The organism is Azonexus sp. R2A61, assembly GCF_021401135.1.
Classification (GTDB): domain Bacteria; phylum Pseudomonadota; class Gammaproteobacteria; order Burkholderiales; family Rhodocyclaceae; genus Azonexus.
The window spans coordinates 1-55,035 of the sequence record NZ_JACBFO010000007.1; the positions used below are offsets into that span (position 1 = coordinate 1).

General features: G+C 64.5%; 56 protein-coding genes and 1 tRNA gene (1 of these 57 only partly in view). 28 read left to right on the plus strand and 29 right to left on the minus strand.

Translation table 11 applies throughout. The annotated features are described in order from the left end of the window. Window positions 1-246 precede the first annotated feature (246 nt). From L0962_RS17305 to mltG, 6 genes are read right to left on the minus strand one after another with little or no spacing between them, the layout of a single operon-like run. Complete coding sequence (locus tag L0962_RS17305) at window positions 247-915, minus strand: ankyrin repeat domain-containing protein (protein ID WP_234087779.1); 669 nt, start codon at window positions 913-915, stop codon at window positions 247-249. After that, window positions 912-1,688 (minus strand): TatD family hydrolase, encoded by a 777-nt coding sequence (locus tag L0962_RS17310; protein WP_234087781.1) that lies wholly within the window; start codon window positions 1,686-1,688, stop codon window positions 912-914. Before L0962_RS17310 ends, L0962_RS17305 begins: the two co-directional genes overlap by 4 nt. A gap of 3 nt (window positions 1,689-1,691) precedes the next feature. Beyond that, complete coding sequence (locus tag L0962_RS17315) at window positions 1,692-2,054, minus strand: PilZ domain-containing protein (RefSeq protein WP_234087785.1); 363 nt, start codon at window positions 2,052-2,054, stop codon at window positions 1,692-1,694. A 6-nt stretch (window positions 2,055-2,060) separates the two neighbouring features. Further along, window positions 2,061-3,080 (minus strand): DNA polymerase III subunit delta', encoded by a 1,020-nt coding sequence (holB, locus tag L0962_RS17320; RefSeq protein ID WP_234087786.1) that lies wholly within the window; start codon window positions 3,078-3,080, stop codon window positions 2,061-2,063. Beyond that, window positions 3,080-3,691 carry a dTMP kinase gene (tmk, locus tag L0962_RS17325; RefSeq protein WP_234087788.1) on the minus strand — a complete coding sequence of 204 codons (612 nt, stop codon included), beginning with the start codon at window positions 3,689-3,691 and terminating at the stop codon, window positions 3,080-3,082. The genes holB and tmk overlap by 1 nt, the downstream gene beginning before the upstream one ends. Beyond that, window positions 3,688-4,683: an endolytic transglycosylase MltG gene (mltG, locus tag L0962_RS17330; RefSeq protein ID WP_234087790.1), complete on the minus strand. Its 996-nt coding sequence runs from the start codon at window positions 4,681-4,683 to the stop codon at window positions 3,688-3,690. The genes tmk and mltG overlap by 4 nt, the downstream gene beginning before the upstream one ends. Window positions 4,684-4,787: 104 nt before the next feature. Between mltG and L0962_RS17335 the strand changes: the two genes are divergently transcribed. Beyond that, window positions 4,788-5,804 carry a folate-binding protein YgfZ gene (locus tag L0962_RS17335; protein WP_234087792.1) on the plus strand — a complete coding sequence of 339 codons (1,017 nt, stop codon included), beginning with the start codon at window positions 4,788-4,790 and terminating at the stop codon, window positions 5,802-5,804. Between the two features lie 13 nt (window positions 5,805-5,817). Further along, a complete protein-coding gene (locus tag L0962_RS17340) occupies window positions 5,818-6,570 on the plus strand; it encodes an NRDE family protein (protein ID WP_234087794.1) in 753 nt (250 codons plus the stop codon). On the opposite strand, the gene L0962_RS17345 is transcribed toward L0962_RS17340, so the two are convergent. The 6 genes from L0962_RS17345 to guaB all read right to left on the minus strand — a co-directional run bounded on the left by L0962_RS17345 (window position 6,567) and on the right by guaB (window position 14,955). After that, on the minus strand, window positions 6,567-7,049 hold the full coding sequence (locus tag L0962_RS17345) for a L,D-transpeptidase (protein ID WP_234087796.1): 483 nt from the start codon (window positions 7,047-7,049) through the stop codon (window positions 6,567-6,569). The genes L0962_RS17340 and L0962_RS17345 overlap by 4 nt on opposite strands. Beyond that, complete coding sequence (gene tadA / locus L0962_RS17350; RefSeq protein ID WP_255680921.1) at window positions 7,046-7,507, minus strand: tRNA adenosine(34) deaminase TadA; 462 nt, start codon at window positions 7,505-7,507, stop codon at window positions 7,046-7,048. Before tadA ends, L0962_RS17345 begins: the two co-directional genes overlap by 4 nt. Window positions 7,508-7,566: 59 nt before the next feature. Further along, entirely contained in the window at window positions 7,567-7,995 is a 429-nt protein-coding gene (locus L0962_RS17355) for a molybdopterin-binding protein (RefSeq protein ID WP_234087797.1), read from the minus strand. Window positions 7,996-8,099: 104 nt separating this feature from the next. Continuing rightward, window positions 8,100-11,606: an EAL domain-containing protein gene (locus L0962_RS17360; RefSeq protein WP_234087799.1), complete on the minus strand. Its 3,507-nt coding sequence runs from the start codon at window positions 11,604-11,606 to the stop codon at window positions 8,100-8,102. A 189-nt stretch (window positions 11,607-11,795) separates the two neighbouring features. After that, window positions 11,796-13,430 (minus strand): glutamine-hydrolyzing GMP synthase, encoded by a 1,635-nt coding sequence (gene guaA, locus L0962_RS17365; protein WP_234087801.1) that lies wholly within the window; start codon window positions 13,428-13,430, stop codon window positions 11,796-11,798. Between the two features lie 61 nt (window positions 13,431-13,491). Continuing rightward, window positions 13,492-14,955: an IMP dehydrogenase gene (gene guaB, locus L0962_RS17370; protein ID WP_234087802.1), complete on the minus strand. Its 1,464-nt coding sequence runs from the start codon at window positions 14,953-14,955 to the stop codon at window positions 13,492-13,494. A 56-nt stretch (window positions 14,956-15,011) separates the two neighbouring features. On the opposite strand from guaB, the gene L0962_RS17375 reads away from it, so the two are divergent. Beyond that, window positions 15,012-15,509, plus strand: a complete 498-nt coding sequence (locus tag L0962_RS17375) for a DUF4124 domain-containing protein (RefSeq protein WP_234087803.1) — start codon at window positions 15,012-15,014, stop codon at window positions 15,507-15,509. Window positions 15,510-15,539: 30 nt separating this feature from the next. Here the strand turns inward: L0962_RS17375 and L0962_RS17380 are convergent, their stop codons facing one another. Together L0962_RS17380 and L0962_RS17385 are read right to left on the minus strand one after the other, a co-directional pair. Continuing rightward, the gene (locus tag L0962_RS17380; RefSeq protein ID WP_234087804.1) at window positions 15,540-15,869 is read right to left on the minus strand and encodes an RnfH family protein; all 330 of its coding nucleotides are present in this window, start codon (window positions 15,867-15,869) and stop codon (window positions 15,540-15,542) included. Further along, complete coding sequence (locus L0962_RS17385) at window positions 15,862-16,305, minus strand: type II toxin-antitoxin system RatA family toxin (RefSeq protein WP_234087805.1); 444 nt, start codon at window positions 16,303-16,305, stop codon at window positions 15,862-15,864. Before L0962_RS17385 ends, L0962_RS17380 begins: the two co-directional genes overlap by 8 nt. A gap of 64 nt (window positions 16,306-16,369) precedes the next feature. Between L0962_RS17385 and smpB the strand changes: the two genes are divergently transcribed. From smpB to L0962_RS17400, 3 genes are all read left to right on the plus strand, one after another. Continuing rightward, complete coding sequence (gene smpB / locus L0962_RS17390) at window positions 16,370-16,819, plus strand: SsrA-binding protein SmpB (RefSeq protein ID WP_234087806.1); 450 nt, start codon at window positions 16,370-16,372, stop codon at window positions 16,817-16,819. Window positions 16,820-16,841: 22 nt separating this feature from the next. Next, window positions 16,842-17,462: a trimeric intracellular cation channel family protein gene (locus L0962_RS17395; protein ID WP_234087808.1), complete on the plus strand. Its 621-nt coding sequence runs from the start codon at window positions 16,842-16,844 to the stop codon at window positions 17,460-17,462. 73 nt (window positions 17,463-17,535) lie between these two features. Next, window positions 17,536-18,156 carry a response regulator transcription factor gene (locus L0962_RS17400; RefSeq protein WP_234087810.1) on the plus strand — a complete coding sequence of 207 codons (621 nt, stop codon included), beginning with the start codon at window positions 17,536-17,538 and terminating at the stop codon, window positions 18,154-18,156. Here the strand turns inward: L0962_RS17400 and L0962_RS17405 are convergent, their stop codons facing one another. Then, window positions 18,157-18,537, minus strand: coding sequence for an Hpt domain-containing protein (locus tag L0962_RS17405; protein WP_234087812.1), 381 nt, complete (start codon window positions 18,535-18,537; stop codon window positions 18,157-18,159). It lies immediately after the preceding gene. Between the two features lie 132 nt (window positions 18,538-18,669). Continuing rightward, window positions 18,670-18,746, minus strand: a tRNA-Asp gene (locus tag L0962_RS17410). A gap of 164 nt (window positions 18,747-18,910) precedes the next feature. On the opposite strand from L0962_RS17410, the gene L0962_RS17415 reads away from it, so the two are divergent. Continuing rightward, complete coding sequence (locus L0962_RS17415) at window positions 18,911-19,306, plus strand: hypothetical protein (RefSeq protein ID WP_234087814.1); 396 nt, start codon at window positions 18,911-18,913, stop codon at window positions 19,304-19,306. Window positions 19,307-19,324: 18 nt separating this feature from the next. Here L0962_RS17415 and cadR read toward each other — a convergent pair whose 3' ends face one another. Further along, the gene (gene cadR / locus L0962_RS17420) at window positions 19,325-19,765 is read right to left on the minus strand and encodes a Cd(II)/Pb(II)-responsive transcriptional regulator (RefSeq protein ID WP_008063281.1); all 441 of its coding nucleotides are present in this window, start codon (window positions 19,763-19,765) and stop codon (window positions 19,325-19,327) included. Between the two features lie 83 nt (window positions 19,766-19,848). Between cadR and L0962_RS17425 the strand changes: the two genes are divergently transcribed. The 7 genes from L0962_RS17425 to L0962_RS17455 all read left to right on the plus strand — a co-directional run bounded on the left by L0962_RS17425 (window position 19,849) and on the right by L0962_RS17455 (window position 31,125). Beyond that, a complete protein-coding gene (locus tag L0962_RS17425) occupies window positions 19,849-22,254 on the plus strand; it encodes a heavy metal translocating P-type ATPase (RefSeq protein ID WP_008063280.1) in 2,406 nt (801 codons plus the stop codon). Continuing rightward, a complete protein-coding gene (gene lspA / locus L0962_RS17430) occupies window positions 22,251-23,330 on the plus strand; it encodes a signal peptidase II (RefSeq protein WP_008063278.1) in 1,080 nt (359 codons plus the stop codon). The genes L0962_RS17425 and lspA overlap by 4 nt, the downstream gene beginning before the upstream one ends. Before the next feature lie 129 nt (window positions 23,331-23,459). Further along, the gene (locus tag L0962_RS17435; protein WP_012806060.1) at window positions 23,460-24,020 is read left to right on the plus strand and encodes a recombinase family protein; all 561 of its coding nucleotides are present in this window, start codon (window positions 23,460-23,462) and stop codon (window positions 24,018-24,020) included. 2 nt (window positions 24,021-24,022) lie between these two features. Further along, a complete protein-coding gene (locus L0962_RS17440) occupies window positions 24,023-26,989 on the plus strand; it encodes a Tn3 family transposase (protein ID WP_234087816.1) in 2,967 nt (988 codons plus the stop codon). A gap of 50 nt (window positions 26,990-27,039) precedes the next feature. Next, window positions 27,040-27,489, plus strand: a complete 450-nt coding sequence (locus L0962_RS17445; RefSeq protein ID WP_234087818.1) for a DUF3883 domain-containing protein — start codon at window positions 27,040-27,042, stop codon at window positions 27,487-27,489. Between the two features lie 85 nt (window positions 27,490-27,574). Continuing rightward, a complete protein-coding gene (mutS, locus tag L0962_RS17450) occupies window positions 27,575-30,163 on the plus strand; it encodes a DNA mismatch repair protein MutS (RefSeq protein ID WP_234087820.1) in 2,589 nt (862 codons plus the stop codon). Next, the gene (locus L0962_RS17455; RefSeq protein ID WP_234087822.1) at window positions 30,160-31,125 is read left to right on the plus strand and encodes a metallophosphoesterase; all 966 of its coding nucleotides are present in this window, start codon (window positions 30,160-30,162) and stop codon (window positions 31,123-31,125) included. Before mutS ends, L0962_RS17455 begins: the two co-directional genes overlap by 4 nt. A gap of 74 nt (window positions 31,126-31,199) precedes the next feature. Here the strand turns inward: L0962_RS17455 and L0962_RS17460 are convergent, their stop codons facing one another. The 6 genes from L0962_RS17460 to L0962_RS17485 all read right to left on the minus strand — a co-directional run bounded on the left by L0962_RS17460 (window position 31,200) and on the right by L0962_RS17485 (window position 36,375). Continuing rightward, window positions 31,200-31,700 (minus strand): peptidylprolyl isomerase, encoded by a 501-nt coding sequence (locus L0962_RS17460; protein ID WP_234087824.1) that lies wholly within the window; start codon window positions 31,698-31,700, stop codon window positions 31,200-31,202. Continuing rightward, a complete protein-coding gene (locus tag L0962_RS17465; RefSeq protein ID WP_234087943.1) occupies window positions 31,697-32,167 on the minus strand; it encodes a peroxiredoxin in 471 nt (156 codons plus the stop codon). The genes L0962_RS17460 and L0962_RS17465 overlap by 4 nt, the downstream gene beginning before the upstream one ends. 101 nt (window positions 32,168-32,268) lie before the next feature. Next, a complete protein-coding gene (ftsB, locus tag L0962_RS17470) occupies window positions 32,269-32,559 on the minus strand; it encodes a cell division protein FtsB (protein ID WP_234087826.1) in 291 nt (96 codons plus the stop codon). A gap of 6 nt (window positions 32,560-32,565) precedes the next feature. Continuing rightward, a complete protein-coding gene (gene eno / locus L0962_RS17475) occupies window positions 32,566-33,849 on the minus strand; it encodes a phosphopyruvate hydratase (protein ID WP_234087828.1) in 1,284 nt (427 codons plus the stop codon). Between the two features lie 49 nt (window positions 33,850-33,898). After that, complete coding sequence (kdsA, locus tag L0962_RS17480) at window positions 33,899-34,738, minus strand: 3-deoxy-8-phosphooctulonate synthase (RefSeq protein ID WP_234087830.1); 840 nt, start codon at window positions 34,736-34,738, stop codon at window positions 33,899-33,901. Then, the gene (locus L0962_RS17485; protein WP_234087832.1) at window positions 34,735-36,375 is read right to left on the minus strand and encodes a CTP synthase; all 1,641 of its coding nucleotides are present in this window, start codon (window positions 36,373-36,375) and stop codon (window positions 34,735-34,737) included. The genes kdsA and L0962_RS17485 overlap by 4 nt, the downstream gene beginning before the upstream one ends. 161 nt (window positions 36,376-36,536) lie before the next feature. Between L0962_RS17485 and L0962_RS17490 the strand changes: the two genes are divergently transcribed. Genes L0962_RS17490 through L0962_RS17545 form a run of 12 tightly spaced genes read left to right on the plus strand, consistent with a single transcriptional unit; the run spans window position 36,537 to window position 47,507 of the window. Next, a complete protein-coding gene (locus L0962_RS17490; RefSeq protein WP_234087835.1) occupies window positions 36,537-37,481 on the plus strand; it encodes a dialkylrecorsinol condensing enzyme in 945 nt (314 codons plus the stop codon). After that, on the plus strand, window positions 37,471-38,634 hold the full coding sequence (locus tag L0962_RS17495) for a beta-ketoacyl-ACP synthase III (RefSeq protein ID WP_234087836.1): 1,164 nt from the start codon (window positions 37,471-37,473) through the stop codon (window positions 38,632-38,634). The genes L0962_RS17490 and L0962_RS17495 overlap by 11 nt, the downstream gene beginning before the upstream one ends. After that, window positions 38,627-39,025 carry a hypothetical protein gene (locus tag L0962_RS17500; RefSeq protein WP_234087837.1) on the plus strand — a complete coding sequence of 133 codons (399 nt, stop codon included), beginning with the start codon at window positions 38,627-38,629 and terminating at the stop codon, window positions 39,023-39,025. Before L0962_RS17495 ends, L0962_RS17500 begins: the two co-directional genes overlap by 8 nt. Beyond that, window positions 39,022-40,011 carry a BtrH N-terminal domain-containing protein gene (locus L0962_RS17505; protein ID WP_234087838.1) on the plus strand — a complete coding sequence of 330 codons (990 nt, stop codon included), beginning with the start codon at window positions 39,022-39,024 and terminating at the stop codon, window positions 40,009-40,011. Before L0962_RS17500 ends, L0962_RS17505 begins: the two co-directional genes overlap by 4 nt. Next, window positions 40,008-40,937 (plus strand): ABC transporter ATP-binding protein, encoded by a 930-nt coding sequence (locus tag L0962_RS17510; protein WP_234087839.1) that lies wholly within the window; start codon window positions 40,008-40,010, stop codon window positions 40,935-40,937. Before L0962_RS17505 ends, L0962_RS17510 begins: the two co-directional genes overlap by 4 nt. Window positions 40,938-40,944: 7 nt before the next feature. Then, window positions 40,945-42,171: an ABC transporter permease gene (locus L0962_RS17515; RefSeq protein WP_234087840.1), complete on the plus strand. Its 1,227-nt coding sequence runs from the start codon at window positions 40,945-40,947 to the stop codon at window positions 42,169-42,171. Then, window positions 42,168-42,440: an acyl carrier protein gene (locus L0962_RS17520; RefSeq protein ID WP_234087841.1), complete on the plus strand. Its 273-nt coding sequence runs from the start codon at window positions 42,168-42,170 to the stop codon at window positions 42,438-42,440. Before L0962_RS17515 ends, L0962_RS17520 begins: the two co-directional genes overlap by 4 nt. Next, a complete protein-coding gene (locus L0962_RS17525) occupies window positions 42,437-43,537 on the plus strand; it encodes a beta-ketoacyl synthase N-terminal-like domain-containing protein (protein ID WP_234087842.1) in 1,101 nt (366 codons plus the stop codon). The genes L0962_RS17520 and L0962_RS17525 overlap by 4 nt, the downstream gene beginning before the upstream one ends. After that, on the plus strand, window positions 43,534-44,214 hold the full coding sequence (locus tag L0962_RS17530; protein WP_234087843.1) for a hypothetical protein: 681 nt from the start codon (window positions 43,534-43,536) through the stop codon (window positions 44,212-44,214). Before L0962_RS17525 ends, L0962_RS17530 begins: the two co-directional genes overlap by 4 nt. Window position 44,215: 1 nt before the next feature. Beyond that, window positions 44,216-45,073, plus strand: coding sequence for a tetratricopeptide repeat protein (locus tag L0962_RS17535; RefSeq protein WP_234087844.1), 858 nt, complete (start codon window positions 44,216-44,218; stop codon window positions 45,071-45,073). A gap of 19 nt (window positions 45,074-45,092) precedes the next feature. Further along, window positions 45,093-46,001, plus strand: coding sequence for a histone deacetylase (locus tag L0962_RS17540; protein ID WP_234087845.1), 909 nt, complete (start codon window positions 45,093-45,095; stop codon window positions 45,999-46,001). A 9-nt stretch (window positions 46,002-46,010) separates the two neighbouring features. Then, window positions 46,011-47,507 (plus strand): NAD(P)H-hydrate dehydratase, encoded by a 1,497-nt coding sequence (locus L0962_RS17545; RefSeq protein WP_234087846.1) that lies wholly within the window; start codon window positions 46,011-46,013, stop codon window positions 47,505-47,507. 15 nt (window positions 47,508-47,522) lie between these two features. On the opposite strand, the gene L0962_RS17550 is transcribed toward L0962_RS17545, so the two are convergent. Together L0962_RS17550 and L0962_RS17555 are read right to left on the minus strand one after the other, a co-directional pair. Further along, window positions 47,523-47,753: a DUF2789 domain-containing protein gene (locus L0962_RS17550; RefSeq protein WP_234087847.1), complete on the minus strand. Its 231-nt coding sequence runs from the start codon at window positions 47,751-47,753 to the stop codon at window positions 47,523-47,525. Between the two features lie 72 nt (window positions 47,754-47,825). Further along, window positions 47,826-49,331 (minus strand): FMN-binding glutamate synthase family protein, encoded by a 1,506-nt coding sequence (locus L0962_RS17555; RefSeq protein WP_234087848.1) that lies wholly within the window; start codon window positions 49,329-49,331, stop codon window positions 47,826-47,828. 53 nt (window positions 49,332-49,384) lie between these two features. Here L0962_RS17555 and nadC point away from each other — a divergent pair, with 53 nt between their 5' ends. Further along, window positions 49,385-50,248 (plus strand): carboxylating nicotinate-nucleotide diphosphorylase, encoded by an 864-nt coding sequence (nadC, locus tag L0962_RS17560; RefSeq protein ID WP_234087849.1) that lies wholly within the window; start codon window positions 49,385-49,387, stop codon window positions 50,246-50,248. 109 nt (window positions 50,249-50,357) lie between these two features. Next, on the plus strand, window positions 50,358-51,701 hold the full coding sequence (locus L0962_RS17565) for a sensor domain-containing diguanylate cyclase (RefSeq protein ID WP_234087850.1): 1,344 nt from the start codon (window positions 50,358-50,360) through the stop codon (window positions 51,699-51,701). 4 nt (window positions 51,702-51,705) lie between these two features. On the opposite strand, the gene L0962_RS17570 is transcribed toward L0962_RS17565, so the two are convergent. The 4 genes from L0962_RS17570 to L0962_RS17585 form a co-directional block, all read right to left on the minus strand. Then, complete coding sequence (locus tag L0962_RS17570; protein WP_234087851.1) at window positions 51,706-52,332, minus strand: cyclopropane-fatty-acyl-phospholipid synthase family protein; 627 nt, start codon at window positions 52,330-52,332, stop codon at window positions 51,706-51,708. A 63-nt stretch (window positions 52,333-52,395) separates the two neighbouring features. Then, window positions 52,396-53,823, minus strand: coding sequence for a threonine synthase (thrC, locus tag L0962_RS17575; RefSeq protein WP_234087852.1), 1,428 nt, complete (start codon window positions 53,821-53,823; stop codon window positions 52,396-52,398). Window positions 53,824-53,855: 32 nt separating this feature from the next. Beyond that, the gene (locus L0962_RS17580; RefSeq protein WP_234087853.1) at window positions 53,856-54,974 is read right to left on the minus strand and encodes a hypothetical protein; all 1,119 of its coding nucleotides are present in this window, start codon (window positions 54,972-54,974) and stop codon (window positions 53,856-53,858) included. A 21-nt stretch (window positions 54,975-54,995) separates the two neighbouring features. After that, on the minus strand, window positions 54,996-55,035 hold the 3' end of the coding sequence (locus L0962_RS17585) for a DUF2249 domain-containing protein (RefSeq protein ID WP_234087854.1). 218 nt of this gene lie beyond the right edge of the window; only the last 40 of its 258 coding nucleotides appear in the window; the start codon falls outside the window, past its right edge — the gene reads right to left on this strand; the stop codon is at window positions 54,996-54,998.

The window sequence follows — 55,035 nt, forward strand, 5'->3', positions numbered from 1 at the left end:
GAATGGGGAGCTAGTTTGCGAACCTGCCATACATCTGTCGGGGGGCTAGTTTGGGGTAGAAGGGGCTAGTTTGTGGCCTGAAAATATCCCAATCCAGGGGGCTTATTTGTGTCACCTGACTATTATTCCTATTTTCCATTGCTGGCTGGCTTTGGTCAATATTGTTTATTTAACATAATACGAATTATGCGAAATTTTGAATCGACAAAAACCGGTCATCAGACCGGTCCTTTCAACCCTGAACATTCAGCGTAATTCGATGCTGATGCTCTTGCCGGAAACCCCGCCGTATTTGCGCAGCAGATCGACGATATCGGTGTTCTGGGTTTTGTATGCGACATCCAGCGCGGTTTCGCCGGATTCGAGCTTTTTGTTCGGGTCGGCCTTGCGTGCGATCAGCAAGCGGACAATTTCGATGGCGCCCGAGCGCGATGCCGCGATCAGTGCCGTCATCCCGTTATCGCTGGCGCTATCCACGTCCGCGCCGGCATCGAGCAGCATGCTAGCGATTTCCGGATGGTTGGCGAAGGCGGCATACACGATCGGCGGCCAGCCCGGGATGGATTGCTGGGCCCCGGCCTTGAGCAAGGCGGCAACCACCGTCGGGTAACCGCGGAAGACGGCCAGCCCAAGCGCGGTGTCGCCGGCGCTGTTGCGGGCATTGAGTTTGGCTTTCTGGCCGATCAGGTAATTGACCAGATCGATATGTCCGTCGCGGGCGGCGAGCATCAGCAAGGTATTGCCGTCGATGTCGGTGGTGTCGACCGAAGCCCCGCGGCCGACCAGGCTGCGAACGCCCGAGGTATCGCCCAGTTTGGCGTCGCCGATCAAATCGTCGTAGGTGGCTGCGGCGCCGATGGTCGGGGCGATGGCGAGAAAACTTGCGGTCAACCAGATGCGGAGGCGATTTTTCATGCGTGGTCAGCGATTCGGAACAGGCGGTGGAAATTCTCGGTGGTGGCGTCGGCGATTTCCGCCAGCGGACAGTCGCGCAGACGGGCGATCTCTTCTGCGACATGCCGGACGTAGGAAGGTTCGTTCTGCTTTCCCCGGTAAGGCGTGGGCGCCAGATAGGGCGAATCGGTCTCGATCAGCATACGGTCGAGCGGACAACGCTGGGCAACGTCCTTGACGACGGCGGCGTTCTTGAAGGTGACGATGCCCGAAAACGACAGGTGAAACCCCAGATCAAGCGCCTGCCTGGCGATTTCCCAGTTTTCGGTGAAGCAGTGCATGACGCCACCGACTTCCCCTGCGCCCTCCTCGGCCAGCAGCCGGATCGTGTCGGCCGCCGATTCCCGGGTATGTACGACCAGTGGCTTGCCGCAGCGGCGGGCGGCGCGGATGTGGGTACGAAAACGCTCACGCTGCCATTCCGGCTTTTCCTTGTGCCAGTAATAGTCCAGACCGGTTTCGCCGATCGCAACGACCTTGGGATGTGCGGCCAGCGAAAGCAGTCGCGCCTCGTCCGGCTCTTCGACATCGGTGTATTCGGGGTGTACGCCGACCGTCGCATGGAATTGCGGCCCCTGTTCGGCGATCGCCAGGACTTTCGGGAAATCCTCGAGGTTGACCGCAATGCACAGGGCTTCGCCGACATCGGCGGCCTGCATCTTTTCGAGCAGTTCGGGCAATCGATCAGCCAGCCCCGGAAAATCCAGGTGGCAATGGGAGTCGACCAGCCGCATCGATCAGATCGTGTGCGTCGGTCGTGCCGATTGCAGCACGCCGCCCAGCAAGCCTTCGATCTTGCGTTTGGCTTCCTGGCCGCTCTCGTCATTCTTGAAATGCACGCCGATCCCCTGTGCCCGACCATTCTGGGCGCCTGGCGGCGTGATCCAGACGACGCTGCCGGCGATCGGCAGTTTGGTCGGATCATCCATCAACGACAGCAGCATGAAGACTTCGTCGCCCAGGTTGTAGCCGCGGGTGGTCGGAATGAAAATGCCGCCATTGCGCAGATGCGGCATGAAAGCCGCATACAGGGCGGATTTCGAGTTGATGTTCAGCGACAGGACGCTGGGGCGCTGAGGAACGGATTTGCTTTCGCTCATGCTGGATCAACGACGAAACAGGGTTCGATAGTCCAAAAACAGGCCTTCCAGAAACAATCTCGCGTTCAAGGGTTGTTCTGCCTCAAGGCGGTGGCGATTCATGTCCCGATACAGTTGCATCAGGCAATTCGGCGGAATGATAGCAGTCAAGGCCTGCATTTTGGGCTGCATGGCGACAAAATACCTGGCAGAAAGCCCTTGCGCCAGGAGGTTCAGGTCGACCAGCCATTTCTGTATGGCTTCGACGATCTGTCGCAACTGCAAGCTTCCTTTGCTGTCCTTGAGCAGTTTGTCGAGTTCGCCGGCTGCTGCCAGCGGGTCGTTGCGTTCGCCGGCAAGCAGACGGCCGGTCAGGGTTTCCAGCCACGCCCCCTGACCGCTGCCGGCAATTTCCAGCGCCAGGCGTGGCGCGCCACCGGCCAGCGCCAGCCAGCGGGCTGGCTCGGCAACGCCCTGCGCCGCCAGCCACGCTTCCGCCGGTGCCGCGGCCGGTGTCGCCACCGGAATCACCTGGCAACGACTGCGGATTGTCGGCAACAGTCTGGTTGGTTCGCCAGAAACCAATATAAACAATGTATTTGGCGGTGGTTCTTCAAGTGTTTTGAGAATTGAGTTGGCGGCATTGCGATTCATCGTTTCGGCCGGGTTGACCAGAACGATACTGAGCCCGCCGCGGTGGCTGCCCACCCCGAGAAAATCGTCCAGTTGGCGGATCTGGTCGATGGTGATCTGCTGACTCGGCTTCTTCTTGCCCTCTTCCGTCTCGATATTCCCGGCCAGCGCTTCCGGTTGCAGCAGGCGGAAATCCGGATGGTTGCCCTGGCTGTACCAATGGCAGGCCAGGCAGGCGCCACAGGCTTCACCTTGGGCTGTCGGCGATTCGCAGAGAAGCGCGCCGGCGAATTGCTGGGCAAGCGCCTGTTTTCCGATGCCGCGTTGACCGATCAGCAACAAGGCGTGCGGCAGTCGCTCGCGGCGGGCGCTCAGCGCTTTCCAGCTAGGTTCATGGAGTTGACAAATGTTCATCAACAAATGCTTACAATGATTTTTTCAAGTTTTACTCGAATGTTTTCCAGGCTGTCGTTGGCATCGATGATACGCACCCTGGCCGGGTTCGCGTGCGCCCGTTCCAGATAAGCCTGACGAACGCGTTCGTGGAAGTCCGCACGCTCCTGCTCGAACTTGTCGAGGACGCGGTTGGCCAGCACGATGCGTTCGCGGGCGACCTCCAGCGGCAGGTCGAACAGCAGGGTGAGGTCCGGTTGCAGATGGTCGTGTACCCAGTGTTCCATTTGCTGGAACTTGTTCCGGTCCAGACCGCGTCCACCGCCCTGGTAGGCCCAGGTGGCATCGGTGAAACGGTCGCAGACCACCCAGTCGCCGTTGGCCAGTGCGGGTTCGATGCGCTGGGCCAGATGTTCGCGGCGAGCCGCGAACATCAGCAGCGTCTCGGTTTCCAGATGCATTTTTTCATTCAGCAGCAGATCGCGCAGTTTCTCGCCGAGGGCGGTGCCTCCCGGTTCGCGCGTGACCAGCACCTGCTTGCCCCGCTCGCGCAGTTGCTCGGCCAGCCAGTTGACGTGGCTGCTCTTGCCGGCACCGTCGATGCCTTCGAACGTGATGAACCGCCCTCTCATGGTTTTCCTCTCTGAAACTTGTCGACCGCACGATTGTGCTCGTCCAGCGTACGCGAAAAATGGCTGCTGCCGTCGCCACGGGCGACGAAATACAGCGCATCGCTGGCGGCCGGCGCGGCGGCGGCCTGCAACGAGGCCAGTCCGGGCATGGCGATCGGGGTCGGCGGCAGGCCGGCCCGGGTGTAGGTATTGAACTCGTGATCGGTCTGCAGGTGGCTGCGCCGCAGGTTGCCGTCGAAGTTTTCGCCTAGACCGTAGATGACGGTCGGATCGGTCTGCAGGCGCATGCCGATACGCAACCGGTTGACGAAGACCGCGGCGACCAGCGGCCGATCCGCCGCCTGGCCGGTTTCCTTTTCGACGATCGACGCCATGATCAGCAGTTCGTCGGGCGTGCGATAAGGCAAACCGGGCTGGCGCTGCTGCCAGACGGCATCGACCTGACGGCGCATCGCGTCGACGGCGCGTCCGATCAGTTCGAGGTCGCTGGACTGCTTGTCGACCCGGTAGGTGTCCGGCATCAGGCGCCCTTCCAGTCGCTGCCACGGCAGTCCCAGACGCCGGGCGATCTCGCCTTCGCTCAGGCCGCGAGTGTCATGCAGCAGTGCCGGCTGGGCATCGAGCTGGGCGCGGAACTGCCGGAAGGTCCGTCCTTCGACCAGGGTCACGGCGATTTGCGCCACCCTGCCCTGCACCAGCTTGTCGAGCAAGGAGCTTGGTGTTTCGCCGGGCTCGGTCTGGTAGCTGCCGGCGCGTATCGTGCCGACGGCGCCATTGATCCGGGCCAGCAGCACGAACAGTTGCGGATGCACGGGCACACCGGCCTCGCCGATCCGGCGGACGGTGGCGTTCAGTCCGCTACCGGGCGGGATGCGGAATTCGAAGCCCTCGTCGGGCTGTGCGAAAGGTTGCGTCGACCACCACCAGATCCCGCCGGCAGCCGCCAGGAGCAAGAGAAGGCCGAGCAGGAACAGGCGGATCAGGAAGCGCATGCGTCTCGAAGCGGTTCTGACCGTGCGGCAACGCACGGTGTCGAACGGATAGGCCGGGAAAAATGGGCGATATAATAGCCCAAACCCATAAAGGAGCCGCCGCCATGACCCCCAACTGGCACAGTTTTCTCGAGTCCGCCGACGCCCGTTTCGTCGGTGCTTCCAGCGAACCTTCCGATTTCGGCGATGCTGCCGGCGAACTGAAGGCCGCCGCCGAAGCGACGGTACTCGTGCCGCTGACTCACCTTGCCATCATCGAAGCCAGCGGAGAGGATGCGAAATCCTTCCTGCACAGCCAACTGACCAGCGACGTCAATCATCTGGCCGAACAGCAGGCCCAGCACGCCGGCTGGTGCACCGCCAAGGGGCGGATGCAGGCCAGTTTCCTGGTCTGGCGGGAAAGCGGCAGCTACCGGCTGGCGCTGGCGGCCGATTTGCTCGAAGCGACGCAGAAGCGCCTGCAGATGTTCGTGCTGCGAGCCAAGGTCAAGCTGGCGGCGAGCAGCGATCAGGTGGTGCTTGGCGTGGCCGGTGCCCAGGCGGTCGAGGCGCTGGCGGATGCCGGCCTGGCCGCACCCGTCGATCCTCTGGCGGCGACGGTTGTCGGCGACGTGACGGTGATCCGCCTCGACGCTACGCGTTTCTGGGTGGTGGCCCCGGTGTCCAAAGCACCGGTGCTGTGGCAGGCGCTGTCGGTCAAAGCCCGCCCCGCCGGTCTGCCGGTCTGGCGCTGGCTGGATGTGCAGGCGGCTTTCCCGCTGGTGACGCTGGCCACCAAGGAAGAGTTCGTGCCGCAGATGGCCGATTTCGAGAAAATCGGCGGCGTCAGCTTCCACAAGGGCTGCTATCCGGGTCAGGAAATCGTTGCCCGGACGCAATATCTGGGCAAGGTCAAGCGTCACCTGTATCGCCTGAGCAGCGCTTCGCCGCTGGCGGCCGGCGACGAGCTGTTCTCGCCCGATAACCTGGAAACAGCCAGCGGCAAGGTGATGAGCGCCGCGCCTTCGCCGGCAGGCGGTTTTGCCGCGCTGGCCGTGGTCCAGTCGAATTACGCCGCCAGCCTGCGTCTCGGTTCGCGCGACGGCGCACCGGTCGCGGCCGCGGCGGTCAATCCGGACTGATCCGCGCTACCGCATGTGCCTGATCGTCGTCGGTTGGCGGGTGCATCCCGATTACCCGCTGGTCGTCGCCGCCAACCGCGATGAGTTTCATGGCCGGGCGAGCTTGCCGGCTGCCGCCTGGCCAGACGATCCGGCCGTGTTCGGCGGACGCGACCTGACGGCCGGCGGGACCTGGCTGGGTTTGCGGCGCGGAGGTCGTTTTGCCGCGGTGACCAACGTCCGCGAACCGGGAAAGGTGCCCGGAAAATGCTCGCGAGGCGCGTTGACCGCAGGATTCCTGCGGTCAACCGCATCGCCCGAAGCATTTTGCGCCGATATCGTGCCCGGCGATTACGCCGGCTTCAACCTGCTGGTCGGCGACGGGCAGTCGCTGGCTTATGTCTCCAATCGCGATCCTGACGGCCCGCGCGTACTGTCGCCGGGCATCTACGGGCTGTCCAACCACCGCCTGCAGACCCCCTGGCCCAAGCTGCGCCGCGCCCGTACCGCCTTCGCTTCAGCGCTCGAGCAACTGCCGGCCTGCGAAACCGCTTTCGCGCTGCTGGCCGACCGCCGTCTGGCGGCCGATGCCGAACTGCCGGATACCGGCGTCAGCCTGGCCTGGGAGCGCCTGCTGTCGGCGATTTTCGTGTGTTCGCCGGATTACGGAACGCGCGCATCGACGCTCGCGCTGCAACGCAGCGATGGCAGCCAGCGCCTGATCGAACGCAGCTTTTCACCCGACGGCAGCGTCAGCGGCGAAGTGGACCTGGAAATTCCGGCCTAGTCTTCCCGGATGTCGACCGGCGTGTAGCACGGCACGCGCTCGTAGAGATCGATCAGGTCGTCGTTGCGCATGCGGATGCAGCCGTGCGAGCCGGGTTGCCCCATGTCGACGCGGGCCGGGCTGCCGTGGATGTACACGTAGCGCCGCATGGTGTCGACGCAGCCGAGCCGGTTGAAGCCCGGCTCGCAGCCGGACAGCCACAGGATGCGGGTGAGAATCCAGTCGCGGCCGGGAAATTCGGCATCCAGCGCCGGCGTCCAGATTTCGCCGGTCGGCCGGCGACGGACGAAGACCGTGTTTTCCGGCAGGCCGTCACCGATTTTGGCGCGGATCACGTGTTGACCGCGCGGCGTCCGGAAACTGCCCGAAACCTCGCCGACACCGGCGGCTGCGGTCGACACCGGGTAACGGCGCAAAACCCTGTCCGCGTCGTCGAACAGGGTCAGCTGCTGGCGGGCGACCGAGATATCGATTCTCATGGGATCGCCTTGCGTCGACGTCCGGCGAAGAATTGCGAGAGCAGGCTGCCGCATTCGTCGGCGAGCACGCCGCCAGTGACCGTTGCGTGGTGGTTCAGGCGTTCGACGCCGAACAGGTCCACGACGCTGCCGTGCACACCGGTCTTGGCGTCGCGTGCGCCATAGATGACGCGGGCGATGCGCGCATGCATGATGGCGCCGGCGCACATCGCGCACGGCTCCAGCGTGACATAAAGCTCGCAGCCCGGCAGCCGGTAGTTGCCGAGATTGCGCGCGGCGTCCCGCAAGGCGGCGATTTCGGCATGGGCGGTCGGGTCATGTTCGCCGATCGGTGAATTGAAGCCGCGACCCACGATCCGTCCGTCGAGGACGACGACCGCACCGACCGGCACTTCGCCCAGACATTCGGCGGCGCGCGCCAGCGACATCGCCTCACGCATGAAAAACTCGTCGCCCAGCCCGTCGGCCGGCGCATTGTCGGCCGGTTCCGGCAGCGGCAGGATTTCGATGCCGTCGCTCATGCCGTCACCCCGAGAATGATGTCGCTGGCCTTGATCAGCGCGGTGGCCGGGCTGCCGGCCTTGAGTCCGAGCTCCATGGCGGCTTCGTGCGTGATTACCGAATGGATGAGGGTGCCGTCGGCCAGTTCGATGGCGACTTCGGTGTTGACCGAAGCCCGGCTCAGCGAGCGTACCCGGCCCGAAAACTGGTTGCGCGACGACAGCGTACGCTCCTGGGTCTGGTTCACCAGGGCGACCCACGGCGCCTTGACGCAGGCGAGCACCGGCTTGCCCACGCACAGGTCAAGGCTGTCGACACTTTCCCGGGTGACGATGGCGATCAGCCGGGTGTCGGCGCTGATGGCGACCTCGACTTCCATATTCACCGTGCCGTCGACGATGGCACTGATCACCCCGGAGAAGGTGTTGCGGGCACTGATTTTCATGCGCTGCTCCCTGTGGGCGGAAGGCCCGGCGCGCAGGGCTGCCGGGCAAACGAAGCCGCGTATGATACCGCGACAAGCGCTCCGGCCGGCAAGGCGGCGGCCTGCTACAGGCCGTTCGGGGGAGCTCGGCATTGCTCGCGTGCCTGAACGAAGGCGGCGAAACTGCTTGCCGACATCGGCCGGCTGTACAGGTAGCCTTGATAGGTGCGACACCCGTTGTCACCCAGGAAACGCGCCTGCGCCTCCGTTTCCACCCCTTCGGCGATGACCGAGATGTTCAGGTTGGCGGCCAGGCCGACGATGGTACGGACGATGGCCGCCATGCTCCGGTCGTCCAGTGCATGACGGACGAAGCTCTGGTCGATCTTGATCTGCTCGAACGGCAGCCGGTGCAGGTAGCTGAGCGACGAGTAGCCGGTGCCGAAATCGTCGAGCGAGAAACGGATGCCCTCCTCCCGCAACCGTTCCATCTTTCGGATGGTTTCGTCCACCTGATCGATGAAGATGCTTTCGGTCAGTTCGATCTTCAACCGGGCGGGATCGATCGCCTGGTCGCGGATCAACTGGCAGACGAAATCGACGAAATCCGGCTCGTGGAACTGTCGCGCACTGACATTGATCGCCAGCGTGAAGCACTGCTCCGGCAGGCTGTCGCTCCATTCCCGCAATTGCCGGCAGGCCATGCTGAAAATCTGTGCGCCGAGGGGCACGATCAGGCCGGTGCGTTCGGCGATGTCGATGAAATGCCAGGGCGAGAGAATGCCTTTGTCGGGATGCAGCCAGCGCACCAGCGCTTCGACGCCGACCACTGCCCCGTGCTCATCGACTTGCGGCTGGAAATCCAGGAAGAACTGGGCCTGACGGATGGCTTCGCGCAATTCGCTTTCCAGCCGGACTCGCTGCAGTATCGCCGTCTGCATCTGTGGATCGTAGAAACGCAGGGCATTACGGCCGGCGCTCTTGACCTCGTACATCGCCATGTCGGCCTGTTTCAGCAGATCGGTCACCGAAAAGCGGTTGCTGTCGAAGCAGGTGGCGCCGATGCTGGGGGTGCAGAGGTGATCCAGCCCGGCCAGCGGGAACACTTCGTTCAGGCGGCGGATGATTTCGCTGCCGACCGCGTCGACCTGCGCCTTTGCCTGGATGGCTTTGCCGTCCAGGCCTTCGAGCAGGACCACGAATTCGTCGCCGCCGATCCGGGCTACCGTGCCGCGCGCGCCGACGCAGTCCCGCAAACGCTCGGCGACCTGGACCAGCAGCAGGTCGCCAATTTCATGTCCACGGGTGTCGTTGATGTCCTTGAAGCCATCCAGATCGATGAACAGCAGGGCGCCGCAGCCATGGCTTTCGCCGGCCCGGCCGATGGCTTCCTGCAGGCGGTCGATCAGCAGGCGGCGGTTGGCCAGGCCGGTCAGCGGGTCGGAAAAGGCAAGCCGCTGGATCTGTTCCTCGTTTGCCTTCTGCCGGGTAATGTCGGAGAAAGTGGCAACGTAGTTCCCGACCCGCCCTTCTCCGTCCCTGACCGCGACGATCGAACTGCGCTGCGGGTAGATCTCGCCGTTTTTGCGCCGGTTCCAGAGCTCTCCCTGCCAGCGGCCCTGCTGCAGAATCTGCGCCCACATCGCGGCAAAGAAGTGCCGGTCGTGCCGGCCGGACTGCAGGAAGCGCGGATTGCGCGTTATCGCTTCCGCCGCCGCATAGCCGGTTATTTCGGTAAAAGCCCGGTTGACCGCAAGAATCTCGCCGTCGGCCCGGGTTATCATCACGCCTTCGGTACTGCTTTCGAAAACCGTGGCTGCCTGGCGCAACTCGTCTTCCAGGCGGTGACGTTCGGTGATGTCGACCATCAGTCCGATCATGCCGCTGACCGTGCCGTTGCTGCGATAGAAGGCCGCCTTGTGCATCACCACGTCGCGAACCTGGCCGTCCGCGTGCTGAACCTGGGTTTCGTAGATTTGCGAACCGCCGCGGCGCAGCAGTTCGGCGTCGGCGGCATCGTATATCTCGGCCAGTGCTCGCGGGGCGAGCGAAAAGACGTTGCGACCGATGATTTCCTGCGTCGGCCGCCCGATGAAGCCGGCGAACGCGGCATTGCAACCCAGGTAGAGGCCGCTGTCGCTCTTGTAGAAGACCGGGCCGGGAATCGCTTCGAACAGCTGCTTCATCAGGTCCAGCTGTTCCGATAGCTGGGCGGTCCGTTCCTCGATCCGCCTTTCCATTTCGCTGTTGGCCTGCTGCAGCGCGGCGGTCTGCTGCTCCAGGAGGTTCTGGGCACGCTTGCGGTCGCTGATGTCCTGAATCGTTTCGATGGCGCCGATCAGCGTGCCGTCGTCGCCGATCAGCGGCGCCGCGGTGAAATAGAGCCAGCGCCCCCGTCCGCCGTTCGCCGTACCCGGAAAATGGCCTTCGGCATCGATTGCGCCGGCAATCATCGCGGAACGCGAGAACCACGCATAGTGCCGTTCCAGCAGCCGGTCGTCCGGTGCCGACAGCACCAGATCGGCCATGGTTGGCCGCTGGCGTTCGTAGAAAGCACGCCAGGCGCCGGTCTTGCCCAGCATTTCGTCGGCGGCGTGACCGGTCAATTGTGCGCAGGCCTTGTTCCAGTGGGTGACCCGGTGCCCGGCGTCGATCACGAAGGTGGCGATCGAGCTGCCGTCGACGATCTGCGACAATTTGCGCTCGCTGCGCAGCAGGCGCTGCTCGCTCTCGCGCAGCGCCATTTCCGCACGATGCAGCGCGGTGACGTTTCTGCCGGTGCCGCGGTAACCGCGGAATGCCCCTGCCTCGTCGAAAACCGGAACGCCGCTGACCAGAAATACCTGCTGGCTTCCGTCCTGCGCGGCAATGCGATATTCGAAATCGCGGAAAGGACGATGCGCTTCGCAGGTTGCGATATGTGCCGCCAGTGCCTCGGGCGAGACACCGGTCAACGGCAGCTCCCAGCGTTGCTTGCCGATGAAGTGCGTCACCTCCCGTCCGAGCCGTTCGGTCGCCGAGCCGGAAAACTCGATGAAACGGAAATTCTCGTCCTGTTCCCAGAACCAGTCGGACGACAGTTCGGCAAATTCGCGCAATCTGGCCGTCTGTTCGCGAACCCTGGCTTCGGCGACGGCATTGGCCCGCCGCAGCTGGGCCAGGCTGGCTTCGATGTTCTGTTCGGTGGCGCCGAGCAGACAGTTCAGGTCCTGCGGCTGTTCTGCCTGTCCAAGATGCGGGGTCCGCTTCGCGCGATGCACGCTATGGGCGGAAACCACGCTGAATTTGACGACCCTGGCAATCGGCTGCACGGCGGCGAGCGGACCGGCAATGCTGAAGCAGGTCAGTCGTCTGCCGGCGTGATCGATCGCCATGTTGACGCCTTCGCGCATGATGCCGGAGGCCTGCGCCTCGGCAGCCGTTACCGCATATTCATCCATGTCGCCGGCCATGATGCGGGCGGCGATTTCGTGTACCTGGCCGAGTCTTCCGATATCGCTGGACGCGACGATCCGGCCGTTGCCATCCATGAAATTACAGACAAACCCGAGCTCGGCCGCCAGCAGGTCTACCAGTGACTGCCCGAAAGCGGTGTCGAAGATCAGGCTTTCTTCCGTGCCTTCCCTCTCCATTCTGTGCGCTCCTCCGTCACGAATCGCGGCCTTGGTAATTCGTCGCTTCCGGGATGTCTGGTGGACGATCCGGTGTTGCGCTCTTTTTCATCGCCGTTTCTGTTGCAGGACTATTGTCACCCTGCTGACTCGATTAAAAAAGCCCTGACGAATCAGGGCTTTTTTTGGCATGGTCGCGAAATGACGGGGTTATTCCCACTCGATCGTCGCCGGCGGCTTGCCGGAAACGTCGTACACCACCCGGTTCAGCCCGCGCACTTCGTTGATGATCCGGTTGGACACGCGGCCAAGCAGTTCGTACGGCAGGTGCGCCCAGTGCGCGGTCATGAAGTCGCTGGTGACGACGGCGCGCAGCGCGACGACGTTCTCGTAGGTGCGGCCGTCGCCCATGACGCCGACGCTCTTGACCGGCAGGAAGACGGCGAAGGCCTGGCTGGTCAGGTCGTACCAGCTTTTCCCCACATCTTCCTCGCTGCACAGGCCGGCGACGGCATCCTGAGCACTTGCCACGGTCGACCGCAATTCATCGATGAAAATGGCGTCGGCACGTTGCAGCAGGCTGGCGGCTTCGCGCTTGACCTCGCCGAGGATGCGCACGCCCAGACCGGGGCCCGGGAACGGGTGGCGATAGACCATCTCGCGCGGCAGACCGAGGGCGACGCCCAGTTCGCGGACTTCGTCCTTGAACAGCTCGCGCAGCGGTTCGAGCAGCTTCAAGTGCATGTCTTCCGGCAGGCCGCCGACATTGTGGTGGCTCTTGATCGTGTGGGCGCCCTTCTTGTTCTTGCCGGCCGACTCGATCACGTCGGGGTAGATCGTCCCCTGGGCCAGCCACTTGGCGGCGGACAGTTTCTTCGATTCGGCCTGGAAGACCTCGACGAATTCCTTGCCGATGATCTTGCGCTTCTGTTCCGGGTCGGAAACACCGGCCAGCTTGCCCATGAAATCGTCGACGGCATCGACGCGGATGACCTTGACGCCGAGGTTGCGCGCAAACATGTCCATGACCATGTCGCCTTCGTTGAGGCGCAAGAGGCCGTGGTCGACGAAGACGCAGGTCAGCTGGTCGCCGATGGCGCGGTGGATCAGCGCAGCCGCAACCGATGAATCGACGCCGCCGGACAGGCCGAGAATGACTTCCTCCTGACCAACCTGCTGGCGGATCGCCTCGACGGCCTCGGCGATGTAGTCGCCCATCACCCAGTCGGTGCCGCAGCCGCAGATGCCATGCACAAAGCGTTCGAGAATCGCCCTGCCCTGCTTGGTGTGCGTGACTTCCGGATGGAACTGCACGGCGTAGAACTTGCGGTTCTCGTCGGCCATCGCCGCGATCGGACAGGACGGCGTCGAGGCCATCTTGATGAAGCCGGGCGGCAGTTCCATGACCGAATCGCCGTGGCTCATCCAGACCTTGAGCATGCCGTGGCCTTCGGCCGTGGTGAAGTCGGCGATGTCCTTGAACAGCGCCGTATGGCCGTGCGCCCGGACTTCTGAGTAGCCGAATTCACGCGCCTTGCCGGCGGCCTCGGCGGTCATCACCTGGCCGCCCAGTTGCTGGGCCATGGTCTGCATGCCGTAGCAGATGCCCAACACCGGAATGCCCAGCTCGAAAACGATGTTCGGGGCGCGCGGCGTGTCGCCTTCGGTGACCGAGTTCGGGCCGCCCGAGAGGATGATGCCCTGGGCGCCGTAACTGCGGATGAAGTCTTCGGAAACGTCGTAGGGATGAATTTCGCAGAAGACCTTGGCTTCGCGGACGCGGCGGGCGATCAGTTGGGTGACCTGGGAGCCGAAATCGAGGATGAGGATTTTCTGGTGGGACATGTTCACAAACCTTGAATGAAAAAGGCGGCTGAATTAGCCGCCCTTCTGGACACGGGAACGATCAGTCGAGGTGATAGTTCGGTGCTTCCTTGGTGATCTGCACGTCGTGCACGTGCGATTCGCGGATGCCGGCCGAAGTGATTTCGACAAAACAGGCCTTCTCGTGCATGTCGGCGATGGTCGGCGTACCCAGATAGCCCATCGACGAGCGCAGACCGCCCATCAGCTGGTGGATCACGGCGAGCACCGAGCCCTTGTAGGGGACGCGGCCTTCAATCCCCTCGGGGACGAACTTGTCGACGTTGGCGGTGGCTTCCTGGAAATAGCGGTCGCTGGAACCGGCCTGCATCGCACCGAGCGAACCCATGCCGCGGTAGGACTTGTACGAGCGGCCCTGGAACAGCTCGACCTCGCCCGGGGCCTCTTCAGTACCGGCGAACAGGCCGCCGAGCATCACCGTGTCGGCGCCGGCGGCGATCGCCTTGGCGATGTCGCCGGAGTAGCGGATGCCGCCGTCGGCGATCATCGGCACGCCGGAACCCTTGAGCGCGTCAGAAACGTTCTGGATGGCGGTGATCTGCGGCACGCCGACACCGGCGACGATGCGCGTGGTGCAGATCGAACCGGGGCCGATGCCGACCTTGACGCCGTCGGCGCCGGCATCGACCAATGCCAAAGCTGCATCGGCAGTGGCGATGTTGCCGCCGATGACCTGAATCTGCGGGAAGTTCTTCTTGACCCACTTGACGCGGTCGAGCACGCCCTGCGAGTGGCCGTGGGCGGTATCGACGACGACGACATCGACGCCGGCTTCCGCCAGCAGCTCAACGCGTTCTTCCGTACCGGCACCGACGCCGACTGCCGCGCCGGCGCGCAGACGACCGCTGGCGTCCTTGTTGGCCAGCGGATGTTCGGTGGACTTGAGGATGTCCTTGACGGTGATCAGGCCGCGCAGTTCGAAGGCATCATTGACCACCAGCACGCGCTCCAGGCGGTGCGTGCGGATCAGTTCCTTGGCTTCCTCGACGCCGGCATCCTCGCCGACGGTGACCAGGCGCTTGCGCGGCGTCATGATCGACTTCACCGGCTGATCGAGATTGGTCTCGAAGCGCAGGTCGCGGTTGGTGACGATGCCGACCACCTTGCCCGACTTGTCGATCACCGGCAGGCCGGAAATCTTGTGCTGGCGGGTGATCTCGAGCACGTCGCGCACCGTCATGTTCGGCGTCACGGTGATCGGGTCGCGCAGGATGCCCGACTCGAAGCGCTTGACCTTGGCCACTTCGGCAGCCTGGGCGCGGGACGTGAGATTCTTGTGGATGATGCCGATGCCGCCTTCCTGAGCCATGGCGATGGCCAGGCGACCTTCCGTCACGGTATCCATGGCGGCGGAGAGCAACGGCAGGTTGAGCGTGATGTTGCGGGTCAGTCGTGTGGCGAGGCTGACATCGCGGGGCAGAACTTGGGAATGTGCGGGGACGAGCAGGACGTCGTCGAAAGTCAGAGCTTTTTGCAGCAGTCGCATGGCCTTTGATCCAAGGTCACAAAACCGTATTATACAGAAAACCTCCGGAAACCCCGATGACCATGAACAAAGCACTCGTTTTCGCCCTGCTGGCATTGTCGACCGCAGTCACTGCTCAGGCCCAGGTTTACCAGTGGAAAGACAGCACCGGCAAAACCGTTATTTCGGATACGCCGCCACCCTCCTCGGTCAAGGACAAGCGCACGCTTGGCGAGCGCCGTCCGGCGACGAGCAGCGAACCGGTCGCCGATCCCAAGGCGGAACAGGCCAAGGAAGCGCCCAAGGGGCCGCAGACGATGGCCGAGAAGGACATGGAGTTCCGCAAGCGCCAGCAGGAGGCCCGGGAAAAGGCCGAGAAGAAGGCCAAAGAAGATGCCCAGGCCAAGGAAAAGCGGGATACCTGCGACCGTGCCCGCGCCAATCTCGCAGCGCTCGAATCGCAGGGCTCGGTTGCTCAGTACAATGCCCGCGGCGAAGCGACGGAACTGGATGCCGGACAGCGGCAGGCGGAAATCGAGCGGACCCGGCGCATCATGCAGGAAGCCTGCAAGTAGGACTGCGAACCGCGGGCCGGATACGCGGCCTCAGCCCTCCACGGCGTCGGCATCCCCGGCGCCTTTTTTCATGACCTTGCCTTCCGCGGCGCGCTGCTTGCGCACTTCCTTCGGATCGGCGATCAGCGGGCGATAGATTTCCACCCGGTCATGATCGCGCAATGTGGCATCGGTTTTGGCCAGCTTGTTCCAGATACCGAACTTGTTTTTCTTCAGGTCGATGTCCGGATACTTGGCGAGTAGACCGGAGGCTTCGACCGCCTGCTGGAGCGTGCTTCCCTCGGCAAGCTGCAGATGCACGACCTCCTGCTTGTCGGGCAACGGATAGACGACTTCAATGCCAATCTTCGGGTCAGTCATGCTGAACTCCATAAACTTGGGCGGCGCGGCGCACGAAGGCGTCGACGAACGTGTTGGCGATATGGCTGAACACCGGCCCGATCACCTTTTCGAACAGCTTGCTCGAGAACTCGTAATGGAGGCGGAATTCGATCTTGCAGGCATGCTCGGCCAGCGGACGGAAGTGCCAGGCGCCTTCCAGGTGGCGGAACGGCCCGTCGATCAGACGGATGTGCATGACTCGCGGGAATTCCTTGTCGTTTTCCGTCGTGAAGCTCGATTTCACCGCGTGGTAATTGATGAACAGCGTCGCCACGGTCTTCGTTGCGTCGCGTGATTTCAGCTCGGTGCGGTTGCACCAGGGCAGGAACGCCGGGTAATCCTCGCAGCGGTCCACCAGTTCGAACATGCGCTCGGCGGAATGCTCGATCAAGACAGTCTTTTCAACCAGTGCCATGCGTCGGCCGGGGTTCCGTAATCATCCTGTAGAATCGGCGATTTTAAAGGATCATCCGGCAGCAATGAGCATCACCGTCAACAAAAAGGCCTTCCACGACTATTTCATCGAAGAGAAATACGAGGCCGGCATCGTCCTCGAGGGCTGGGAAGTCAAGGCGATCCGCGCGGCCCGGATGAATATCAAGGAATCTTACGTGATCATCCGTCAGGGCGAGCTATACCTGATCGGCATGCATATCACGCCGCTGTCGACCGCTTCTTCGCACAATCACCATGATCCGGTGCGCACCCGCAAGCTGTTGCTGCATGCGCGCGAGATCGGCAAGCTGATCGGCAAGGTCGAGCGCGCCGGGTACGCGCTGGTACCGCTCGACCTGCATTTCGTGCGCGGTCGCATCAAACTGGAAATCGGCCTGGCCAAGGGCAAGAAACAGCACGACAAGCGTGCCGACCAGCAGGAAAAGGAAGGCAAGCGGGAGGCGCAGCGGGCAATGAAGGAGCGCCAGCGCTGAACGCGCTGCCGTTGTCGCGCGGATGAGCGTGGACACCCTGCTCTACTGGATCGGCATGGCTGCCGTCGCCGTCGCCGCATTGACCGGTGTGCTTGACGCCGGGCGCAAGCAGATGGATCTGATCGGTGCCTTGCTGGTGGCGGTGGCCACGGCGCTGGGCGGGGGGACCGTGCGCGACCTGTTACTCGACCGGAACGTTTTCTGGGTGGTCGACCAGACCTACCTGATGGCCGCGCTCGGTGCCGGGCTGCTGACCTTTTTCGCCATTCGTCGGCGGGACATCCCGCCACGCTGGTTCTTGTTTCCCGATGCGGTCGGTCTCGCGTTGTTCACCGTATTCGGAACGCAGGCCGCGTTGCAGTGGCACACTCCATGGCTGGTTGCTAGCCTGATGGGCGTGATCACCGGTGTCATCGGCGGTGTACTGCGCGACATCCTGTGCAACGATGTCCCCAGCGTCTTCCTGAAAGGCGAGTTGTACGCCAGCGCTGCCTGGGTCGGCGCCTTGGTGCTGATTCTCCTGCAGGAATTCGGCATCGGTCCGCTAACCGCCGCCTGGGCGGCGATGGCTACCGTGTTGGCGATTCGCCTGCTGGCCCTGCGTTTCAGGCTGACCCTGCCGGCGCTGGGGCCGCGCCCCTGACCCCTCGGGAAAACCCTCGTTTTGAGGGAGAAGGGGGCAAAATCGATCGCAATTCGCATATCCTTTTGCGCGTATGGATACCGCCCGCATTGTTCTCGCCGACGACCAACTGCTGATTCGCGCCGGCATTCGCGCCTTGCTCGACAGCCTTTCCGGTTACCGGATCATTGCCGAATGCAGCGATGGACAAAGTGCCATTGCGGCGGTGCAACAGTATCATCCCGACATCGTGCTGCTCGATATCGCCATGCCCGGCATGAGCGGCATCGATGTTGCCCGTACCCTGCGCGCCGGGAAGGCCGAAGCGCGCCTGTTGATCCTGTCCAGCATCGAACAGCCGACCATCGTCGAACAAGCGCTGGCCAGCGGGGTCGACGGCTATCTTTTGAAGGATTTCCTGCTGGAAGAACTGCAGGAAGCACTGCGCACCGTGGCCGCCGGCAATACCTATCTTTCCCCGAAAATCCGGCGGATCGTCGAGTCGACCGCAAGCCGGGAGGATCAACTGACCGGTCGCCAGCTCCAGGTGCTGAAGCTCGTTGCTTCCGGCAGCACCACCAAGGAAATCGCCCGCGACCTGCGCATCAGCCCGAAAACCGTCGAATTCCATCGGGCGCGGCTGATGGAACGGCTGGGCGTGCACGACGTTACCGGGCTGACCCGCTACGCCATGCAGAATGGCCTGCTCGACTGATCAGAGCTCGTCTTCGGCCAGATAGCCGGCCAGTTCCTCGGCCACCAGAGCCATTTCCCGCTTGAGACGGACGACATCCTCGCTCCAGGAGGCATCGGCGCACCGGTGCTGAAGTTCCTGCTCGATATTGCGGGCGAGCGCCACGGCATCCTGAGCCGAGAACAGCACGCAACTGCTGCGGATATCATGTACCGCATCCTTCAGCGCCAGCGCGTCTTGGCGAGACACGGCGTCGTCCAGACGATTGATCAGTTTGGGGTGGTTTTCGAGAAACAGCCCGACCAGACGACGAGCCGCCGCACGGTTACGTCCGAGATTGACCAGCAGGTACTCGAGGTTGCAGACCTGTCTCTCCTGGCCCGGTACGCCACAATCCGACATGAGCGAACACTTTCTTGTTATTGATCTTGCTCGTCATAGATTAAGAACAAAGGCGTGCAGGCGGAACCGGGTATTACCCTAGGTCCCCAATGCAAAAGCCCGAAGCACAAGGGCTTCGGGCTTTCTGGATTCTGGCGGAGTGGACGGGACTCGAACCCGCGACCCCCGGCGTGACAGGCCGGTATTCTAACCGACTGAACTACCACTCCGCGTCGGCTCCCGTCGGCAGGCGACGAGAGGCGCGGATCATAGCACGAGTATGGAGAATGCGATGAACAAAACGACATGCGATGTTTCGAGCGGCAATCGACAACGCCAATCCACCTGATGGCATACTGTGGAGTTGCTTTTTACAGATATGCATCCGAATCCCATGGAATGGAGTAAACCTGAAGTCGAAGCCATCGTTGCAGACTATCTGCACATGTTGCTCCAGGAACTGTCAGGGCAAAGCTACAGCAAATCGGCGCACCGGAGAGCGCTGCAGAAAATACTCAACAACCGATCCGATGCTTCGATTGAGCGCAAACACCAGAACATCAGCGCCATTCTTCTGGAAAACGGCTGGCCTGCAATCGTCGGATACAAGCGTTTGGGCAACTATCAAAGCATGCTTAAAGAGATTGTCGAGGCACGTTTGCGCCAAGATAGCCTGCTCGATCAGGCAGCATGTCTCGCAACGACATCCCCTGCGACGACTCCGTTGCTAGTCGATCATGCAAAAACAATGGTTGAACCGCCAGGGGTCGCCTCAGAAAACGGAAAATAAAGCACGCTAAGCCCTTACTTACCCAGATGTTTGACTTTTCGTGGCACTTTCACCATGGCAATTGCAATTGCCCAACCCTTGCAAAATGCCGCACGCCTCTACAGATCGAGAGCCAGAACACTTCTCGCGCAAATCAACCAAGTGCCGCTTTAACTGCAACAGCGCGGACACACGCATTTCCACCTGTTGAATATGGGCCTCCAGCAGCGTGTTGACCTCCCCACAGTCCTGCATCGGGTTGTCTCGCAGACCCAGCAATGCGCGAATCTCGCTCAACGTCATGTCGAGCGAACGGCAATGACGGATGAATTGCAAGCGCTCAATGTGCGCCTCACCGTACAGCCGGAAGTTGCCACCGCTTCGCGCTGGCTTCGGCAGTAGCCCTTCCTTCTCGTAGTAGCGGATGGTCACAACCTCGCATCCAGAGCGCTTGGCGAGGTCGCCAATTCTGATTTCCATGCATCAATCTCCTTTATTTCACTTGACTCTATAGTAACTATAGGGTTTGTAATGGAAGTTGTATAGATTTGAAGGAGTTATTTATGAGCGAATGCGCTTCCACGGCGTGTGGCTGCTCGGCTGGGCCGATCATCCAACCCACGACACAAGCCCCAGCGACAACCGGATCGGCTCAAGCGGTGTATCGCATCGAGAACATGGACTGCCCCACGGAAGAGGCGCTGATCCGAGGCAAGCTGGTCGGGCTGGCGGGGGTGGTTGGTCTTGAGTTCAACCTGATGCAGCGTACTTTGGCCGTTCGGCACGAACTGCCTTCGTTGTTTCCCGTTGAGCAGGCGCTAACCGCCATCGGCATGCAAGCCGTGCGCATGGATCAGGCATCGACCGGGCAAACGACCAAGCTGTCCATTACCAAAATGGATTGCCCGACCGAAGAGACGTTGATCCGCAACAAGCTCGGTACCATGGCCGGAGTTGCCGATCTCGATTTCAACCTGATGCAGCGCACGCTGTCGGTACGCCATGCGGACCAGGTTCTGCCGGACGTGCTCGCGGCACTGCAAGCGCTTGGATTCGAGGCGCAGGTGTTGGACACCGCAGAGGCCGCATCGCCATCCGCATCCCTTGTGACCACGCCGACCAACTGGTGGCCGCTGGGCATCTCCTTTGTAACTGCATCGGCGGCCGAGGCGGTCTACTGGCTCCACAACGGCAATCATTGGTCGGTCGTCGTTCTGGCGCTCGTCGCGGTCTTCACCGGCGGTCTGTCCACCTACAAGAAAGGTTGGATTGCGCTCAAGAACCGTAATCTCAACATGAACGCCCTGATGTCGATTGCCGTCACGGGTGCCATGTTGATCGGGCACTGGCCCGAGGCGGCAATGGTGATGGTGCTTTTCGCGCTGGCCGAGGTGATCGAAGCCAAGTCGCTGGATCGCGCCCGCAATGCCATCCGTGGCCTGCTCGACCTGACCCCGGAACAGGCCACGGTGCAGCAGGCTGACGGCACATGGCGCGAGGTGGGTGCAAAGCAAATTGCCATCGGTAGCCGCGTCCGGGTCAAGCCAGGTGAGCGCATCGCCCTGGATGGTGAGGTGCTGGAAGGCCGCTCTGCCGTCAACCAAGCCCCGATCACGGGTGAAAGCCTTCCGGTCGAGAAATCCCCCGGTGATCCGGTGTTTGCGGGCACGATCAACGAATCCGGTTCATTCGAGTACCGCGTCACCGCCGTGGCCAGCAACTCCACATTGGCCCGCATCATTCACGCGGTAGAGGCTGCCCAAGGAAGCCGTGCGCCGACTCAGCGCTTTGTCGATCAGTTCGCCCGCTGGTACACGCCCATTGTTTTCGGTGTTGCCATCGCCGTCGCGTTGTTGCCACCGCTGTTCATGGGTGCGGCATGGCTCGACTGGATTTACCGTGCATTGGTTCTGCTGGTGGTCGCCTGCCCGTGCGCACTGGTGATCTCTACGCCGGTCAGCATCGTCAGCGGCCTGGCCGCTGCCGCCCGCCACGGCATTCTCATCAAGGGCGGCGTCTATCTGGAAGAAGGCCGCAAGCTGCGCTGGCTGGCTCTGGACAAGACCGGCACGATCACGCACGGCAAGCCCGCACAGACCGATTTTGTCACTTGGGGCAATGCACTCGCCGCAAACAGCCGCAGCATCGCTGCCAGTCTGGCGGCTCGTTCCGACCACCCTGTATCCAAAGCGGTGGCACAAGCCGCGCAGACGGATGGGGTTGCCTTACTCGACGTAGCCGAGTTCAGCGCGCTGCCCGGTCGGGGCGTGCAAGGCCAAATCAACGGTGAGACCTACCATCTTGGCAACCAGCGGATGCTCGAAGCGCTGGGGCAATGCACACCAGAACTGGAACAGCGCATCGCGGCGCTGGAAACCATGGGTAAAACTGTCGTGATGTTGGTCAGCGCAAAAGGGGTTCATGCCTTATTTGCCGTAGCGGACACCATCAAGGAAAGCAGCAGGAGCGCCATTGCCGAGCTTCATGCACTGGGCATCAACACCATGATGCTGACCGGCGACAACCCCCACACGGCACAGGCCATTGCCGCACAAGCCGGGATCGACAGTGCGCAAGGCAATCTGCTCCCAGACGACAAACTGCGCGAAGTTGAGCTACTGGCCATAAAGGGCAAGGTCGGCATGGTCGGTGATGGCATCAACGATGCCCCGGCCTTGGCGCGTGCGGACATCGGCTTTGCCATGGGAGCGGCTGGCACCGATACCGCCATCGAGACCGCTGACGTGGCCCTGATGGACGACAACCTGGGCAAGATTCCGACCTTCGTGCGCCTGTCGCGTGCGACGGCGCAGGTGCTGATGCAAAACATTGTGCTGGCCCTTGGCATCAAGGCAGTATTTCTGGTGCTGACCTTCACGGGTCAAGCGACCATGTGGATGGCGGTGTTTGCTGATATGGGGGCCAGCTTGCTCGTCGTTGGCAATGGCTTGAGGCTGTTGCGCAAATGAGCTGGAAATTCTTTCTCTACGACTGGGGTGGTCTAAACATCGCGTTGTTCCAAGCCATCAACATGAGCACACCTGCAGCGCTGGAACCGCCGGTATCGTTCTTCAACCTTGTGATAGGCAACTACTGGACTGCACCACTGATGCTCTTGGCGATGTGGGGATGGTCAAAGTCGGCACCTGACCCAACGCGGGCCGATGCCATCCGGTACAGACTCAGAGTCTTTAGCGTGGCCTTTGCGTTGGCATTTCTCGTCGCCACCATCTTGAAGCTATGGATCGACTTTCCACGCCCGCCTGCCGTTTTTGGCGACATGGTGCGCGTTATCGGGGGCATCGAACGACACTACAGCCTGCCCAGCGGGCATGCCACCTATGCCGCGCTGGTGGTCGGCGCGCTCTGGCCTTTGATAGGCCGTCGTGGCCGCATCGGCTTGGTGTTGTACGCCGCATTGGTCGGTTGGTCACGCATCGCAGCCGGAATGCACTTTCCTGCCGATGTGCTGGCGGGGTGGGTACTTGGATTGAGCTGCACGGCGCTCGCCGGGTGGCTGATGCCGCTGGCCGCCCCTGTGTGGCAATCGGCTCGCCGCACATCGACTTGGGTCTGGTTCGCAGTGGCCGCCAGTTCTGTCATGACAGATCAGCTCGCAAAGTTCGCCATCACCCGCACGTTTGCCTACGGTGAACAGGTCGAAGTCAGCACCTTCTTCAACATTGTCCATGTCCTGAATCCCGGCGCGGCATTCAGCTTTCTGGCGAACGCTGGCGGCTGGCAACGTTACTTTCTCATGGCGCTGGGTCTGGTCGTTTCTGCTTGGCTGGGCCGCATGCTGTGCCAGCAGCGGCCACGCCTTGAAGCGGTGGGCTACAGCCTGATCCTTGGTGGTGCGCTCGGCAATGTCGTGGATCGTGTGCTGCGTGGATCGGTTGTCGATTTCCTCGACTTCCATTGGCAGCTTGTGCACTGGCCCGCCTTCAACCTCGCTGATGTGGCGATAACTATCGGAGCGCTCTGCCTGTTCTTGACGGTTGTACCGAAAAGCAGTAGAGGCACAGAGGCCGATGTGTCCGGTTAAGCTATACCCTAACTTGGCGTCAAGTGCTGCACTCGAAATGCGTCAGGATAGAGTATTAATGAATATTTATTGACACATGTAGCAAAGGCTTATAAATTCTTTCCTGACACATTTGTGCAGGAGACACCCTTGAAAGGTCAACGCATCGGGTACGTGCGGGTCAGCAGCTTCGATCAGAACCCGGATCGCCAGCTTGAGCAGGTCCAGGTGGACAAGGTATTCACCGACAAGGCGTCGGGCAAAGATACGCTGCGCCCGCAGCTCGACACGCTGCTGACCTTCGTGCGCGAAGGCGATACCGTGGTGGTGCACAGCATGGATCGCCTGGCGCGCAACCTCGATGACTTGCGCCGCCTCGTGCAAAAGCTCACCAAGCGCGGCGTACGAATTGAGTTCGTCAAGGAATGCCTGACCTTCACCGGCGAGGATTCGCCGATGGCCAATCTGATGCTGTCCGTGATGGGTGCATTCGCCGAATTCGAGCGTGCCCTGATCCGCGAGAGGCAGCGCGAGGGCATTGCGCTGGCTAAGCAGCGCGGTGCCTACCGGGGCCGCAAGAAAGCCCTGTCGCCAGAGCGTGCGGCCGAGTTACGTCAACGGGCCGACGCAGGCGAACAAAAGTCGAAACTGGCGCGCGAGTTCGGCGTCAGTCGGGAGACCCTGTATCAATACTTGAGAACGGATCAGTAAATATGCCTCGTCGTTCCATCCTGTCCGCCGCCGAGCGGGAAAGCCTGCTGGCGTTGCCGGACACCAAGGACGATTTGATCCGGCATTACTCGCTCAGTGATAGTGACCTTTCGATCATCCGGCAGCGGCGCGGGCCTGCGAACCGGTTGGGCTTCGCGGTGCAGCTTTGCTACCTGCGCTTTCCCGGCATTCTCCTTGGCGTCGATCAGCCGCTGTTCCTGCCCTTGCTGAAACTGGTCGCCGACCAGCTCAAGGTCGGTGTTGAAAGCTGGAACGACTACGGGCAGCGGGAACAGACCCGGCGCGAGCACCTGGTCGAACTGCAAACGGTGTTCGGCTTCCAGCCGTTCACCATGAGCCATTACCGACAGGCCGTCCACACGCTGACCGAGCTGGCCATGCAGACCGACAAAGGCATCGTGCTGGCCAGCGCCTTGATTGAGCAACTGCGGCGGCAGTCGATCATCCTGCCCGCGCTCAACGCCATCGAGCGCGCCAGTGCTGAGGCCATCACTCGCGCCAACCGACGCATCTATGAAGCCCTGTCCGAGCCGCTGTCGAACGGACACCGGCATCGCCTCGACGATCTGCTGAAACGCCGCGACAACGGCAAGATGACCTGGCTGGCCTGGCTGCGTCAGTCGCCTGTCAAACCGAACTCCCGCCACATGCTCGAACACATTGAGCGCCTCAAAGCCTGGCAGGCCCTCGACCTGCCTTCTGGCATCGAGCGGCTGGTTCACCAGAACCGGCTGCTCAAAATCGCCCGCGAGGGCGGCCAGATGACGCCCGCCGACCTGGCCAAGTTCGAGCCGCGGCGGCGCTACGCCACCCTCGTGGCGCTGGCCATCGAAGGCATGGCCACCGTCACCGACGAAATCATCGACTTGCACGACCGCATCCTGGGGAAGCTGTTCAACGCCGCCAAGAACAAGCATCAGCAGCAGTTCCAGGCTTCTGGTAAAGCCATCAACGCCAAGGTGCGACTGTACGGGCGCATCGGTCAGGCGCTGATCGACGCCAAACAGTCAGGCCGCGACCCGTTCGCGGCCATTGAGGCCGTCATGTCCTGGGACGCTTTCGCCGAGAGCGTCACCGAGGCGCAAAAGCTCGCGCAGCCCGATGACTTCGACTTCCTGCATCGCATCGGCGAGAGTTACGCCACCTTGCGCCGCTACGCGCCGGAATTCCTTGCCGTGCTCAAGCTGCGGGCCGCGCCCGCCGCCAAGGGTGTGCTTGATGCCATCGAGGTGCTGCGCGGTATGAACACCGACAACGCCCGCAAGGTGCCAACCGATGCCCCGACCGACTTCATCAAGCCGCGCTGGCAGAAACTGGTGATGACCGACGCTGGTATCGACAGACGCTACTACGAACTGTGCGCCCTGTCGGAACTCAAGAACTCCCTTCGCTCGGGCGACATTTGGGTGCAGGGTTCGCGCCAGTTCAAGGACTTCGAGGACTACCTGGTGCCGCCCGATAAGTTCACCAGCCTCAAGCAGTCCAGCACATTGCCGCTGGTCGTTGTCACCGACTGCGACCAATATCTGCACGACCGGCTGACCCTACTGGAAACGCAGCTTGCCACCGTCAACCGCATGGCGGCGGCCAACGATCTGCCCGATGCCATCATCACCGAGTCCGGCTTGAAAATCACGCCGCTGGATGCGGCGGTGCCCGACACCGCGCAGGCGCTGATCGACCAGACGGCCATGATCCTGCCACACGTCAAGATCACCGAATTGCTGCTCGAAGTCGATGAGTGGACGGGCTTCACCCGCCACTTCACGCACCTGAAATCGGGCGATCTGGCCAAGGACAAAAACTTGCTGCTAACGACGATCCTGGCCGACGCAATCAACCTGGGCCTGACGAAGATGGCTGAGTCCTGTCCCGGCACGACCTACGCCAAGCTCGCCTGGTTGCAAGCCTGGCATACCCGCGACGAAACCTATTCGACGGCGCTGGCTGAATTGGTGAACGCCCAATTCCGGCATCCCTTCGCCGAGCATTGGGGCGACGGCACCACGTCATCATCGGACGGCCAGAACTTCCGCACCGGCAGCAAGGCCGAGAGTACCGGCCACATCAACCCGAAATATGGCAGCAGCCCAGGACGGACGTTCTACACCCACATCTCCGACCAGTACGCGCCGTTCCACACCAAGGTGGTAAATGTCGGCGTGCGCGACTCCACCTATGTGCTCGATGGCCTGCTGTACCACGAGTCCGACCTGCGCATCGAAGAACACTACACCGACACGGCGGGCTTCACCGATCATGTCTTTGCTCTGATGCACCTCTTGGGCTTCCGCTTCGCGCCGCGCATCCGCGATTTGGGAGACACCAAGCTCTACATTTCCAAGGGCGAAACCGCCTATGACGCGCTCAAGCCGATGATCGGCGGCACGCTCAACATCAAGCATGTCCGCGCCCATTGGGACGAAATTTTGCGGCTGGCCACCTCGATCAAGCAGGGCACGGTGACGGCCTCGCTGATGCTCAGGAAGCTCGGCAGTTACCCGCGCCAGAACGGCCTGGCCGTCGCCCTGCGCGAGTTGGGCCGCATCGAGCGCACGCTGTTCATCCTCGACTGGCTGCAAAGCGTCGAGCTGCGCCGCCGTGTGCATGCCGGGTTGAACAAGGGCGAAGCCCGCAACGCACTGGCCCGGGCCGTGTTCTTCAACCGCTTGGGCGAAATCCGCGACCGCAGTTTCGAGCAGCAGCGCTATCGGGCCAGCGGCCTCAACCTGGTGACGGCGGCCGTTGTGCTGTGGAACACGGTCTATCTGGAGCGCGCAGCGCAAGCGTTACGTGGCAATGGCCATACTGTCGATAACGCGTTGTTGCAGTACCTGTCGCCGCTCGGCTGGGAACACATCAACCTGACCGGCGACTACCTCTGGCGCAGCAGCGCCAAGATCGGCGCGGGCAAGTTCAGGCCGCTACGACCATTGCAACCGGCTTAGCGTGCTTTATTTTCCGTTTTCTGAGACGACCCCCGCCAGAACGGCAATGGGTGGCGAGAGAGTCGGCTGCCGTTTACCGTTTGCCGCAGCAGCGCGACTATCTGGAGCGAGAGGCACGCAACATCTCGCTGGGGCTGGCTGGCGAAAGTTTTGTCGTGAATTTCGAGCATCTCCGCTTGCGTGCTGCCGGGCAGGACAAACTGGCCGACAAGGTCGAACATGTCTCCCAAAGCCAGGGCGATGGTCTCGGTTTCGACATACTTTCTTTCGAAACGGATGGTCGCGAGCGTTTCATCGAGGTCAAAACCACCGCGTTCGGTAAGGAAACGCCGTTCTTCATCAGCCAGAACGAAGTCGGTTTTGCCCGGGAGAACGCCGAGCAATTCCATCTTTACCGACTTTTCGATTTTCGTCGCAATCCGCGCTTGTTCGATCTGCCCGGCGTCGTCGAACAGCATTGCCAGATGAGCCCGAGCAACTACATCTGCCGCTTCGCGTAAGGTCCATCCAGAGCCAAGTCCCAAGGCTGAGGGCTTGGCAATTACCGCCTGTTAGAATCCGTCCCTTTTGGCCGCCCTGAATTCCATGAGCAAAACCGCCGACAGCCCCAAACACACGCCCATGATGGTCCAGTACCTCGGGCTCAAGGCGAAGCATCCGAACACCCTGCTCTTTTACCGCATGGGCGACTTCTACGAGCTGTTCTACGAGGACGCCGAGAAGGCGGCGCGGCTGCTCGACATCACGCTGACCACGCGCGGGCAATCGGCCGGGGTGCCGATCAAGATGTGCGGCGTGCCGTTCCACTCGCTGGAGCCTTATCTGGCGCGGCTGGTGAAGCTGGGCGAGTCGGCGGTGATCTGCGAGCAGATCGGCGATCCGGCGACCAGCAAGGGGCCGGTCGAGCGGGCCGTGGCGCGCATCGTCACGCCGGGGACGCTGACCGACGCTTCGCTGGTCGACGACAAGCAGGATCTCTGGCTGCTCGCCGTGACCACCCTGCGCAACACCGCCGGTATCGCCCGGCTGAACCTGGCCAGCGGCGAATTCATCCTGATCGAGGTGGCGGCCGAGCAGATTCCGGCGACGCTGGAGCGCATCCGCCCGGCGGAAATCCTCTATCCGGAAAGCTGGACTCCCAATTTCGGCATCGACGTGGCGCGCACGCGCCAGCCGGACTGGTATTTCGATTTCGACTCGGCCAAACGCCTGCTCTGCGAGCAGTTCGAGGTCGCCTCGCTCGCCGGTTTCGGCGCCGAGGGCCTGAAGCCGGCGATTGCCGCAGCGGGCGCGCTGCTCCAGTACGCGCAGGCGACGCAATCGGGCAAATTGCCGCATTTGCGCGGGTTGACCGTGGAAATCGAGGGCGCCTATCTCGGCCTCGATCTCGCCACCCGGCGCAATCTGGAACTGACCGAGACCTTGCGCGGCCAGCCCTCGCCGACGCTGTTCTCGCTGCTCGACAACTGCGTCACCAGCATGGGCTCGCGCCTGTTGCGCCACACGCTGCACCACCCGCTGCGCGACCGCACGATTCCGGCCGCCCGCCACGGCGCCGTCGAAGCGCTGCTCGACGATTACGGTCGGCTGGCCGGCGAGACCAGAAAAGCCCTGCGCGGCATCGCCGACATCGAGCGTATCGCCGGCCGCATCGCGCTGCGCAACGCCCGGCCGCGCGACCTCGCCAGCCTGCGCGAATCGCTGGCCCGGCTGCCGGAACTGCGCGCGCCGCTGGCCGGCACGCCGTCGGCTTTGCTGCAGCAAGCGTTCGCCGAACTCGAAACGCCGGCCGATGCCCTCGACCTGCTGGTCCGCGCCATCGCCGCCGAGCCGGGCGCCCAGGTGCGCGACGGCGGCGTCATCGCGCCGGGCTTCGACGCCGATCTGGATGAGTTGCGCTCGCTCAACGACAACTGCGGCGCCTTCCTGGTCGATATGGAAGTGCGCGAACGCGAGCGCACCGGCATCGCCAGCCTCAAGGTCGAGTACAACAAGGTGCATGGTTTCTACATCGAGGTCACGCACGCCAACGTCGACAAGATTCCCGACGACTATCGCCGCCGGCAGACGCTGAAGAACGCCGAGCGCTACATCACGCCGGAGCTGAAGGCCTTCGAGGACAAGGCGCTGTCGGCGCAGGAGCGTTCGCTGGCGCGTGAAAAGCTGCTCTACGAGGGCATCCTCGACGCGCTGCTGCCGGTCGTGCCGACGCTACAGACGATCGCCCGCGCCGTTGCCCAGCTCGACCTGCTGGCCGGTTTTGCCGAGTCGGCGCTGAAGCGCAACTGGTGCAAGCCTGAATTTGCCTCGGAAACGCAGTTGACCGTGGAAGGCGGCCGTCATCCGGTGGTCGAGAACGAACTGGCGCAAAGTGCCGAAACCTTCATCGCCAACGACTGCCTGTTAGCAGAAAGCCGGCGGCTGCTGCTGATCACCGGTCCGAACATGGGCGGTAAGTCGACCTACATGCGCCAGGTCGCGCTGATCGCCCTGCTCGCCCACATCGGCAGCTTCGTGCCCGCCGACCGCTGCGTGCTCGGCCCGCTCGACCGCATCTTCACCCGCATCGGCGCTTCCGACGACCTCGCTTCCGGCCGCTCGACCTTCATGGTCGAGATGACCGAAGCCGCCGCCATCCTGCATCACGCGACCCACCAGAGCCTGGTGCTGATGGACGAGATCGGGCGCGGCACATCCACGTTTGATGGCATGGCCCTGGCCTTCGCCATCCTGCGCCACCTGATCGACAAGAACCGCAGCCTGACGCTGTTCGCCACGCACTATTTCGAGCTGACGCGGCTGTCGCACGAATATTCCGAACTGGCCAACGTGCACCTCGGTGCCGTCGAGCACAACGACCGCATCGTCTTCATGCACGCCGTCGAGGAAGGCCCGGCCAACCAAAGCTACGGTATCCAGGTTGCGGCGCTGGCCGGGATTCCCGCTGCCGTCGTACGGGCAGCGAGAAAACAGCTGCGCGAGTTCGAGCAGCGCGCTGCGGTCGACCCGCTGCAACCCGATCTTTTCGCCCAGGATTTTCCGGCCGAGCCAGCCGCCGAGGAGGCGCCGGAACCGCATCCGGTGGTCGAGCATCTCGCCGCCATTGATCCGGACAGCCTGACGCCGCGTGAAGCGCTGGATGCGCTGTACGCCCTGAAAGGGCTGTTGAAATGAGCCGTCGACGCCGGCTTGCGGTCGACCTGCATTTTTTCCTGAAAATCCTGTCGACCGCAGCATTGCTGCTGGCGGCACCCTTGTTGCAGGCCGAGGTCTGGCGCTTCGCGCTGATCGGCGACGTGCCCTACTCCGCCCGTGAACGCGCCGAGCTGCCAAAGATGCTCGACGCCATTGCCGCTACGCATGTCGATTTCGTCGCCCATATCGGCGACATCAAGCACGGCGCCGAACGTTGCGACGATGCGCTGTTCGAGGATCGTCACCGGCTGTTTGACGGCACGCCGATGCCCTTCGTGCTGGTCCCCGGCGATAACGAGTGGACCGATTGCGACCGCTTGAGCAACGGGGCTTACGATCCGCTGGAGCGCCTGGCCAGACTGCGCACGCTGTTCTGGCCGGACGATCGTTCGCTCGGCCAGCGCAAACTGAAACTGGAACGCCAGCCCGGGGCCTACCCCGAGCACGCCCGCTTCCGGCTCGGTCCCGTCCTGTTCGTGACGCTGAACATTCCCGGCGGCAACAACAACTGGGGGCTGACCGACACGCCGCGTGCCGAGTTCCAGGCCCGCAACCCGGTCGTCCTCGACTGGCTGCGCGACAGCTTCGCACTGGCCCGGCGCGAGAAACTGGCCGGTATCGTGCTGCTGTTCCAGGCCAATCCCGGGTTCAAGTTCCTGAGTCAGGGCTATCCGCCGCGCGGTTACCGCGAATTTCTTGCCCTGCTGCGCGAAGAAACCCGGCGTTTTCCGGGCCAGGTCGTGGCGGTGCATGGCGATACCCACATGTCGCGCGTCGACCAGCCCTTGCGCGACGAGCAGGGAAAGCTGCTGGCCAATTTCACCCGGGTCGAAACCTTCGGCTATCCGGTGATGGGCTGGACGCGCGGCGTCATCGACAGCCGTTCGCCGACGCTGTTCCGCTTCGAAACCCATCCCTGGCCGCCGAAAACGACGCCCTGACCGGCCGCCCATGAAAAAGCCCGCCGGGCTGGCGGGCTTTTTTTACCGTTTGCTGCGGTCGACCGCAGCCGGGCTCAATCTTCGTCGTGCTCGTGGCCGCCCTGGCCGTGCACGTGACCGTGCTCGACTTCTTCGGTGCTGGCCGCGCGGATGGCCGTCACCGTGCAGGTGAACACCAGCGCCTGGCCGGCCAGCGGATGATTGCCGTCGAGCACGACCTTGTCGTCGGTGACGTCGGTCACGCGATAGATCACGAAATCATCCTCGCCGCCATCTTCCGGTCCGCCTTCGAACTGCATGCCGACCTGCAGTTCCTTCGGGAAGTCCTTGCGCGGCTCGATCTGCACCAGCTGCGCATCGTATTCGCCGAAGGCTTCGTCCGGCTGCAGCTTGACCTGCACCGATTCGCCGACGCCCTTGCCCTGCAGCGCTTCCTCGATCTTCGGGAAAATGTCGTCGTAGCCACCGTGCAGGTAAACCAGCGCCTCGCGGCCTTCGTCGACGACTTCGCCGTCCGGGTCGGTAACGTGGTAGTCGAGCGTGACGACCGAATTCTTGGCGACTTGCTGAATCATGAATCGAGTTCCTTCAACAGGCGCAGCACTTCCTGTGCGTGGCCCTTGTAATTGACGTTGTACAACGCATGGCGGATGACGCCCTTGCGATCGATGACAAAGGTGGAGCGGACGATGCCTTCCTTCTTCTGGCCGTCCACTTCCCGGGTCTGCCATACCCCGTACTGCCTGCAGACGCTGGCGTCCGCATCGGAAAGCAACGCAATGCCGATGCCCTCCTTGTCCCGGAAATCCTGATGCTTCAGGTAATCGTCCCGGTTGATGCCGAACAGCACGCAGTCGCGTTGCCGGAAATCGACATCGTGATCCGAAAAATCGGTCACTTCCTTCGTGCAACCCGGTGTGCCGTCTTTCGGATAAAACAGCAGCACCACATTCTGCCGGCCCAGATAGCGGTCGAGGTCGACCGTTTCCAGATCGGCATCGGGCAGGGAAAATCTCGGAGCCTTATCGCCTTGCTTGAGCAGCATGTCCGTTCTCCTTGGGCGCCCACCGGGCCTTTTGGAAACGATTCTAGCGGAGCGATTTGCCGAATACTACCGGGGTTGGCGGTTTTTTCCGGCGATTATTACGGCGTCCTGGCCGCCGGTTTTTCCGGAATCTGGACGAAGGTTTCGTCCTGCTTGATCATCCCCAGTTCGAAGCGGGCCCGTTCCTCGATGGCGTCATAGCCCTGCTTGAGGTCGCGGACTTCGGCATCGAGGCCCGCGTTACGGATTTCCAGCTGACGGGTTTCTTCCTTCTGCGTCTTCAACTGACGGTCGTACTCCCAGACCTTCAGCCATCCTCCCTTCCCCAGCCAGAGCGGGTACTGCAGGAAAACGACAAGGGCCAGCAGGCCGACCGTCAGCCAGCGCATCGCAACTTAGCGCAGGTTGTAGAAGGTTTCGCGGCCCGGGTAGGAAGCGGTATCGCCCAGATCTTCCTCGATGCGGATCAACTGGTTGTACTTGGCGATACGGTCCGAGCGCGACAGCGAACCGGTCTTGATCTGGCCGGCGTTCAGGCCGACGGCGATGTCGGCGATGGTGCTGTCCTCGGTTTCGCCCGAACGGTGCGAGATCACGGCGGTGTAGCCGGCGCGCTTGGCCATTTCGATGGCGGCGAAGGTCTCGGACAGCGTGCCGATCTGGTTGATCTTGATCAGGATCGAGTTGGCGATGCCCTTCTGGATGCCTTCCTTGAGGATCTTGGTGTTGGTGACGAAGAGGTCGTCGCCGACGATCTGCACCTTGGCACCCAGGCGGTCGGTCAGCAGCTTCCAGCCGTCCCAGTCGCCTTCGGCCATGCCGTCTTCGATGGAAACGATGGGGAACTGGTCGGCCAGGTTGGCCAGGTAGTCGGTGAATTGCGCGGCGGTCAGCTCCAGGCCTTCGCCGGTCAGCTTGTACTTGCCGTCCTTGTAGAACTCGGAAGCGGCGCAGTCGAGCGCCAGCAGCACGTCCTGACCCGGCACATAGCCGGCGTTCTCGATGGCCTGCATGATCAGTTGCAGGGCTTCGGCGTGGCTGCCCAGGTTCGGGGCGAAGCCGCCTTCGTCGCCGACGGCGGTGGAGTGGCCCTTGCTGTCCAGCAACTTCTTCAGCGCGTGGAAGATTTCGGCGCCGCAGCGCAGGGCTTCGCGGAAGGTGTTGGCGGAAACCGGCATCACCATGAATTCCTGGATGTCCAGGCTGTTGTTGGCGTGCTCGCCGCCGTTGATGATGTTCATCATCGGCACCGGCATCTGCATCGGGCTCATGCCGCCGAAGTAGCGGTACAGCGGCAGGCCGGATTCCTCGGCGGCCGCCTTGGCGACGGCCATCGAGACGGCCAGGATGGCGTTGGCGCCGAGGCGCGACTTGTTTTCGGTGCCGTCGAGTTCGATCAGGGTCTGGTCGATGAAGGCCTGTTCCTGGGCGTCGAGGCCGATGATGGCTTCGGAGATTTCGGTGTTGATGTTTTCGACGGCCTGCATGACGCCCTTGCCGAGATAGCGGCTCTTGTCGCCGTCACGCAGTTCGATGGCTTCGCGCGAACCGGTGGAAGCACCGGACGGCACGGCGGCGCGACCCATCACGCCGGATTCGAGCAGAACGTCTGCCTCAACCGTCGGGTTGCCCCGCGAATCCAGAATCTCCCGTGCAACAACATCAACGATGGAACTCATGTTTCTTCCTTGTTATCAAAAGGTTGAAAGGTGTTTTTAAAGCTTGTTGTTAAAACTTCAGTTCTTCGAAACCGGCGGCCTTGGCGGCCTTGTCGAGGGCGACCAGTGTGCCCAGCAGGCTTTCCATGCGGTCCAGTGGCCAGGAATTCGGGCCGTCGGAAAAAGCCTTTTCCGGACAGGGGTGGGTTTCCATGAACAGGCCGGCGATGCCGACGGCCACGGCGGCGCGGGCCAGAACCGGGACGAATTCGCGTTGACCGCCCGACACCGTCCCCTGCCCGCCCGGCAATTGCACCGAGTGGGTGGCGTCGAAGACCACCGGGCAACCGGTGTCGCGCATGATCGCCAGCGAGCGCATGTCGGACACCAGGTTGTTGTAACCGAAGCTGGCGCCGCGTTCGCAGACCATGATGTTGTCGGCGCCGCCGTTCACTTCGCGCGCCTTGTCGACGACGTTCTTCATGTCGCCGGGCGCCAGGAACTGGCCCTTCTTGATGTTCACCGGCTTGCCGCAGGACGCCACGGCATGGATGAAATCGGTCTGCCGGCACAGGAAGGCCGGCGTCTGCAGCACGTCGACGACGCTCGCCACCTGGGCGACATCGTTGCCGTCATGAACGTCGGTCAATACCGGCACGCCGACCTGGGCACGGACGTTTTCCAGGATCTTCAGGCCGCCATCGATGCCGGGGCCGCGGACCGATTTGCCGGAGCTGCGGTTGGCTTTGTCGTAGGACGCCTTGAAAATATAGTTCACACCCAGTCGACCGCAGATTTCCTTCATGCGACCGGCGACATCGACGCAAAGTTGCTCGGATTCCGCGGTACACGGGCCGGCGATCAGAAAAAGCGGCTGGTCGAGACCGGCCTCGAAACCGCAGAGTTTCATGCCTTCTTTCCTTGCTTGCTGGTCAGCGCAGCCTGCACGTAGGACGTGAACAGCGGATGGCCGTGACGCGGGTTGGAGGTGAATTCGGGATGGAACTGGCTGGCGACGAACCACGGATGGACGTCCTGCGCCAGTTCGATCATTTCGCACAGATCGGTCCCCGGCGCGCGGCCGGCGACGATCAGGCCCTTTTCCTCGAGCTGGGCGAGCAGCGTGTTGTTCACTTCGTAGCGATGGCGATGGCGCTCGACGATCTCCGGTGCGCCGTAGATCTTGCGGGCCAGCGAACCTTCCTTCAACTGGCAGACCTGGCCGCCGAGACGCATCGTGCCGCCGAGGTCGGAATCCTCGTCGCGCTTCTCGACCTTGCCGGACGCATCCAGCCATTCGGTGATCAGACCGATCACCGGGAACGGCGTGTCGGCATCGAATTCGGTCGAATGCGCGCCCTTCATGCCGGCGACGTCGCGGGCGAACTCGACGACGGCCATCTGCATGCCGAGGCAGATGCCGAGGTAAGGCACCTTGTTCTCGCGGGCGTAGCGGATCGCGGCAATCTTGCCCTCGGTGCCGCGGCGACCGAAGCCGCCCGGCACCAGGATGGCGTCCATGCGCTTGAGGATGCCGATACCATCCTTTTCGATGCTTTCCGAGTCGATGTACTCGATTTCGACCTTGCAGCGGGTATGGATGCCGGCGTGCTTGATCGCCTCGATCAGCGACTTGTAGGACTCGGTCAGGTCGACGTACTTGCCGACGAAGGCAATGCGCACTTCGTTGTCCGGGTGCTCCATCGACTCGATCAGTTTTTCCCAGACCGTCAGGTCGGCGGCCTTGGCCAGGATGCCGAGCTTGTGGCAGACGATCTCGTCGAGCATCTGCTCGTGCAGCATGCCGGGAATCTTGTAGATCGAATCGGCGTCCAGGCACTCGATGACGGCTTCCGGCATGACGTTGCAGAACAGCGCGATCTTGCGGCGTTCTTCTTCCGGCATGGAACGGTCGGCACGGCAGAGCAGGATGTCCGGCTGGATGCCGATTTCGCGCAGTTCCTTGACCGAATGCTGGGTCGGCTTGGTCTTCAGTTCGCCGGCCGTCGGGATGTAGGGCAGCAGCGTCAGGTGCATGTAGCAGACGTTGTTGCGGCCTTCCTCGATGCCCATCTGGCGGATCGCTTCCAGGAAGGGCAGTGACTCGATGTCGCCGACCGTGCCGCCGACCTCGACGATGGCCACGTCGGCCCCTTCGGCGCCGGCCTTGACCTTGCCCTTGATCTCGTCGGTGATGTGCGGGATGACCTGCACCGTCTTGCCGAGATACTCGCCGCGCCGTTCCTTCTTCAGCACCGAGTCATAGACCTGGCCGGTGGTGAAGTTGTTGCGCTTGCTCATCTTGGCGCTGGTGAAGCGCTCGTAGTGGCCGAGATCCAGGTCGGTCTCGGCGCCGTCTTCCGTGACGAACACTTCGCCGTGCTGGAAGGGGCTCATCGTGCCGGGGTCGACGTTGATGTAGGGGTCGAGCTTGAGATGGGTAACCTTGATGCCGCGGGATTCCAGAATGGCCCCCAGCGATGCGGCGGCGATGCCTTTGCCCAGCGAGGACACGACACCACCCGTAACAAAAACGTATTTGGTCATGGAAAGACAGGCTGCGGGAAAGCAGAATGATAGCCGAAAATTCATCGCTTCCCCAAGCCCGTCGACAATCCTTCCGGCATCGGCAAACCGTCGGAAACGTCGAAACTCCGGGTTCCTTTGCTAAAATTTACGGCTTTTCCCAATAATCCGCCGCCAACTCCGTGAAACGCGTCCTCGTCGTCACCTTCTCGCAGACCGGGCAACTGGCCGACATCGTCGGCCGGGTTGTCGGGCCGTTGCGCGCCGGCGGTCACGCGGTCCATGTCGAGACCCTGCAGCCGCGGACGCCTTTTCCCTTTCCGTGGCCGGTGGTCGATTTCGTCGATGTCTTTCCGGAATGCGTGCAGCTCGATCCGCCGCCGCTACAACCGATGCGCCTGAACGGCGACGAGGACTTCGATCTGGTCGTGCTCGCCTATCAGGTCTGGTACCTGGCGCCGGCCTTGCCGATGACGGCCTTTCTGCAAAGCCCGGCCGGCCAGGCCCTGCTGCGCGGCAAGCCGGTGGTCACGCTGGTCGCCTGCCGCAACATGTGGCTGAGCGCGCAACAGACGATGAGCCGCCTGATCGCTGCCGCCGGCGGCCGACTGGTCGATCATGTCGCCCTGGTCGACCGGGGGCCGGCACTGGCCACCTTCATCACCACGCCGCGCTGGGTGCTGACCGGGCGGCGCGACGGATTTCTCGGCCTGCCGCCGGCCGGCGTGGCGCCGGCGGAAATCGCCGCGGCCGACCGCTTCGGCAAGGCGCTGGCCGATGCGCTGGATGCCGATATTGAAAAATCCGGCTTGCCGATGCTCGCCGGGCTCGGCGCCGTTACCGTCAATCCGCGGCTGGCGCTCAGCGAGCGTGCCGGTCTGCGGGCCTTCCGTCTCTGGTCGCGCTTGATCCGCGCCTTCGGTCGGCGCGGTCAACGCCGCCGCTGGCCGATTCTTGCCCTGTTTGCCGTTTACCTGATCCTGATGGTGCTGACCGTCGTACCGCTCAGCCTGTTGCTGCAAACCCTGCTCGCCCCGCTGCTGGCTCGCCGGCTGGCCCGGCTCAAGGCGGAACACGAACAACCCTCCGGCTGCGGCTGCGAACGAATGAACCGATATGTCTCCTGAACGCCAGGCCTACATCACCCGCAGCGCCGTCTGCCTGCCCAATGCGCCGGTCGCCAGCGACGACATCGAGAAGGTGCTCGGCATGATCGGCGGCAAGCCGTCGCGGGCGCGCCGCATCGTGCTGCGCAGCAACGGCATCGTCAGCCGTCATTACGCGATCGATCCGGCGACCGGTCTGGCCACGCACAGCAACGCCCAACTGGCCGCCGAAGCCGTGCGCGGGCTGGTTTCCTCCGATTTTCCGCTGACCGACATCGACCTGCTGGCCTGCGGCACTTCCTGCGCCGACCAGCTGATGCCTGGCCATGCGGTGATGGTGCATGGCGAACTGGGCGATTTTTCCTGCGAGGCGGTGTCGACCGCAGGCATCTGCGCGGCCGGCATCCTGGCGCTGAAATATGCCTGGTTGAGCGTGTTGACCGGACAAGCCGCGCACGCCGTGGCGACCGGCTCCGAAGCCGCTTCCGGCGGCCTGCATGCGCGCAATTTCGCCGGCGAATGCGCACAGCGCGTGGCGGCGCTGGAGAGCCAGCCGGAAATCGCCTTCGAGAAGGATTTCCTGCGCTGGATGCTGTCCGACGGCGCCGGCGCCTTGCTGGTGGAAAATGCGCCGCGCGCCGGGTCGACCGCACTGCGCATCGACTGGATCGACGTCGTTTCGCAAGCCGGCCACATGCCGGCCTGCATGTATGCCGGGGCGGAAAAGCTGGCCGACGGCAGTCTGCACGGCTGGCAGAACTACGACGCCGAGGCGCGCGCCGCGCGCTCAATCTTCGCCGTCAAGCAGGATGTCCGGCTGCTCAACGAATCGGTGGTCGAGGAAACCCTCGGCAAGCCGCTCGATGCAAGCCGGCGCAAGCACGGCCTGCAGGCGGCGGAAATCGACTGGTTCCTGCCGCACATGTCTTCCGAATACTTCCGCCAGCCGATCGCCGACTGTCTGGCGGCGCGCGATTTCGCCATTCCGGCCGACAAGTGGTTTACCAACCTGACCAGCCGCGGCAATACCGGTTCGGCGTCGATTTTCATCATGCTCGACGAACTGCTGAACAGCGGCCGGCTGCGCGACGGCGACCGGCTGCTCTGCTTCATCCCGGAAAGCGGCCGCTTCACCGGCGCGCTGATGCACCTGACGGCGGTGCGCGATGCGTGAATCGGATGTCCCGCAGGAAGGCAACCGCACGCTGGACGGCCATCGCAAGACGGTGTTCGCGCGCGGCGCCGACGGCCGGCTGAAGGCGGTCGCCTCGGCCGGCTGGGAAGTCGAGGAAATCGTCACCCGGCAGGCCGTCGAAGACCTCGAACGGCTGGCCGACGATGCCCGCCGCCGCGTGCTGGCCGGCCAGACTTCGCCGCTCGAATACCACATGCACCGGCTGCGCATGGACGTGCCGCTGCTGGCGCAGGTCACCGGCCTGTGGCAGTGGCGCATCCGCCGCCATTTCCGGCCGGCGGTATTCGCCCGCTTGTCGCCCGCCCTGCTCGCCCGTTACGGCGAGGCGATGGGGCTGACGGTCGCCGCGCTGCAACGGGTGGACGCATGAGCTTCGAGCACCGTCATGCCTCGCACTGCGAAAGCGGCGTCGTCGCCAACATGCTGCGCCACCACGGCCTTGACCTGTCGGAACCGATGGCTTTCGGGCTGTCGTCGGCGCTGTCCTTCGCCTACCTGCCGATCATCCGCATCAACGGGCTGCCGCTGGTCGCCTACCGGATGCCACCGCGCTTCATCCTCAAGGGCATCCAGCAGCCGCTCGGCCTGAAAATGCGTTTCGAGACCTTCCGCACGCCGGACAGCGGCGAGCGGCGGCTCGACGAACTGCTCGCCGCCGGCCGCGTCGTCGGCCTGCAGACCTCGGTGTTCTGGCTGCCCTACATGCCGCCCGACCTGCGCTTCCACTTCAACGCGCACAACGTGCTGGCCTACGGCCGCGATGGCGACGATTACCTGCTGTCCGACCCGGTGGCCGAGGAAACGGTGCGCTGCGCCGCCGCCGACCTCGCCCGCGCCCGCTTCGCCCGCGGCGCGCTGGCGCCGAAGGGGCTGCTCTACTACCCGCTCGGCACGCCGCGCGAACCGGCCTGGGAAAGCGTCCTGCCGAAAGCCATGCGCAAGACCACCCGGATCATGCTCGACACGCCGCTGCCGATCATCGGCGTGCGCGGCATCCGCCGGCTGGCGGCGGCGGTCGGGCGGCTCGACGCCAGCCGGGACGCTGCGCGCAGCAAGCTGTTCATCGGCCAGGTGGTGCGCATGCAGGAAGAAATCGGCACCGGCGGCGGCGGTTTCCGTTTCATCTACGCCGCCTTCCTGCAGGAGTGCGCGGCCCGCCTGAACCGCCCGGTTTTCGACGAACTGGCCGACCGGCTGATCGACATCGGCGACGAATGGCGCGAATTCGCGCTGGCCACGGCGCGCATGATCCGCGACCGCGATCCGCTCGAACCACCGCGTCTGGCCGGCCTGTTGAACGCGCTGGCCGAGCGCGAGAAAAGCTTCTTCGGCGACCTGCGTCGCGCGCTGCGATGAGTGCGGCCGCGACCGGCATCGACCTGCAGGCGGTCGGCTACCGCTACGCCGGCGCCGGCCGGCCGGCGCTCGACAACGTCTCGCTGAACATTGCGCCCGGCCAGGTCTATGGCCTGCTCGGCCCGAACGGCGCCGGCAAGAGCACGCTGCTTTCGCTGCTCTGCGGCCTGTCGACCGCAACGACCGGCACGCTGAGCGTGGACGGCCGGCCGCTGGCCGGACTGCGCCGCGCCGAACCGCGTGCCGTCGCGCTGGTGCCGCAGGACTACGCTTTCTATCCGACGCTGACGGTGCGCGAGAACCTCGCCTTCTTCGCCGGCATCCTCGGCTTTGCCGGGGCCGCCGCGCGGGCCCGGATCGATGCCGGCATCGCCTTCGCGCAGCTCGACGATGCGGTCGACCGCCGCGCCGAGCAACTTTCCGGCGGCCTGCGCCGGCGCCTGAACCTGGCCATCGGCCTGCTCGGCGAACCGCGCTGGCTGCTGCTCGACGAGCCGACGGTCGGGGTCGACCCGCAATCGCGGCATTTTTTGCTCGACGCCATCGCCGGCCTGCCGGCACAGGGTACCTCGGTGCTGTACACCAGCCACTACATGGAAGAAGTGCAGACGCTGTGCCGGCGGCTGGCCATCCTCGACCACGGCCGGCTGATCGCCGAGGGCGAACTGGAATCGCTGTGCGGCGACGCGGCCGGCGCACAAGTCGAGCTGGCGACCGATGTCGCGCTGCCGGCGGCGCTGGTCGAGCGTTGGGCCATGCTGTCGCCGGCGCCGCGCGAATATCTGCTGAAACTGCCGTCGACCGCAGCATTGCCCGGTCTGCTCGGCGAGATCGCCGGCGTCGCGCAACTGCGCCGCATCGCCTGCGGCCGGCCCGACCTCGAACAACTGTTCATGCGCCTGACCCGGCGCTCGCTGCGCGACTGAGCCGACCATGCAGCGTGTTCATCTCGTCCGCCTGACCGCCCTGTGGCAAAAGGAAACGCTGGCGCTGCTGCGCGATCGTCACGGCTTGATCGCGCTGTTCCTGATGCCGGCGATCTTCATCGTCGTGATGACCATGGCGCTGCACGATGCCTTCATGCCCGGCGCGGCGATCGACGTCGCCTATGCGGTGGTCGATCTCGATGACAGCCCGGCGTCGCGCGCGCTGGTCGCCCGGCTCGACAAGGCCGGCTCCTTCCGCCGCATCGCCACCGAGCGCGATGCCGAGCTTGCCCGGCAACAGGTACGCGCCGGCCGCCAGGCGCTGGCGCTGGTCGTCCCGGCCGGCTTCGGCGAGCGCCTGCTGGCCCCCGGCGGCATCGACGGCAAGCCGACCGCGCCGCTGCAGCTGCTGGTCGATCCGGTGCTCAACCCGGCGCTGCAACTGGCCTTCCGCACCCAGGTCTCGGCGGTGCTCGGCACGCTGCGTGCCGACGAACTGAGCCAGCGCGCCGGCCAGCTGTTCGGCCTGCCGACCGCCGGCCAGCCGGTCGAACGCGCCTGGCCGGACGACATCGTCAGCGTCGCCGTGCAGAACGAACGCAACGTCCGTCCGCCGTCGTCGGTGCAGCAGAACGTGCCGGCCTGGCTGGTTTTCGCGATGTTCTTCGTGGTCATTCCGATTGCCTCGATCTTCATCGTCGAGCGCCAGCAGGGCACGCTGCAGCGGCTGCGCGCGCTCGGCCTGCCGTTCGGCCTGGTGCTGCTCGGCAAGCTGCTGCCCTTCTTCGTCGTCAACCAGTTGCAGGCGGTGCTGATGGTGCTGATCGGCCGTTACGTCGTGCCGCTGTTCGGCGGCGAGGCGCTGCACATTCCCGACGGCGGCGCGCTGGCGCTGGCCTGGCTGCTGTGTGCGGCGGTCAGCCTGGCGGCAATCGGCTGGGCGCTGCTGGTCGCCACGCTGACCCGCACGCCGCAGCAGGCAACCGTCGTCGGCGGCGTCGGCAACATCCTGATGGGTGCCATCGGCGGTGTCATGGTGCCCAAGTTCATGATGCCGGCGGCGATGCAGCAGCTGGCCGCGCTGTCGCCGATGGCCTGGGGCCTCGACGGCCTGCACACGGTGGTGCTGCGCCACGGCGGCATCGCCGAGATCGCCGGCCAGCTCGGCCTGCTGTTTGCCTTTGCCGGCGGCACCCTGCTCCTCGCCGTCCTCGTTTCCCGGAAATCCGCATGAGCGCCGAACTCCGTCTTGCCCTCAAACGCCTGATCGTCGAATCCTGCGACAAGGACGTGGCGCCCGAAAGCATCGCCGACGACGATTTCCTGTTCGGCCCGGAAGCGCCGCTGCAGCTCGATTCGCTCGATGCGCTGCAGGTCTCGATGGCGATCAAGAAGGTCTACGGCCTGCGCCTGCCGGACAGCAAGGAAACGCGCCGGATCATGACTTCGGTCGGCAGCCTGGCCGAGCATCTGGCCGCTTTTCTCGCCAGCCGGCCGGCATGACGCGCGCGGTCTACCTGGCCGGCGGCGGCCTGTGCTGCACGGCCGGCAGCACGCCGGCTACCGTGGCCGAAGCACTGGCCAACTCCTCGGGGCGGCTGGCCGCTAGCGCACTGTCGCTCGGCGAACGCCGTTTTCCTTACGCCGCGTTGCCCGGCCCACTGCCGCAGGATGCCGACGACTGGCTGCGGCGCGCCGAAGCCGCCTGCCGTCGTGCCGTCGCGCCGCTCGGTGCGCTGCCGGGCGACGTGCCGCTGTTCTTCGCCTCGTCGTCGTTCCAGATCGGTCATTTCGAGGCGCAGCCGGCGCCGCGCGATCTGCCGCCGGCCTGCGCCTCCTTCGTCGGCCGGGTTGCCGGCAGGCTGGGGCTGGATGGCGTACGCCACAGTTTTTCCAACGCCTGCATCTCCGGCCAGCAGGCGATCCAGGCGGCCGCCGCGCAGATCGCCGACGGCAGCATCGACGACGCGCTGGTGCTCGGCTGCGAACTGTACAACCGCAGCACCGCGGCCGGCTTCGCCGGGATGGGGCTGCTGTCGCCGACCGCCTGCCGGCCTTTCGACCGCGACCGCGACGGGCTGGTGCTCGGCGAGGCGGTGGCCGCGCTGCAGCTGAGCGCCCGGCCGGCCGGCTGGCGGCTGGCTGCGGTCGACAGCGCGCTCGACGCCTTTTCGCCGACCGGCCCGACGCCCGACGGCAGCCGTATCGCCGCCCTGCTCGCCGCCTGCCTTGCCGAAGCCGCTCTGCCGCCGGCCGACATCGATCTCGTCAAGCTGCACGCCGCCGGTTCGCCGACCAACGATCCGGCCGAGGCCAACGCATTGCGTACCGTGTTCGGCAATGCCATGCCGCCGCTGTGCTCGCTGAAGGGCAGTCTCGGCCATGCGCTGGGCGCCAGCGGCGTCGTCGAAACGGTGGCCCTGCTGGCCTGCCTGGATGCCGGTTTCGTGCCGCCGACCGCCGGCTTCGTCACGCCCGATCCGGAAATTTCGCTGCAACCGGCCGTCGACCGCAGCAACCGCCCGGTCCGCCGCGTTCTGCTCAACGGCATCGGCTTCGGCGGCGGACTGGCGGCCATGATCATCGAGCGCAGCGCATGATCGATCTCGCTCTCTTTCACCAGACACTGGCGCCGGCCGCGCTCGGCGACGAGGTTCGTGCGCTGCTCGGCAAGCCGCTGCGCCGCGCCTCGCGGTTCGCCCAGCTGGCCGCCTGCGGCGCCTGGCGGTTGATCCCGGCGGAACGGCGCGACTGGCCGACCGCCCTGCTCTGGCAATCGACCAGCGGCCCGCGCGGCGAAACGCTGACCCTGCTCGACGAAATGGACGGCGCCGGCGAACCGATGCCCTTCGACTTCCTCGCCGCCCAGCCGGCGATAGCCGCCGCCCAGCTGCAGCCGTTGCTGCCCGGCCTGACGCACAGCCTGCATTGCCCGCTCGACCGCTGCGATGCGGCCGACTGGTCGCTGCTGCTCGGCCTTGCGGTCGACCGCCTGACGGGCGGCAAAAGCCGGCAGGTCCTGTGCGCCCATCTCGACGCCTGGGACGACCGGCTGATCGCCCACTGGCTGCTGCTGTCGGCCGAGCCGCTTGAAAATCCCGCCTGGCGTCTCCATCTGCAGGAACAGCCGCCGGCCGCCACGCCCGGCCTGCCGGATACGCCGGACCTGCCGGCCCGGCTGGCAACTTCGACCCAAGGCCGGCTGACGCTGGCCACCGCCCAACCCGCGCCGCGGACGTTAGAATTCGTCCGTTGCCCAACCCGCATTGGAAATTGACATGTCCCAGTTCGCCTTCGACGTATCCCTCCAGGATTTTGAAGCCCAGGTTTTGCAGGCTTCGCTGCAGACGCCGGTGGTCGTCGATTTCTGGGCACCGTGGTGCGGCCCCTGCCAGACCCTGAAGCCGATGCTGGAAAAGCTCGCCGAGGAATACAAAGGCCGCTTCCTGCTGGCCAAGGTGAATTCCGACGAAAACCCCGAACTGGCCGGCCATTTCGGCGTGCGCAGCATTCCCTCGATCAAGGTCGTGTACCAGGGCCAGCTGGTCGACGAATTCAACGGTGCGCTGCCCGAAGGCCAGGTGCGCGCCTTCCTCGACCGCATCGCGCTGCCGGCCGGTCAGGCCGAAGCCGATCCGCGCGCCGATGCCGCCGCGCTGATTGCCGAAGGCCGTCTCGAAGATGCGCTGGCCGTACTCGTCGCCGCCACCCGCGAAGCGCCGGAAAACGAAGCGCTGCGCCTCGACGCCATCGACGTGCTGATCCAGCTCGGCAACAACGACGAAGCGCAGCAATTGCTGGCCGGCGAATACACCCAGGAAGCCGAGCGTGCCAACGCGTTGCGCGCCCGTCTGGCGCTGGCCCAGGGCGCCGCCGACACGGCACCGCTGGAAGCGAAGCTGGCTGCCGATCCCGACGATCACGCGACGCGCCTCGAACTGGCCCGCGCCTACGCCGCGCAAAGCCGTTTCCGCGAAGCGCTCGACGCGGCGCTGGAAGTCGTCCGCCGCGACCGCTTCTTCGACGAAGGAGCCGGCCGCAAGGCGCTGCTGCAGTTCTTCGAGGCGCTGTCCGGCGAACCGTACGACGACCTGGTCCGCGAATTCCGCCGCAAGCTGTCCGCCGCGCTCAACTGATCGTCCGCCGACGTCGGCCGTGCAGCTGTTCTATACCGACGTCTTCGTCCTGCCGCTGCCGTCGGGCCATCGTTTTCCGATGGAAAAGTACGCCCGGCTGCGCGAAGTCCTGCTCGCCGGCGGCGATTTCATCCCGGATGACTTCCGGCTGCCCGACGCGGCCAGCGATGCCGAACTGGCGCTTGCCCACGATCCCGACTACATCGCTCGCGTCTGCTGCGGTCAACTCGACGAAAGCGCGCAAAAAGCCATTGGTTTTCCGTGGACCGCACAGATGGTCGAGCGCTCGCGCCGTTCGGCCGGCGCCACGCTGGCCGCCTGTCGTGCCGCACTGGCCGCGGGCGACGGCGTCGCCGCCAACCTGGCCGGCGGCACCCATCATGCCTTTGCCGACCACGGCGAAGGCTTCTGCGTGTTCAACGACGCCGCCGTCGCCGCTCGCGCGATGCTGGCCGAAGGCCGTGCCGGACGCGTGCTGATCGTCGATTGCGACGTGCATCAGGGCAACGGTACCGCCGCCATCCTGCGCGACGACGAACACTGCTTCACCTTCTCGATTCACGGTGCGCGCAACTATCCCTTCGCCAAGGAACGCAGCGACCTCGACATCGAACTGCCCGACCGCTGCGGCGACGATGCCTACCTGCTGCAGCTCGATCACGGCCTGGACACCGCTTTCGACCTGGCCCGGCCCGATCTGGTGATCTATCTGGCCGGCGCCGATCCCTACGTCGACGATCGCCTCGGCCGGCTGGCGCTGAGCATCGACGGCCTGCGCGAGCGCGACCGCCGGGTCTTCGCCCGCTGCCGCCAGCGGCGGCTGCCGGTCGCCATCGCGATGGCCGGCGGTTACGCGCGCAACATCGACGACACGGTGGCCATCCACGCCAACACGCTGCGGCTGGCCCGCGCCCTGTGGCGGGACTAGAATGCCGCGATGAACCCGCCCGTCACCGCCCTTTGCCAAAGCGCCACACTGCGCCGGCTGGAAGCCCGCCATGCCGGCGAGCCGCTGATGGAACGCGCCGGCCTGGCCGCCGCCGAACTGGCCGTCCGCCTGTGCGGCGAACGCAACGATCCGCTGCTGGTGCTCGCCGGTCCCGGCAACAACGGCGGCGACGCACTGGTACTCGCCCGCCTGCTGCGCGAGCGCTTTTTCGACGTGCGCGTGGTTTTCGGCGGCGAGCCGGACCGCCTGCCGGCCGATGCCGCGCAGGCCTGCGCCCGTTTCCTGGCCGCCGGCGGCACGCTGCTCAACGACATCCCCGATATCCCGCGCTGGGCGCTGATCGTCGACGGCCTGTTCGGCATTGGCCTCAAGCACGCGCCGGCTGGCCGTCACGCCGACTGGATCGTCGCCGCCAACCGGCTGGTCGGGCGCGACGCCTGCCCGCTGCTGGCGCTCGACAATCCGTCCGGCCTCGACGCCGACACCGGCGTCGCGCTGACGCCGTGCATCGTCGCCAGCCACACGATCAGTTTCATTTCCGGCAAACCGGGGCTGTTGACCGCAGACGGCCCGGATCACGCCGGCGAGATCCATGTCGCCACGCTGGATGTGGCACCCGACGACCGCCTGCCGGCCGATGGCCGGATCATCACGCCGGCCGCTTTCGCCGACTGGCTGAAGCCGCGCCGGCGCAACTCGCACAAGGGAAGCTTCGGCAGCGTCGGCGTGCTCGGTGGCGGCCGCGGCATGGCCGGCGCCGCCTTGCTCGCCGCCCGTGCGGCGTTGAAGCTGGGGGCCGGCCGCGTTTATCTGGGCCTGCTCGACCCGGATGCGCCGACGCTCGACCCGCTGCAGCCGGAACTGATGATCCGCCGCGCCGACCAGTTGTTCCAGGCCGACCTGCAGGCGCTGGTCTGCGGTCCCGGCCTCGGCCGCAGCGGCGACGCCGACCTGTTCGTCGACAAGGCGCTGAAGGCACCGCTGCCGCTGGTGCTCGATGCCGACGCGCTGAACATTCTTGCGGTCGACAGCCGCCTGGAAGGCAATTTGGTCAATCGCGTCGCGCCAGCGCTGCTTACCCCGCATCCGGCGGAAGCCGCCCGTTTGCTCGGCGTATCCACGGTCGACGTCCAGCGCGACCGGATTTCCGCCGCCAGCGAACTGGCCAGGCGTTACGCCTGCAGCGTCGCACTCAAGGGCTGCGGCACGGTGATCGCGCAGGCCGACGGGCGCTGGGCGATCAACACCACCGGCAATCCCGGCATGGCGACGGCCGGCATGGGCGACGTGCTGAGTGGCCTGGCCGGCGCCTTGCTGGCGCAAGGCTGGCCGGCCGAGGCGGCGCTGGACTGTGCGGTGCATCTGCACGGCGCGGCGGCCGACCGCCGGGTTGCCGGCGGTAGCGGTCCGATCGGCCTGACCGCCGGCGAAATCGCCGAGGCGGCACGGACGCTGTTCAACGCCTGGATCGCCGGCGCGCGCTGAAACGCCCGCTGCGGATCAATGCAGGCGGGCGTTGAGTTCCTCGACGACGGCCGCCCAGTCGGCATCCTCGATGATTTCCTGTTTCAGGAATTCGCGCTGGGCCGGGCTCCAGAAGGCCGCCCGGTAGAGCGGCTCGCCGTTGGCCAGCGGCCGGTGGGCGGCGATGAATTCATCGATGGCGCGGGGATCGGACGGCAGACCGAGCTGGGCGAAGAGTTGCGGCAGTCCGTGCAGCGGGTTTTCCATGGAAAGCTCCTTTCATGGTGGGAAGCGGTGCCTTGCCGTTGGGCAAGGCCGGCGCCGTCTGGTTCCCGCTTTTCAGGTTTTGCCGGCCACGATGCCGGGCGCGGTCTCCGGATACGGATAGAGCATGTTCAGCGCCTGGCTCTGGCCGTTGGGCTGGACGATGCGCACGTGTTCGCGGCGCAGGTCGCGGGCATGGGCGACGCCGCAGGCATGCGCGATCATGTCCACTTCCTTGTTCATGTTGCGCGTGTAGTGCGCCACCCGCTCGGCCTTGTCCTCGACGACCAGGCCGCGCTGCAGCTTGGGATCGTGCGTCGTGATGCCGGTCGGACAGGTGTTCTGGTGGCAGCGCAAGGCCTGGATGCAGCCCAGCGCGAACATGTAGCCGCGCGCCGAATTGACCAGATCGGCGCCGCAGGCCAGCGCCCAGGCGACCCGAGCCGGCGTCAGCAGCTTGCCGGAGGCGATCACCTTGATCCGCTCGCGCAGTCCGCCCTCGATCAGCGCGTCGATGACGCGCGGCAGGGCTTCGTTGATCGACAGCGCCATGTGGTCGGCCAGCGCTTGCGGCGCCGCGCCGGAACCGCCTTCGCCGCCGTCAATGGTCAGGAAATCCGGTGCGCAGTCGAGGCCGCGCCGCCACACCGCATCGACCAGTTCGCGCATGAACTGCCAGCCGCCGATGGCTGTCTTGATGCCGACCGGCTTGCCGGTCACCTGGCGCACGTGCACGACCATGTCGAGCAACTCGTCCATGTTGCCGGTTTCCGGATGGCGGTTCGGCGACAGCGAGTCCTGGCCCATCGGAATACCGCGAATCCGGGCGATTTCCCCGGTGATCTTGGCCGCCGGCAACACCCCGCCCTTGCCCGGCTTGGCGCCCTGCGACAGCTTGATCTCGAAGGCGCGCACCGTTTCGTGCGCGGCCAGTTCGCGCAAGCGCTCGTCGGACAGCCGGCCCTGCGCATCGCGCACGCCGTACTTGGCGGTGCCGATCTGAAAGATCACGTCGCAGCCGCCTTCCAGGTGATAGGGCGACAGTCCGCCTTCGCCGGTATCCATGTAGCAGCCGGCCAGCGCTGCGCCGCGCGACAGGGCCTGGACCGCCGGTCGCGAGATCGCGCCGAAGCTCATGCCGCTGATGTTGATCAGCGATTTCGCGGCGAACGGCTGGGCGCACCAGCCTTCGCCGATGACGATCGGCGGCGTCGGCTGGTGATCGCCTTCGAGAACCGGAAAAGCGGCGTTGACGAAGAGCAGCGCGCCGGGCTGGGTGATGTCGTAGGTTGACCCGAAACCGAGCATGCCGCCCTCGTTCTTGGCCAGCCGGTAGACCCAGCCGCGGGTCGCCCGGTTGAAGGGCATTTCCTCGCGGTCGCCAAGGAAGAAGTATTGCCGGAAGTACTCGCCGAGATGTTCGAAGAAGAAGCGCAGGTGGCCGACGATCGGGAAGTTGCGCAGCACGCTGTGCCGCTTCTGCGTGATGTCGCGCAGGTACCAGTAGATCAGCCAGAGGCCGAGCACCAGCACGACCAGCACCCCCAGACTGACGTGAAAAACCCCGAGCAGCTCGGACATCCCTTCCTCCAGACGGTACAATTCGGCGCCTAGCATGCCGACCAGAAGCCGATATGTCCATCTCGTTCGATTACCCGCTCGCCGAAGAAATCACCCGTAACGTCGATGCCGCGCTGGCCGAGGATGTCGGCCCCGGCGACCTGACCGCCGCGCTGGTGCCCGGCGATCGTCGCGTCCGTGCCACCGTCATCTCGCGCGAAGCCGGCGTGCTGTGCGGCACGGCCTGGTTCGATGAATGCGTGCGCCGTCTCGATCCGGCGGCGACGGTGACCTGGCAGGCGGCGGACGGCGAACGCATCGTCGCCGACCAGTTGCTGTGCACCATCGACGGCAACGGCCGGGCATTGCTGACTGCCGAGCGCAGCGCGCTGAATTTCCTGCAACTGCTGTCGGCCGTGGCCAGCAAGGCGCGCCGCTACGCCGATACCATCGCCGGCACGCGGGCGCAGGTGGTCGATACCCGCAAGACCCTGCCCGGCCTGCGCGTCGCGCAGAAATATGCGGTACGGGCCGGTGGCGGCGGCAATCACCGCCTGGCGCTGTGGGACGCGATCCTGATCAAGGAAAACCACATCCATGCCGCCGGCGGCATTCCCCAGGCTTTCGCGGCGGCGCAACAAGTGGCTGCCACGGCGGTCGGCCGCTGCAAGTTCATCCAGGTCGAAGTCGAAAACCTCGACGAACTGCATCAGGCGCTCGATGCCGGTGCAACGATGATCCTGCTCGACAACTTCACGCCGGCACTGCTGCGCGACGCGGTGGCACTGAACGCCGGCCGGGCGATCCTCGAAGCCTCCGGCAACGTCAGCCTGGAAACGATCCGGAATATCGCCGAAACCGGTGTCGACCGCATCTCGGTCGGCGCGCTGACCAAGGACGTCAAGGCGCTCGATCTGTCGATGCGTTTCGTCGGCTGAGCCGGACTGCGCGAATACCCGCATTGTGCGAGCGGTTTTTTTGCCGGAAGATGCGCTCGCCAACGGGTGCAACAGCCCGGCCCGCCACACCAGCCCCGACTGAGCTTGCATGCATCTTTTCACGGAAGGATTCGATCGCCTCACCCACGCCTATGTGCAATTGCTGCGCGTGGCGTTCGCATTGTCGCCGTCGGTGGGGATCGGTTACCTGCTGTTTTTCCAGGATCCCGATCAGCACTACGCGAGCCTGGCCTTTCACGAATTGGCGATTGCCGTCGCGATCGTCACCAGCCTGTTCATCACCGTCGTCACCTGGCGTTGTTACCAGGCATCCGGCGAGCCGCTGCTGCGCTGGCTGACGCTGGCCTTTCTCGGCTTTTCGGTGATTTATGCGCCGCACGGGCTGTTTACCAGTCATGCCGCGCATCACCCGATCCTGTTCCTGATCTACGGACCGGTGTCGCGCATCGTCATGAATGCCTTCCTGCTGATCGGCATTCTGAGTTTTGGCGAAGCGGCGCATGCGCCGGCCGAACGGCGCAGCCGCCGCTTCTGGCTGGGCTGGCTGGCGGCCTTTCTCGTCCTCGACCTGGTACTTGGCGGGTTCGCCGTTTCACCCGCTGCGCAGGCGCTCGCGCTCAGGCAAGGGCTGGAATGGAGCGCCTTCGGCCTGGCCGTCGGCGGCCTGTTCCTGATGTGGCGGCGCAGCGCCGGCCTGCCGCTGTTTGCGATCTATGCGCTGTCGCTGGCGATGTTCGCCCAGTCTTCGCTGTCGTTCATCCTGTCCAGTGCCTGGAATCACCAGTGGTGGCTGGCCCACGCAATCAGCGCCGCCGGCTTCCTGCTGCTCAGCTATGGGGTGTTGCGCGCCTACCAGACGACGCGTTCGTTCAGCACCGTCTATAGCCAGGAAGTGATCATGCGCCAGCTGGAGAGCGCCAACGAACAGTTGACGCTGCTGGCCACCACCGACGTCCTGACCTCGACCGCCAACCGCCGGCACTTCCTCGAACGCGCCGCCAGCGAACTGGCGCGTTGCCGGCGAAATGCCACGGCAGTATCGCTGATCGTCATCGACTTGGACCATTTCAAGCGCGTCAACGATACCTGGGGGCACCAGGCCGGCGACGCGGTACTCGGCTTCGTCGCCCGCCAGATCGACGGCATGCTGCGCGGTTCCGACCTGCTGGGTCGGCTGGGCGGCGAGGAGTTCGCGGTGCTGCTGCCCGGTACGCAGCGCCAGGATGCGATCGTGACCGCCCGGCGCATCTGCGAGCATGTCGGCAACGAGGCGCTGATTTACGGCGATGTGTCGATCCGGGTCACGCTCAGCCTGGGGGTTGCCGAATTCCCGGCCAACGGCGAGACGCTCGATGCGATCTACGGCGAAGCCGACCGCCAGCTCTACGCCGCCAAGGCCGCCGGCCGCAACCGGGTGATGCCGTCCGCCTGACGCCTCAGGCCGGTTTCCTTGCGATCAGGTCGATCAGCGCCGAGCGGCCGACGTGGGCGCGCCCTTCGGCAATGCTGTCCTCGTGTTCGCGCAGGTGCTCGATCTGCCAGCCGGCAAAGGCCGTACGCAGCATTTCTGCCGTATACAGGTTGTCGACCGCAGCAGGCCCGCCGGTGCGCAATTCAAGCTGTTTCGGCGTATAGCCCTGAAGGAAGATCCGGCCACCCGGCCGAACGGCGGCCTGCAGCTTTCGGAACAGCCTATCCCGGTCATCCGGGCCGACGAACTGGATGAAGATGGCGACCGCCGCGTCGAAAGCCTCGACCGGCCATTGCCAGTCGAGAATGTCGGCCTGCACGAAGTCGACCGCGACATGCCGGCCATGCGCCAGCCGGGCGGCTTTCTGTAGCGCCACGGCGGAGATTTCGGTGGCCGTCACCGTACAGCCCTGCTCGGCCAGCCGCACCGAATTGCGCCCCTCGCCGTCAGCCACCGACAGCACCGTCATGCCGGCGCCGAAGCTGCTTTCCTGCGCCGCCAGGAACTGGTTGGGCGCGGTACCGAACAGGTAATCGTCGCCGGCATCGCGATAACGCGCCGACCAGAAGGCTTCGTGGTCCGAAGTGCTCATGTGCAGGATTCTCCAATGAAAAAGGGCAGCCTCGGCTGCCCTTTGAATAAGCATCGGCTTATATCATACCCGCTCGACAACGAACTGCTTGATCGCCGCGACGTCCGGATCCATCACCACGACGTGCTGTTCGAGCTTCTCGATGCCCTGCAGCTCGGCCGGGCGCACCGGCTCGGTGTTCAGCGCCTCGCGGATGGTTTCCTCGAACTTGGCCGGCTGGGCGGTCTCCAGCACGATCATGGTCTGGCCCGGCGTGCGGTTTTCCAACGCCACCTTGAGGCCGTCGGCGGTGTGCGTGTCGAGCATCACGCCGTATTTCTGCTGCGCCAGGAGGATCGTTGCCAGGCGGTCGGCGTGCGTGCTGCGGCCGGAAACGAAGGCGAATTTCGGCATGTTTTGCCAGTGGACCGTAGCCGACAGGTCGAAAGCCTCGCCCTTGTCTACCTTGGCCCACAGTTCGGCGACGACGGCCGGATCGCGGCCGACCAGATCGAACACGAAGCGCTCGAAGTTCGAGGCCTTGGAGATGTCCATCGACGGGCTGGACGTGACGTTGGTTTCCTTCGAGCTGCGCGGACGGTAGACGCCGGTCTTGAAGAATTCGTCGAGCACGTCGTTCTCGTTGGTCGCCAGCACCAGCTTGGCGATGGGCAGGCCCATCTGGCGGGCGATGTGGCCGGCGCAGATGTTGCCGAAGTTGCCCGAGGGCACGCAGAAAGCGACCTGCTCGTCGTTCGACTTGGTGGCCAGGAAATAGCCCTGGAAGTAATAAACGATCTGCGCCGCGACACGCGCCCAGTTGATCGAATTGACGGCGCCGATCTTGTACTGCTTCTTGAAGGCGGCGTCGTTGGAGACGGCCTTCACGATGTCCTGCGCGTCGTCGAACATGCCGCGCACGGCGATGTTGAAGATGTTGGCGTCGGTCAGCGAATACATCTGGGCGCGCTGGAAGGCGCTCATCTTGCCGTCCGGCGACAGCATGAAGACCTTGACGTTGTGCTTGCCGCGCATGGCGTACTCAGCCGCCGAGCCGGTGTCGCCGGAGGTGGCGCCGAGGATGTTGATCGATTCGCCGCGCTTGTCGAGGACGTATTCGAACAGGTTGCCGAGCAACTGCATGGCCATGTCCTTGAAGGCCAGCGTCGGGCCGTTCGACAGTTCCTGCGTGTAAAGGCCATCTTCGAGCTTGGTCAGCGGCGTGATCTCGGCCGCCTTGCCACCGTTGCGCGTGAAGCGGTAGACGTCGGCGGTGTAGGTCTTGGCGACCAGCGCCTTCAGATCGGCGGGCGGAATGTCGGTGATGAACTTCGACAGGATTTCATAGGCCAGGTCGGCGTAGGAGAGCTTGCGCCAGGCGTCGAGTTCGGCACGCGTGACCTGCGGATAGGTTTCCGGCAGATAGAGGCCGCCGTCCGGGGCCAGGCCGCCGAGGAGAATGTCGCAGAAAGCCTGGGGCGCGGACTGGCCGCGGGTCGAGATGTAGCGCATGGCGAAAGACCGGAAAGCGAAAAACCGCGATTTTACCGTGTCGACCGCGGCAAGCGCATGCCCTTCGCGATGCGCAGCACAAAGTCGAGCAGCGCCAGTGCCGTACACGCCAGGCCGGCGGCGTCGAAACCGGCGAGCATCAGGCCGCCGCCGCCGACGAAAAGCGCCGCCCGAACGCGCGCACCGCTCTTCAGCGAGGCGCGCAGCTTATCGCGTACCGGCAAGCCCGCTCCCGGCCAGCGCCACACCGGCAGCAGCTGACTCAGCGCACCGCTGACCAGCGGCAGCAGGAACAACATCGCCCACACCGCCAGCAGGCGTCGGCCGCCCTGCCCGTCCGCATGCAGCGGTGCAAGCAGCAGACAGAACAGCAATCCGAAACTGGCGAGCAGCAGCTTCAATGCCGCACCGTCGGCCAGACAGGCCCGGCCGTACTGCCGCAACCAGCGATACGGCAAGGTGGCGACGAACAGCGCCAGCAGCCCTCCGCTGGCGGCCGCCAGCCAGGGCGCAGCAGCGCTGCCGAAGGCGATCAGCACTACTGCCGCCAGCGCCGGCCACCAGGCCCGGCGCAACCACAACGCAACGCCCGGATCGGGCCGGTTGAGGGCCGTCGGCAACAGCAGCGGCAGGGTGCCGAGCGCTGCCAGGCCGATCAGCCCGAGCAGGTTCAGATGCAGATGGATCAGCCGCCACAGCGGCCAGCGCGCGCCGTCGAGCGCCATGCCGGCGGCAGCGGCCAGCGCCAGCAGCAACAGGGCCAGCGCCGCCGCGTACCAGCGCCAGCCGGGATGCGCCGGACCGAGCGCGCGACGGGCGCGGTCGACGATCCAGCCGAACAAAAATGCCGCCACCAGCCCGTCGACCGCAGCAGCCAGCGCGACGGTCGCATACGGCAGGCTGCCGAACAGCGTGACGACCAGCAGCCCGCCGGCCGCCTGGGCGATCAGCGGCAGGCGGCGGATGACGGCCGGCGCTTCGCCGCTGCGCGTCAGGACCGGTACGAAATGGATCATTGCGGCCATGATCAGCGGCAGGATGCCGATGGCCAGCGCGATATGCGCCACCGCCGCCGGCGTGCCGACGCCGGCCACGCTGCAGCCCAGCGTCGCCAGCAAGGCGGCGAGCGTGATGGCGACGACCGGCAGCATCGATCCGGGCCGCTTTCCGCCTCAGCCGACGACCGAGAAATCGATCACGATGGCGCCCGGT

What these genes read in the sequence shown, in the direction of transcription:
- L0962_RS17305 (WP_234087779.1), bottom strand. Translation starts at nt 915, where the DNA reads ATGAAAAATCGCCTCCGCATCTGGTTGACCGCAAGTTTTCTCGCCATC.
- L0962_RS17310 (WP_234087781.1), bottom strand. Translation starts at nt 1,688, where the DNA reads ATGCGGCTGGTCGACTCCCATTGCCACCTGGATTTTCCGGGGCTGGCT.
- L0962_RS17315 (WP_234087785.1), bottom strand. Translation starts at nt 2,054, where the DNA reads ATGAGCGAAAGCAAATCCGTTCCTCAGCGCCCCAGCGTCCTGTCGCTG.
- holB (WP_234087786.1), bottom strand. Translation starts at nt 3,080, where the DNA reads ATGAACATTTGTCAACTCCATGAACCTAGCTGGAAAGCGCTGAGCGCC.
- tmk (WP_234087788.1), bottom strand. Translation starts at nt 3,691, where the DNA reads ATGAGAGGGCGGTTCATCACGTTCGAAGGCATCGACGGTGCCGGCAAG.
- mltG (WP_234087790.1), bottom strand. Translation starts at nt 4,683, where the DNA reads ATGCGCTTCCTGATCCGCCTGTTCCTGCTCGGCCTTCTCTTGCTCCTG.
- L0962_RS17335 (WP_234087792.1), top strand. Translation starts at nt 4,788, where the DNA reads ATGACCCCCAACTGGCACAGTTTTCTCGAGTCCGCCGACGCCCGTTTC.
- L0962_RS17340 (WP_234087794.1), top strand. Translation starts at nt 5,818, where the DNA reads ATGTGCCTGATCGTCGTCGGTTGGCGGGTGCATCCCGATTACCCGCTG.
- L0962_RS17345 (WP_234087796.1), bottom strand. Translation starts at nt 7,049, where the DNA reads ATGAGAATCGATATCTCGGTCGCCCGCCAGCAGCTGACCCTGTTCGAC.
- L0962_RS17355 (WP_234087797.1), bottom strand. Translation starts at nt 7,995, where the DNA reads ATGAAAATCAGTGCCCGCAACACCTTCTCCGGGGTGATCAGTGCCATC.
- L0962_RS17360 (WP_234087799.1), bottom strand. Translation starts at nt 11,606, where the DNA reads ATGGAGAGGGAAGGCACGGAAGAAAGCCTGATCTTCGACACCGCTTTC.
- guaA (WP_234087801.1), bottom strand. Translation starts at nt 13,430, where the DNA reads ATGTCCCACCAGAAAATCCTCATCCTCGATTTCGGCTCCCAGGTCACC.
- guaB (WP_234087802.1), bottom strand. Translation starts at nt 14,955, where the DNA reads ATGCGACTGCTGCAAAAAGCTCTGACTTTCGACGACGTCCTGCTCGTC.
- L0962_RS17375 (WP_234087803.1), top strand. Translation starts at nt 15,012, where the DNA reads ATGACCATGAACAAAGCACTCGTTTTCGCCCTGCTGGCATTGTCGACC.
- L0962_RS17380 (WP_234087804.1), bottom strand. Translation starts at nt 15,869, where the DNA reads ATGACTGACCCGAAGATTGGCATTGAAGTCGTCTATCCGTTGCCCGAC.
- L0962_RS17385 (WP_234087805.1), bottom strand. Translation starts at nt 16,305, where the DNA reads ATGGCACTGGTTGAAAAGACTGTCTTGATCGAGCATTCCGCCGAGCGC.
- smpB (WP_234087806.1), top strand. Translation starts at nt 16,370, where the DNA reads ATGAGCATCACCGTCAACAAAAAGGCCTTCCACGACTATTTCATCGAA.
- L0962_RS17395 (WP_234087808.1), top strand. Translation starts at nt 16,842, where the DNA reads ATGAGCGTGGACACCCTGCTCTACTGGATCGGCATGGCTGCCGTCGCC.
- L0962_RS17400 (WP_234087810.1), top strand. Translation starts at nt 17,536, where the DNA reads ATGGATACCGCCCGCATTGTTCTCGCCGACGACCAACTGCTGATTCGC.
- L0962_RS17405 (WP_234087812.1), bottom strand. Translation starts at nt 18,537, where the DNA reads ATGTCGGATTGTGGCGTACCGGGCCAGGAGAGACAGGTCTGCAACCTC.
- L0962_RS17415 (WP_234087814.1), top strand. Translation starts at nt 18,911, where the DNA reads ATGGAATGGAGTAAACCTGAAGTCGAAGCCATCGTTGCAGACTATCTG.
- cadR (WP_008063281.1), bottom strand. Translation starts at nt 19,765, where the DNA reads ATGGAAATCAGAATTGGCGACCTCGCCAAGCGCTCTGGATGCGAGGTT.
- L0962_RS17425 (WP_008063280.1), top strand. Translation starts at nt 19,849, where the DNA reads ATGAGCGAATGCGCTTCCACGGCGTGTGGCTGCTCGGCTGGGCCGATC.
- lspA (WP_008063278.1), top strand. Translation starts at nt 22,251, where the DNA reads ATGAGCTGGAAATTCTTTCTCTACGACTGGGGTGGTCTAAACATCGCG.
- L0962_RS17440 (WP_234087816.1), top strand. Translation starts at nt 24,023, where the DNA reads ATGCCTCGTCGTTCCATCCTGTCCGCCGCCGAGCGGGAAAGCCTGCTG.
- mutS (WP_234087820.1), top strand. Translation starts at nt 27,575, where the DNA reads ATGAGCAAAACCGCCGACAGCCCCAAACACACGCCCATGATGGTCCAG.
- L0962_RS17455 (WP_234087822.1), top strand. Translation starts at nt 30,160, where the DNA reads ATGAGCCGTCGACGCCGGCTTGCGGTCGACCTGCATTTTTTCCTGAAA.
- L0962_RS17460 (WP_234087824.1), bottom strand. Translation starts at nt 31,700, where the DNA reads ATGATTCAGCAAGTCGCCAAGAATTCGGTCGTCACGCTCGACTACCAC.
- ftsB (WP_234087826.1), bottom strand. Translation starts at nt 32,559, where the DNA reads ATGCGCTGGCTGACGGTCGGCCTGCTGGCCCTTGTCGTTTTCCTGCAG.
- eno (WP_234087828.1), bottom strand. Translation starts at nt 33,849, where the DNA reads ATGAGTTCCATCGTTGATGTTGTTGCACGGGAGATTCTGGATTCGCGG.
- kdsA (WP_234087830.1), bottom strand. Translation starts at nt 34,738, where the DNA reads ATGAAACTCTGCGGTTTCGAGGCCGGTCTCGACCAGCCGCTTTTTCTG.
- L0962_RS17485 (WP_234087832.1), bottom strand. Translation starts at nt 36,375, where the DNA reads ATGACCAAATACGTTTTTGTTACGGGTGGTGTCGTGTCCTCGCTGGGC.
- L0962_RS17495 (WP_234087836.1), top strand. Translation starts at nt 37,471, where the DNA reads ATGTCTCCTGAACGCCAGGCCTACATCACCCGCAGCGCCGTCTGCCTG.
- L0962_RS17500 (WP_234087837.1), top strand. Translation starts at nt 38,627, where the DNA reads ATGCGTGAATCGGATGTCCCGCAGGAAGGCAACCGCACGCTGGACGGC.
- L0962_RS17505 (WP_234087838.1), top strand. Translation starts at nt 39,022, where the DNA reads ATGAGCTTCGAGCACCGTCATGCCTCGCACTGCGAAAGCGGCGTCGTC.
- L0962_RS17510 (WP_234087839.1), top strand. Translation starts at nt 40,008, where the DNA reads ATGAGTGCGGCCGCGACCGGCATCGACCTGCAGGCGGTCGGCTACCGC.
- L0962_RS17515 (WP_234087840.1), top strand. Translation starts at nt 40,945, where the DNA reads ATGCAGCGTGTTCATCTCGTCCGCCTGACCGCCCTGTGGCAAAAGGAA.
- L0962_RS17520 (WP_234087841.1), top strand. Translation starts at nt 42,168, where the DNA reads ATGAGCGCCGAACTCCGTCTTGCCCTCAAACGCCTGATCGTCGAATCC.
- L0962_RS17525 (WP_234087842.1), top strand. Translation starts at nt 42,437, where the DNA reads ATGACGCGCGCGGTCTACCTGGCCGGCGGCGGCCTGTGCTGCACGGCC.
- L0962_RS17530 (WP_234087843.1), top strand. Translation starts at nt 43,534, where the DNA reads ATGATCGATCTCGCTCTCTTTCACCAGACACTGGCGCCGGCCGCGCTC.
- L0962_RS17535 (WP_234087844.1), top strand. Translation starts at nt 44,216, where the DNA reads ATGTCCCAGTTCGCCTTCGACGTATCCCTCCAGGATTTTGAAGCCCAG.
- L0962_RS17545 (WP_234087846.1), top strand. Translation starts at nt 46,011, where the DNA reads ATGAACCCGCCCGTCACCGCCCTTTGCCAAAGCGCCACACTGCGCCGG.
- L0962_RS17550 (WP_234087847.1), bottom strand. Translation starts at nt 47,753, where the DNA reads ATGGAAAACCCGCTGCACGGACTGCCGCAACTCTTCGCCCAGCTCGGT.
- L0962_RS17555 (WP_234087848.1), bottom strand. Translation starts at nt 49,331, where the DNA reads ATGTCCGAGCTGCTCGGGGTTTTTCACGTCAGTCTGGGGGTGCTGGTC.
- nadC (WP_234087849.1), top strand. Translation starts at nt 49,385, where the DNA reads ATGTCCATCTCGTTCGATTACCCGCTCGCCGAAGAAATCACCCGTAAC.
- L0962_RS17565 (WP_234087850.1), top strand. Translation starts at nt 50,358, where the DNA reads ATGCATCTTTTCACGGAAGGATTCGATCGCCTCACCCACGCCTATGTG.
- L0962_RS17570 (WP_234087851.1), bottom strand. Translation starts at nt 52,332, where the DNA reads ATGAGCACTTCGGACCACGAAGCCTTCTGGTCGGCGCGTTATCGCGAT.
- thrC (WP_234087852.1), bottom strand. Translation starts at nt 53,823, where the DNA reads ATGCGCTACATCTCGACCCGCGGCCAGTCCGCGCCCCAGGCTTTCTGC.
- L0962_RS17580 (WP_234087853.1), bottom strand. Translation starts at nt 54,974, where the DNA reads ATGCTGCCGGTCGTCGCCATCACGCTCGCCGCCTTGCTGGCGACGCTG.